The following is a 57,671-nucleotide window of genomic DNA, read 5'->3' as shown; positions in this document are numbered from 1 at the left end:
GTCCCTTCATGTGCCTGAGGGGAAAATTGTAGCATTGTTAGGTAGTAATGGAGCTGGCAAGTCCACAACATTAAAAGCCATTTCGGGATTGCTTTCTGGCGATGGTGGGCAAATTACGGATGGTACAATAGAGTTTCAAGGGAAAAAAATAAATGGTATTACGCCCGATGTACTTGTGAAGAATGGCATTTTCTTAAGTATAGAAGGGCGACGTGTGTTTAAAGATTTAACGGTTGAGGAAAACTTAATTGCAGGGGCATATACACGTAAAGATCGTTCGAATATTAAAGGAGATATTGAGAAAATTTATGGTTATTTCCCAAAGCTTCGAGCATTAGCACCAAGAAAAGCAGGGTTCCTTTCAGGTGGTGAACAGCAAATGTTAGCAATAGGTCGTGGAATTATGGCCAAGCCGAAATTGCTGTTACTAGATGAGCCTTCTCTAGGAATTGCACCATTACTTGTAAAAGAAATTTTCCAAAATATAAAAAAGATTAACCAAGAGGAAGGCACTTCTATATTAGTAGTAGAACAAAATGCCAATGTTGCATTATCTATTGCTGATTATGGTTATATTATGGAAAGTGGACGAGTTGTCATGCAAGGTGATCCTGCAACATTGCTATCTGATAAAGACATTAGTGAGCACTATTTAGGGATTGGTAAAGAAGGAGAGAAGAATTATAAAGAAGGAAAAATATTTAGACGTCGCCAAAGAATTGTCTGGTAACCCACGTCTTAATATTTTTGAGTTATAATTAGGCTGCTTATGACCGGATTAGACAGGTTTAAGTAGTCTAGTTTTTGTGTACACGCTTTTAATTAACAAAAAAGAAGATGAAAAAATTATTCACATTATATAGGAAGAAAAGCGTGGAATATTCCAATTAAAAAGTTTAGCAGAAAAAACTTTTTAAAAAGGGTTGCATTAGTGAAAAAAAGCTGATAATATAAGTCTTGTCCTGTTAAAGACAGCAAATAATTAAACGAACGGCCCCTTGGTCAAGCGGTTAAGACACCGCCCTTTCACGGCGGTAACACGGGTTCGAATCCCGTAGGGGTCACCAATTTTTATTAGCATTGTAGTAATGCAAAGGCCTAAAAGAATAAATAAACTGTTAAGAAATAACACCTGTTTTTATGGAGGATTAGCTCAGCTGGGAGAGCATCTGCCTTACAAGCAGAGGGTCGGCGGTTCGAGCCCGTCATCCTCCACCATATAGTGTTTATTTCGGAGGGGTAGCGAAGTGGCTAAACGCGGCGGACTGTAAATCCGCTCCTTAGGGTTCGGCGGTTCGAATCCGTCCCCCTCCACCAGTTTTATTTAGAATGTTTGGGGTATAGCCAAGCGGTAAGGCAACGGATTTTGATTCCGTCATGCCCTGGTTCGAATCCAGGTACCCCAGCCATTTTCTTTTATGAGCCATTAGCTCAGTTGGTAGAGCATCTGACTTTTAATCAGAGGGTCGAAGGTTCGAGTCCTTCATGGCTCACTTTTATATAAAATATTCAAAAGTGTATCATTAACTACAAATACAAATCTCTTACTGAAAACAGTAAGGGGTTTTTTTTCGCTTATAAATGTCAGAGTAATAAACTGAAGGGAATTTGTTCCTTTATCTGAATACTACTTTGGATAAATATTCATAATCATGGAGAGTTGAGCCAATTGTGTTATAGGCTTTACAATAAGTGTACAACACAGAGGGGGTATAGAATGGTGAATAAAAAAACTATCTCTATTATTGGTGTACCTACAGATTATGGGCAGGCACGACGTGGGGTGGATATGGGACCAAGTGCAATTAGATATGCGGGTGTTGTGGAACGTCTCGAGGCAATTGGGCATACGGTCCAAGATCAAGGAGATATTCGTGCTAGCCAGAAGCGGGAAAAAGCAACAATTGATATGCGACTATTAAATTTAGAAGAAGTTATAGATGTGAGTACTTCTTTAGCAAACCGTGTTCATGAGGCTGTAACTGAAAAAAAATTTCCGCTAGTACTTGGTGGTGATCATAGCATAGCGATTGGCACGCTTGCTGGACTTGGTGATCATTTTAAAAATCTAGGAGTTATATGGTTCGATGCACATGCAGATTTAAATACGCCAGATACAACACCATCTGGCAATATTCACGGGATGCCACTTGCAGTTAGTATTGGTATTGGTCATGAACGTCTTGTACAAATTCGTAAATATGCCCCGAAGATTAAGCCTGAAAATGTCATTATCATTGGAGCGCGCTCTGTGGATCCGGGCGAACGGGAGCTTATTCGTGAACTAGGGATTAAAGTATACACAATGCATGAAATTGACCGCCTTGGGATGGCACTTGTAATGGAGGAAGCGATATCTTATTTAAAGGGGCTTGCAGTAGATGGCTTACACTTGTCCCTTGATTTAGATGGGCTGGATCCGCTGTACACACCGGGTGTTGGAACACCGGTGCCTGGTGGAATGACCTATAGAGAAGGGCATTTGGCTATGGAAATGATTCAAGAGTCGGGTATGTTGACGTCAGCTGAATTTGTAGAAGTAAATCCAATTTTAGATGAGAAAAATAAAACGGCGGACGTAGCGGTAGAGCTTATGGGGTCACTATTCGGGGAGACACTAGTTTAAATGAAATTGTAAAATAATTGCTTTCATCAATGATACAATAAAAATCTTTTGTTATAATTAAAATTAGAATGAAACTTTTCTAAACGTTAAGTCGTATAGTATAAGACAGTTGTAAAGGTGGAGAAGTCAACACAATGGATGCGTTAGTAAACAAAAGAATAAAACAAGTGCTAAAAGGCGATCAAAACGCATTTGCCGATATTGTGAGTCTCTATCAGCACAAACTGTACCAAGTATGCTATCGTATGCTAGGCAATAAACAAGAGGCCGAGGATATAGCGCAAGAGGCGTTTGTTCGTGCATATATGAATTTGCATACTTTTGACCAAAAAAGAAAATTCTCGACGTGGCTGTATCGTATAGCGACGAACCTTTGCATCGACCGTATTCGAAAGAAAAAGCCTGATTATTATTTAGATGCGGAGATCTCTGGTACGGAAGGGCTTGATATGTATTCACAAATCGCTGCAGAGGATCAGTTACCAGAAGAGACGCTTGAACAAATGGAGTTACAAGAGCGTATTCAATATGAAATAGGTCGTTTACCTGATAAATATCGCTCAGTCATAGTATTAAAATATATCGAAGAATTATCGTTGCAAGAGATTAGTGAGATTTTAGATATGCCTCTTGGAACAGTAAAAACAAGAATTCACCGCGGTCGTGAAGCATTACGGAAACAATTAAACAATCTGTAGGAGGGGAAGCGTCATGAATATTTGTCCAGAGCATATTATAGAATATATGCATGATTATTTAGACGGTGACATTAGTCGTGAGCATGAGCAAGAGTTAAAGCAACATTTGCATACGTGCGTCGATTGCAAGCAACTTATGCATGAATTAAGTGAAACAATCGCCTTTGTGAAGAGTGCTTCCCATATTACAGCACCTCCGCATTTTGAATCAGCAGTGATGGCTCGCTTACCGAAACCGAAAAATCGCGTAGGTATGCAAAAATGGATTCGTCGCCATCCGATGTTCGTGGCAGCAGCAGTATTTTGCTTGTTTATGAGTGCAACTTTACTTGGAAGCTTTAGAAATGATCAGCATTTTTCTGTGACAAAACAGCCGAATTTAGTCGTCGAAGGTCAAACGGTTATTGTGCCAAAAGGTGAAATTGTAAAGGGTGATATAGTTGTAAAAAACGGTGATTTAGTCGTTGAAGGTGAAGTAGATGGTAATGTAACGGTCATTAATGGTCAATACATGGCATCATCAGCTGTTGTTACAGGCCAAATCGAAGAAATCGACCAAGCCTTTGAATGGCTTTGGTATACAATTAAAAACTCTGTCAAAGATGCGTGGACATTCGCAGATGAAGAGGAAACTAAATAATACTTTGGTACGTCCTACAAGATAGCACGTATGAGAGGTTTTCAAAGTCTACTCTTTTGGGTGGACTTTTTTCTTGAAAAAAGTTACATTTGATAAGAATATGCTATACTTAGAGTGTATGGATTCGCAATGAAAAGTGGGGGATGCCACGTGCAAATTATCGAGCAATTCACGGATTTAACGCCAGTGAATATTGTTATTAACTTTTTAGATGTACTGCTGGTGTGGTACGTTATTTATAAAATTTTAACCCTCATTAAAGGTACGAAAGCAGTTCAATTATTAAAAGGGATATTTGTTATTATTATTGCGCGCATCGTAACAGATTTTATAGGGTTACAGACATTAGGTTGGATGCTAGAACAAGTAATTACCTTTGGTTTCTTAGCGATTATAATTATTTTCCAACCAGAAATTCGTCGAGGTCTTGAACAAATCGGGCGAGGAAAGCTATTCCAACGCTCAACTAGTCAGGAAGAAGAAGAAGAAACAAGGCTTATTGAGTCAGTGAAGAAATCTGTCAGTTATATGGCGAAACGTCGTATTGGTGCACTGATTTCCATTGAAAAAGAAACCGGCTTGAATGAATATATTGAGACGGGTATTGGTTTAAATGCAGATATTACCTCTGAATTACTCATTAACATTTTCATCCCAAATACGCCACTACATGATGGGGCAGTCATTATGCAAAAAGATAAGGTAACGGCTGCTGCATGTTACTTGCCGCTATCTGAAAGTCCTTTCATCTCAAAAGAACTAGGTACGCGTCACCGAGCAGCACTCGGTTTAAGTGAAGTGACAGATGCAATTATCGTTATTGTCTCAGAAGAAACTGGTGCGATTAGTATTGCCATAAACGGTAACTTGCACCGTAACCTTTCTCTAGAGGAGTTCGGAACGCTTTTACGTAGGATGTGGTTCGGGGTAGCGGAAGAGTCTAATACATCCTCTAAGCTGACTTGGAGGGGGAAAAAGAATGGATAAAATGATAGATAATCCAAGGATATTACGGATCATTTCGCTTTTCTTAGCTTGTTTATTTTTCTTCTCTGTTCGAACAGAGCTAGCTAACAATGAAAAACCAGCTGCGAATGAGATAGTTGAAGTGATTCGGGACGTACCGTTAGAGGTGTTTTATGATGATGAAAGCCTTATTGTGACTGGTTTACCCAAAACGGTAAATGTGACAATTAAAGGCCCACAGACCTTTGTACTGTCAGCGAAATATGCAAGGGATTTTTCGGTTTTTGTGGACTTAAATCATCTATTAATGGGTGAACATAAGGTGGAGTTAAAGTACGAAAATATTTCAGAAAAATTAGAAGTAACATTAGACCCTCCAACAGTTGATGTGAAAATAGAAGAGAAGATTACGCAAGAATTCCGTGTCGATCCAGAGATGAACCATCGATTAATCGATGAAGGTTATGTGATAAAAGGTAAGACCGCTAAACCGACCACTGTTTTTGTGACGGGTGCAAAAAGCACGATTGAGAGCATTAGTTATGTAAAAGCAACTGTAACAGGGGAAAAGGGTATAAAAGAGTCATTTTCACAAGAAGCGGCTGTAAAGGTACTGGATCGAGATTTGAATAAATTAGATGTAATCATTGAGCCTGGGACTGTAAACGTACAGGTGGACATTGCTGCATACAGTAGGGAGTTGCCACTCGCTATTGTTCAGACTGGTACGGCACCTGAAGGCGTCACGATTAATGAGCTGACAACTGATGTGAAAAAGGTGGAGGTATTTGGTAAAAAGTCGATTATTGATGTACTTAGCGAAATAATAGTTGAAGTAGATCTAGCGAAAATTACTGAAGCTAAAACATATGAATTCGAAGTGAAATTACCAGAAGGCGTGACGAAAGTAACTGAACAAAAAATTAAAGTAAAAGCAGATGTTACAAAGGTAGAAGTGGTTCCTCCAGTGAGTTCAGAGGAAACTGATACTACTGTAATAATAGAGGATATTGATTCTTAGGCAATAACTGACTATAATTTTAAAGTTACTAGTAAACGAATTAAAAATAAGACTTTTTCCAAAAGTAAGCAGATGAGCATATTACCGTTCAAATTGACGGGGGGTATTACGGCTCGTCCCTGCGTTGAAGGAGAGAAAAATAAAAATGGGTAAATATTTTGGAACTGACGGCGTCCGTGGCGTCGCGAATAGTGAATTAACACCAGAATTTGCATTTAAACTAGGCCGAATAGGTGGATATGTTTTAACGAAGGATGCAAAGGATCGTCCAAAGGTATTAATTGGTCGCGATACACGTATTTCAGGTGAAATGCTTGAAGGTGCACTTGTAGCGGGCCTATTATCAATCGGTGTAGAAGTAATGCGACTTGGTGTTATTTCAACACCAGGAGTAGCTTATTTGACTCGTATTATGAGTGCGGATGCAGGCGTCATGATTTCAGCCTCACATAACCCAGTTGCCGACAATGGTATTAAATTCTTTGGTCCGGATGGCTTCAAGTTAACAGATGCTCAAGAAGCAGAAATCGAAGCAGTTTTAGATGCTGAAACAGATACATTACCACGCCCGATTGGTGCAGACATAGGCTCTGTTAGTGATTATTTCGAGGGTGGACAAAAATATATTCAATACTTAAAACAAACTGTAGATGAAGAGTTTTTAGGTATTCATGTAGCGTTAGATTGTGCTCATGGTGCAACATCTTCATTAGCGACTCATTTATTTGCAGATTTAGAAGCAGATATTTCAACAATGGGTGCTTCACCAACAGGGATAAATATTAATGAAGGTGTTGGCTCAACACATCCAGAAGGTTTAGCTGCATTTGTAACAGAAAAAGGCGCCGATGTTGGTTTAGCGTTTGATGGCGACGGCGACCGTTTAATCGCAGTAGATGAAACAGGAACTATTGTAGATGGCGATCAAATTATGTTCATCATTGGTAAATACCTAAATGCACAAGGTCGACTGAAAAAAGATACAGTCGTGTCTACTGTCATGAGTAACATGGGCTTCTACAAAGCTGTTGAGGAGAATAACATGCATAGCGTGCAAACAGCTGTAGGTGACCGTTATGTGGTAGAAGAAATGCGTGCAAATGATTACAACCTTGGTGGTGAACAATCAGGTCATATCGTATTCCTAGATTACAACACAACTGGTGATGGATTACTAACAGGTATTCAACTTGTGAATATTATGAAAGCAACAGGCAGAAAATTGTCTGAGCTTGCGTCAGAAATGACGATCTTCCCACAACGTTTAGTAAACGTACGTGTGACAGACAAGCATGCAGTAACAGAAAATGCAAAAGTTGCAGCTGTTATTGCAGAAGTTGAAGCTGAAATGGCTGGCAATGGTCGTATTTTAGTACGTCCTTCTGGTACTGAGCCGTTAGTACGTGTAATGGTTGAGGCTTCAACTGAAGCAGATTGTGAAAACTACGTAGAACGTATTGCGAACGTTGTGCGTACTGAGATGGGCTTAACAGAATAATACCAGAAAGCGGCTTCCTCCATTTTTATGAAGGAAGCCGTTTTTTTGTAATATAGAGGCTCAATATTGCTTGGGAAATAATTGGCTTTAGCTTAAAAAGTGCGGTAATTCTTATGGGAAATTAATGAGAGCGCTAACATTAGAGGATCTATTTGACTAATGAACTACTTTTAAGTATGATGGAAATGCTATTGGAACGGAACTAGTGTTGCGTAACATACAATAGTGTATATGCGCTAAGGAGGATAGGATATAAGCGTCATAAGGAAAACAATTATAGCGCCTGAGCTGAGGAAATTGGACGAATATGCATTCTCAGCAGACGAGGTGGAGGTTTATCGAAAATTCGGCGGATGCCTCCCGGTCGTATTACCCGATCGTCATTTTTTATCTCGAAAACATTCAAGTGATTGAATAGACAGAGGATAAAAAAGGTAGTTTAAATGCAAAAGATAATACGATGTTTTAGCTATCAAATGACCAATCGTTCATAAGAGATGAATGTGGTTGAATTGTGCTCACTTGTCTATGTCCATTTCTATGTGAAGAGAAATGGATGCTTATTTGTGACCACATAAAAAATTTGATCAGTTAAAGCTTAGTTTGTCATTGCATTCATTATGAATGATATCGGAGGATACAAATTATGTGTGGAATTGTAGGTTATATTGGTGAATTAGATGCTAAGGAAATTTTATTAAAAGGCTTAGAGAAGTTAGAATACCGTGGTTATGACTCGGCAGGTATTGCTGTACGCCACGAGGATGGGGTAACTATTTTTAAGGAAAAAGGGCGTATTGCTGATTTACGTGAAGCCGTTGACGAAGATGTTGCTGCAAACACTGGTATTGGTCATACACGCTGGGCAACACATGGCGTGCCAAACCGTTTAAATGCGCACCCTCATCAAAGTACATCAGGACGTTTTACGCTGGTACACAATGGTGTAATTGAAAACTATCACCTGTTACAAAAAACGTATCTTAAAGGCATCCCGATGAAATCTGATACAGATACAGAAGTCATCGTACAATTAGTGGAATTATTCGTGAAGGACGGTCTTGACACAGAAGGTGCGTTCCGTAAAACACTATCACTTTTACACGGCTCTTATGCACTTGCTCTTTTAGATGCAGAAGATGCTGACACTATTTTTGTAGCGAAGAACAAATCACCACTTCTTGTTGGCGTAGGTGAAGGCTTTAACGTTATTGCATCAGATGCAATGGCGATGTTACAAGTAACAGACCAATTCGTGGAGTTACATGATAAAGAGATTGTCCTGGTACACAAAAGAAGTGTATACATTTCTAAACTAGATGGTACACAAGTAGAGCGTGCACCTTATACAGCAGAGCTTGATATGAGCGATATTGAAAAAGGAACGTACCCTCACTATATGCTAAAAGAAATGGATGAACAGCCAACTGTTATCCGTAAAATTATTCAAGCTTATGAAGTAGAAGATGGCCAATTAGCGATTGATACAGACATTTTGCAAGCATTACAAGCAGCAGACCGTCTTTACATTATTGCAGCAGGCACAAGTTATCACGCTGGTTTAATCGGTAAACAATATTTCGAAAAAATGGCGGGTATCCCAGTAGAGGTTCATATCTCAAGCGAATTCGGCTACAACATGCCACTACTATCTGAAAAACCATTATTTATCTTTATCACACAATCAGGTGAAACAGCAGATAGCCGCCAAGTGCTTGTGAAAATTAAAGAGCTTGGCTACCCAACATTGACAATTACAAACGTACCTGGCTCAACACTGTCACGTGAAGCCGACCATACGCTATTGTTACATGCTGGTCCTGAAATCGCTGTTGCTTCAACAAAAGCTTATGTGGCACAGGTTGCAGTACTTGCCTTAGCGGCCTACGTAACAGCACAAGCTTCAGGCAAAGATTTAACGTTTGATTTAAAACAAGAGCTTGCGATTGCAGCAAATGGTATTCAAACAATTATCGACTCTAAAGATGTTCTAGAAGATATTGCAGAGGATTACTTAAAAATCGCACGCAATGCATTCTTCATCGGCCGTAATATCGATTTCTATGTTAGCCTTGAAGGAGCTTTAAAGCTTAAAGAAATCTCTTATATTCAAGCAGAAGGTTTCGCAGGTGGAGAGCTTAAACATGGAACGATTGCACTGATTGAAGAAGGTACACCAGTATTTGCTCTTGTAACACAAGAAGCGGTATCTTTAAATATTCGTGGTAATGTCAAAGAAGTAGCTGCACGTGGTGCATATCCATGCATTATCGCAATGGCAGGTGTGGATGAAGACGGCGACCGCCTAGTGATTCCACAAGTAAATGAGTTTTTAACACCGCTTGTATCGGTTGTGCCATTACAGTTGATTAGCTATTATGCAGCCTTACACCGCCGTTGTGACGTTGATAAGCCTAGGAATTTGGCGAAATCGGTGACTGTGGAATAAGGAAAGTAGTATGTGTTTAAAACATTGTAGATTTGAAATAAAGTCGCGATGTTTATAAAAAAGATGCGATGTTTAAAATAAAGTCGCGACGATTGTAAAAAAGTTGCGAAGCTTTACCCCTTTGGTTATTATTTAGCCAAAGGGGTGTTTTTTATGTCTAAAAGAACTAGAACATCTAAAGTTGAAAAGTGGATTAAAGAAGGTCGTGGCTCGGGAATTGGTGCCGATTATAAACCGTGGTTAAATATTCAAGATGTTTCCTCATTGGGAAGATCCACTCGTTTAAAAGGGATTAAAACAAAAAGGCAGCACGAATTTTTATCAGATTTGGAACGAAACTACTTTTATTTAACAGAATATTCGGATTTTATTGTTGATATTCGAGAACAATTTCCTTTATTGCCGTTGGAAGAAACAATTGTCATTGCTGATGAATTAGGTCTAAAACATCCTACAGACCCTAAAACGAATGAGCCAATTGTAATGACAACGGATTTTTTATTAACGGTAGAAAAAGGAAATGGGTTAGTAGAGCTTGCACGAACAATAAAAATGAAAGATGAGCTACTAAAACAACGAGTTATTGAAAAGTTTGAGATTGAACGAGTTTATTGGGAGCGAAGGCAAATTGATTGGGGCATTGTAACAGAGTTGGAGATTCCTAAAGAAATGGCTCGGAATATTAGCTATATTCATGATTATTATGATATTCAACAATATGATGCATTTCAAAATATGAACCAACAGCATATTGAAGATTTAGCAATGGCACTGTTACAAAGTATATTAAGTGAAAGCAAAAACATTAGAGAAGTTACAAATGTATTTGATAAAGAGACACATATGCCCTTAGGAAGTGGTATGACGCTATTCTATCATTTACTTGCACAGAAAATTATTCGGGTAGACATGTTAGAGCTGTTAAACGTGGAACAAATAGTTGTTATTCAATCAATAGATGAAAGCAAGTTGAAGAAGGTGAAATACGGTTGATTTATATTAATCAAGTACTTCAATATACAGCAGATTCACAACGCATTCGTATTATTGAAATTGAAGAATCGTACGCCTATGTAGTTAATATCGACACAACGAGTGCTATGCCTAAAAGAGAGCTATATAGCCATTTAGAGATAGAGCTTGAGCAAGGTGAATTATTGAGAATAAGCGATCCTTTTGCAAAAGCAATTCCAGATGATGAATTAACGTCTGTTCAAATTAGCAAACGAGATGAGGACTGGGCAACTGTAGAAAATTTTATCCTCCCTAATATGAAAGAGCTACTAAAGAAAAAGGGACGTGAAGTAAAAATAGTAGAGATTACCGCCGAGAGTGGACTAGGCAAAACAAAGGTGAAAAAACTGCTAAGTCGCTATTGGCAACGTGGTATGAATAAAAATGCTATGTTACCCGATTACGCAAACTCGGGTGGTCGAGGGAAGACTAAAAATCTTAGCAATGATAAGGTTGGTCGCCCGCGTAGAGTAACTGTAAACGGTGAATATCGAAGTGGCATTAATATAACTGAGGAGATTAAGACGCAATTTGAACATGCCATTAATAAATACTACCGCAAAGCCAATAACTATTCGTTAAAAGATGTATACCATTTTATTTTGCGTGATTTTTATGCAGACCGTTATAAAGAAGATGGAGAAATTCAATATCGTATTTGGGAAGCGAATCGTATTCCTTCATATCATCAATTTTACTACTGGTTTAAAAAGCTTGAAGACCCTAAAAAAGATATTGAATTTCGTAAAAGTGCTAAGGAATACGAGTTAAAACATCGTCCTATTTTAAGTAATTCTAAAGTTGAAACAAACGGACCTGGCACACGCTTTCAAATAGATGCAACGATTGCGGATATTTATTTGGTCAGCTCTTTTGATATAAATCGAATTATAGGTAGACCTGTTATTTATGCAATTATTGATGTATATTCACGAATTGTTACAGGAATATACGTAGGCTTAGAAGGCCCATCATGGTTAGGTGCAATGATGGCTTTAGATAATATGGTTGCTAGTAAAGTCGAATTTTGTAAGCAATACGATATTGATATTACCGAGGAGCAATGGCCGACGTATCATTTGCCTGAAATTATTATCGCAGACCGTGGTGAATTTGAAGGCTATGCAGTAGCTGGTCTTATAAATAATTTAAATATCAAAATCGAAAATACAACTGCATATCGTGGGGATTTAAAAGGTATCGTTGAGCGTAAATTCCGTACGATTAATGGCAAAGTAAAACAAAAAGCGCCTGGTGCTATTCAAAAAGAATATCGAGAGCGTGGAGATAGGGATTATAGGCTCGATGCTACGCTGAATTTAAAAGAGTTTACGGCATTAATCATTACGATGATGCTGCAGCATAACCATAAAATCATTGATAAGTATCCAATGGAAAAAGCGATGATTACAGATGGCATTGTGCCAACTCCTATAAATTTATGGAACTGGGGTATTCAAAATCGGAAAGGTCGTCTTCGAACAGTAGATAGGGATATTTTACGTTTAAATGTGTTGCCTCGTGGTAAAGCCACAATTTCACGAGCAGGTATCAAGTTCAAAAGTTTATTATATGGATCAAAGCGAGCAATCGAAGAACAATGGTATGCAAAGCTGAAAAACAAAAGTATTGATATTGTGTATGATCCACGTCATTTAGACAAAATTTATATCCCGAATGATAACGGAATGGATTATGAATCGTGCATTTTATTAGAGCCCAGCCAGCAATATAAATTGGACTTTTTAGAAGAAGTTGTTTTCCAGCAACAACTACGAAATGAATTAGAGGAAGAGGAACGCTCTAAGCAAGTGCAACTGACAATTAATACAGATACGATGATGGATCAAATTATTAAGGCAGCAGAGCAAAAGAAAAAACAAGCCCTACATCAACCAACAAGTAAAAAAGAAAAACTAGCTGCGATTCGAGATAATAAAGCGAATGAAAAACAAGCTAATCGCGAGGAAGAAAAATTTGATTTGTCACCCATTTTAGCTGAACAATCAACAGAAATCATAGATTTTACATCAAGAATAAAGCTAGAAGAGCAACCACAAAAGAAGTCACCTTCACGTCTTATGGAAAAATTAAAGAGGAAGCGAGATGAGGAATTTGGAAAAGATGAATAATGTCGTCTTAAAAGGAGATATGGAAGAAGCCAGTTATAAGACTCAAATGCTTACTGAATATGCTCATAATCCCTTTATTGAAGCACTACCGCCAATCTTTGATGAAGATGATGTGTTGGATCGTTTTATGGTGACGCCACGTATTAGTGAACAAGATAAGAAAAGTGCAGCGAATATTCGTTATCATGTTTTAAAACGTGTGAAAAACTTCATTCAGCCGTTGCCAATCCATTTTGAAGTAGAGCGCCGGTTATCGACTTTGATTCGTCGTGGTTATTTAGCTCGAAATCCGTTAGATAAATCATTCCTTGAACGGATTCGAATATTGCATCACCTACGTGAGGATGAAGAGCAGGCACATCAATATATTGATGAACGCTTAAACCATATTCGTTCAACAGCAGATAGTCTATCGATTATTGGCATCTCGGGTATCGGTAAAACAACTGCAATTGAACGTTTGTTGTTAATGTATCCTCAAGTCATTAAGCATGAATTGTATGGAGGTCATCCTTTTAATCGCACTCAAATCGTTTGGCTTAAAATAGATTGTCCTTATGACGGTAGTTTATCGACCTTATGTAAAAGTTTTTTCAAAGCAATTGATGATTTATTAGGTACACGTTATTTAGAGAAATTTGGTTATTTAAACCGTGTTACCTCAACAATGTTATTACACATGACATCATTAGCGAGTATGTACGGGATTGGCGTTCTTGTCATTGATGAAATTCAGCATTTGCTACATTCAAAAAATGACCAGGAAGAAATGCTAAATTTCTTTGTGACATTATCAAACACAGTAGGAATACCAACTGTGTTAATTGGTACCTCGAAAGCACAACAACTATTTAAAGGAAACTTCCGACAAGCTCGTCGCGCAGCAAGTGATGGTTCAATTATATGGGATCGTATGGAAGAAGATAGTGAAGAATGGGAATTCTTCTTGGAAACTCTATGGGCATTTCAATGTTTAAAGATTCATTCGGAACTAACAGAAGAGTTAAAAAAAACATTTTATGAAGAATGCCAAGGAATTACTTCGGTAGCAGTTAACTTGTTCATCTTAGCTCAAGAAAGAGCTTTATTTGATGAAGCAAATGGAGATGAAAGAATTACACCGAAAGTAATAAAGAAAACAGCAAGAGAAGATATGAAAATTATCCAACCTATGATGAATGCATTACGTACAAATGACTTGAAGGCAATGTATATGTATGAGGATATTATGATTAACCTAGACGATCTTATGATTAATCATAAGAAGAACACCGAATATGAGGGCAAAGTTAAGGACGCTATGAAAGAACGTCAAAATACCCTTATATACAGACGACTAGAGATAGCGGAAAACCTCAACAGGCAATCACAACCTGTGGCAAACATATGATAATTTAACTGATATTATAGATGATGACGAAGCAAGGGTTTCTGCACCTGGAGAGAATTTTTTAGGTTTGACAGTTGGTGCAATAACACGCGAAAATCATCCTCTAAGTATTTCAAGGGCTAAAGAGCTGTCTCCTTTTAGTAGAATTGGACTTGGTTTTTGCGGAACAACAAAACCAGATTTAACATATCCAGGTGGTAATATATTCATAAGCGAAAATAAGCACTTTATTGCTGGAAACTCTGCTGCATATGTAATTAATAAATATGGCTTTTTAGAGGCTGAATTTGGAACTAGTTTTTCTGCTCCTATAGCGGCAGCTGATCTTGCTATATTAACACAAGACATCCCAGGAGGAAATCCTTTGGTTGCTAAAGCGCTATTGTTACATCATGCAGAGCTTTCTTCTCCTATGTTTAATCTACAGATAAATCAACAAGAAGATATATGTCAAAAGTTGTATGGTAAGGGCATAGGAAATGGATATAATTCTAAATACTCTCAGTCTGGAAGGGCGACGTATATAAGAGCTGGAAAAATGTCGAGATTAATTAAAGAACGAGTCCAATTTTATATGCCTACAACACTTTCAGGTTATTCCAAAAGAAAAACAAGTATTGCAAACGTTAAAGTTACTTGTTTATGTTTACCTCCTGTAAGTTCGAATAAAGGATATGAATATTTAAGAGCATATATAGATACTTCTTTTCATTGTATTAATTCGAATGGTAATGATGAAACTAGAAACCCTCAAGGTAAGCAAGGTAGAGAAAAGTGGCACAATATACATCATTTCTCTCAGGTGTTTTCTACCTTCAATCCGGGCGACTGGCAAATTTGGCTTCAGTTATACTCCAAACCAGAGATCCAAAACGATACGGAGATTGAATATGTATTAATAGTAACCATTGAAGACTTGTCTGGTTATAATGCTGATATTTATGGGGGAATTGAAACAGAAGCTTTTGGAAGATTCCATGTACTTAACGAAGTTAGGGAAGAAGTTGAAATTGAAGGGTAATAAAGAAAATATACAGAGGGCAATAATATGCTCTCTGTATATTTATAAATTAAATGTTTTCAGTTTTCTTCTTTTTTAGCTGTAGCTTTACTCCTGCTTCCCCTGAGAGACCAACAAATAATTTTGTGACCCCATTGGTTTTAGCAGCTCCTTTTATATGTACTTCAATAGTATCTAGTTCATACCCTAAGTATTGATTAGCGAATTCTGAGATGGCAGAAGGGCTAATTGGAACTTGTTCTTCTAATATTATACCAGTTGATGGACCATATTCGTTAACTGCTTCTTCCTGTGTCTGTATTTGGGGCATCATTAAAACTACTTTATCTTCATTACTCATAACTATATCCTCCCTGAATAAGATTATTTAATACTATTATACTATTTTTTACAGTGAATTGAAAATTTTAGTGATCATTCAGAAATAAAATTTAAATTGTATATAGAATTAAGAAGATAGCTAAATTCGAAAAGTGTTTAATAATGAGATAGAAAAACCAAAAGATTGTAAATTTGTTTAGTCTGGTTAAACCTGATGAAAAAGTATATTTATTATAAAAACTAAGGAGAAGAATTTATGGACTATTCTGATGTATATGATTTTATTGTATCTGTAGGTGTAACTAATATAGATAAACAATATATTCTATATTACGACGAAACAAATAATCCTCGTACTTTTAAAATCACAGATTATGGATTTAATGTTAATGAACATGAATTTTTTATTCTAGGTGGAATTGGATTTGAAGGTGATAATTTTGCATCATCAGATGATATTGATGAATTATTTGATGCACTTTTATTACAGAACAATGTTACTGAAGTGAAATTTAAGCACATCCGCCAAAATGCACAAGATTTTTTAACATTGATATTAAAACCAAGGGTAGCTACTCTTATTGGGTGGCTTTATGACAAAAAATACTTAATACATTATTCATATATTGATAATTTCTATTACACAATAGTTGATATAGTAGACTCAATGGAAGAATCATGGTTTGGGGGACCAGAATTAAATCGAGAACTAAAAAATAGTCTTTTTTTATTGATTAAGGAAAATCAAGATTGGTTTTTAAGCTTACTAATTGAAATGGATTATCCTAATATTAAGAATCATAATGATTTTGTTGAAAAACTTGTTGATTGGATATGGTCAATTAATATTAATAATAATTTTTATCTAGAATATTTACGGCAATCACTTAAAAGCTACAGAGAGAAGCGATTGATATTTTTACAAAATAATGAAGATAGAGTTGCAATAGGAGATTATTCAACTTTTTATGAGCATGTAATAATTATTTACCCTAAAGCAAAGCATATTTTTGATCACGAATTGTTGATCGAAGAAATTTTGAATGCTAATCCGATAGAATTATCAGGACATGAAAGCATAGATTATAAATTCGTTGATTCAAAAGATGAACGTTTAGTGCAAATTTCAGATTTGATTATAGGGATTTTACGATATTGGATGACTTTCTTGGAATCAAGAAGTATACAAAATATTGAGGAAATATTTAATGCGGTTTCAGAGACTCAAAAAGTCACTCTGAAAAAATTCCAAGAAATTTTACTGTACTCTTTAAGTGTAAGTACGGGATTCAAACATGGTGTTAGCAGCAATGACTTTGAATTAAAAATCAATTTCTTTTTAAAATATAATTTTTAAAAAACATAATTTGTAAGTTTCATTGCAATTTTATTATAGATTTTTAATTAGGGTGGTGATATAAGTGAATTTGTTTATTATTGGGAATGGTTTTGATTTAGGGCACGGTTTACCTACGAGGTATTGGAATTTTCGTTGTTATTTAGAAGAACATCGAGGAGACTTCTTGAGGGATTTCGAAGAAAAATATTATTTGTGGGGAAAAGGGTTACAAACTTATCTATGGAATGATTTAGAATTTAATTTAGCTAATATTGATGAAGATGTACTCATTGAACAAATGTATCAAAGTACCGATTTGGGGTTGGAAAGTGGGAATATTGGTATAGAAGATACTTTGAATCATTACTTTGCAGACGAATTTAAGTACATTGAAAAATTAACTACCTATTTGAAAGAATGGATTGAAGTAGTAAATCAAGAGTTGGACGGTATGAATAGAAGAACATCTTTAATCAATGAAAGCCATCAAGATATATTTATAAACTTTAATTACACCACTACTTTGGAGGATATTTACAATATTTCAAGATGGAATGTTTTACATATACACGGTGTAGTAGATTCAGATAATGAGTTAGTATTGGGGCATTCGAATTCATCTAGAATAAATTACTTTAACGAAAAGTATACGGACTATCAAAATAGATTTGATGAACAGAGTGCACCAATATATAATGTTTTAACTGATTATTGTTCTAAAACATATAAAGATGTAAATAATTATATACATAAACTATTTTCATTGAATTTTGATGCTGTTGAAAGAGTAATTATAATTGGGCATTCTTTAGGTGATGTGGATTTGCCATATTTTGAAGAAGTTAAGGAACGTGTTAATGGAGATACAGCATGGCATGTTTATTATTATGATGAGAATCTTATTGAGATGTTTAGAGATAAATTGACTCAAATAGGCATAATTGAACAATATATAGAGTTTATTCACTGTGACAGATTTTATGATTTACCTTTAGTAGAGCAAACAATAGAAAATTAAAAATGCGTAATTTCTTAATTTATTTTTGATCAATCTTTTTTATAAAAATTTCATCATGCCAAAATTAAACCTAAATATTTTGATCAATCTTTGTTAAAAATTCGTGGGTTTCTCCTATTGTAAAATCAACATTTACAGGACTATTTTAATCAATCTTTATTTCAAACCAACAAACATTGTAACATTAAAAGAAAGTTTGAACGCTCGTAAGTAAATCTAAAGGATAATATCCATTTAATTAAAAAATTACAAAAGAAGAAGGATAGGTGGGCAAAAATATGCTCCATCTATCCTTTTTTCTTCAATCTTCTCTAAAGGCTGTTTTCTCAAGGATTGTTGCTTCTGGTTTGGCTATCTTCTTTAACTAAAGCACTCCTATAGTTTAATAACCTGATTTACTGATTATATCTTCAGTTCTTCATATTTAACTACATAGATATAGTTTTTGTTGCAACTGTTTGTTGGAATGCCTGATCATGCTCAACAATAACCATTGTGGGATTAAATCTTTGAATAAGCTCTTCAATCTGCATGCGCGAATAAATATCAATAAAATTTAACGGTTCATCCCAAATATATAAATGAGCTTTTTCACATAAACTTTTGGCGATAAGCAGCTTTTTCTTTTGTCCACCAGAATAATGCGATATATCTTTCTCAAATTGAATTCGCTCAAAATCCATCTTACGTAGGATGGATTTAAATAACGTTTCATCAATCGCATGCTCTTCAATAAAGTCCGATAATAGCCCCTTCAAATGAGAAGTATCTTGTTGGACATAGGAAATAATGAGGCCTGAACCTAAATTTATTGAGCCTGTATGCTGTATTGGATTTCCTAGAATTAGTTTTAGGATACTACTTTTTCCGCTTCCATTCTTTCCATCAAGTACAATTCTGTCACCTTGTTCAACTTTAAAGCTAATTGGCTTATTTACTATTTGGTCATCGTACTTAACAGATACATCAGCCAAAACTATCAATTCATTTGACTTAAATTCCAATGGTTCTAACTTTAATTCCTCAGTTTTTTCCACATTTTTTAGCAGTTTTGACTTTTCTTCAATAGCTTTTTGTTGCCTTGATTCAATGTTCTTAGCTCTCTTCATCATCTTTGCCGCTTTATGTCCTACAAAACCTTTGTCTAACTTAGAACCCGAATTCGTTGTCCCATTTTTGGAAGCTTCCACTTGATTAGACCAACTTGCTGAACGCTTTGAAGACTGTTTTAATCGCCCTATGTCTTTTTGTAGACGCTGATTAGTTGCTTCTTCGTGTTCCTGCTGTCTATCAAAATTTACCTTCCAAGAAGAATAGTTACCACTTTGAACTTCAATATTTGCCTTATTTATAGATAAGATATGGTCGACGCATCCATCTAAAAAGATTCTGTCATGCGAAATTAAAATAAACCCTTTTTTCTTCTTTAAATAATCAGAAACAACCTTTCGTGCATCAGTGTCTAGATGATTGGTTGGCTCATCAATTAATAGAAATTGACCCTCAGTCAAAAAAAGCGCAGCAAGCAACACCTTTGTTTGCTCTCCATTTGATAATGTTTTAAAAGGTCGGTACATAACCTCGACGTCAACATCTAGATAGGATATTTCACGAAGATATTCCCAATCCTCTGCTTGTGGGCAAATTTCTTCAAAAATTTCATACGTATACTTGTTTTTATTCGCAACTGGATAGGGGAAATAATTAAATTCTACCGAAGAAATGATTTTCCCACTATACTCATAATTCCCTAATAATAAATTAAAGAATGTTGTTTTACCTCGACCATTTCTACCGATAAACCCGAGTTTCCAATCTGTATCTATTTGAAAGTTTACACCTTCAAAAATATTGTCAAAGCTACCTGGATAAGAAAAAGTTAAGTCTTGAACTTTTATCATTGACATGATAATTCCTCCTTTGTATATCAACACTTTTTATTTTTTATACAAAGTCGGTACATCCATCTATTCTAAATTTCTCCGTATAAGTTTGATGGATATTAACGACTTATACGGAGTATTACATGCGTAACAATAGTGTCTGAATCGGTCATTTTTCTCTCTCCTTTATTTATTAGATTCAAGTTACAGAAAAAGGTATCAATTTTTAACTATGAGAGAATAAAAAATCCCCCCAATTTGTAATTGGAAGGATTAGTCTTTCACTTATATTAAATAAGTTCTTTTTTGCCATTGGAATCATGACAAATAAAATGTAAACTGATTTATAAAAATGGACAGACTAATCCTATATTTTGTCGTTTGAAGTGATTCATTTCAAATAAAAATATAGTTTAGTTAATCATTGTCCATCCATCAGTCCTCTCATAATTGTAATTTTATATTAACAAATTTTTTTACGAAATACAATTTTTAGCATTATCTTTACCTCAAATTACTGCTTATTGCTCTTTTGATAATTTCCATACAATTGACTACAAGCAGCATCTATATCAATTCCAAATTGACTTCTAATGGTCACATTAATACCTGATGATTTTAATTTTTTGTAAAAATTAACAACATGACCTTCATCAACTTCACTGAACCTTAAAGGAGAACTGACGGCTTCCTACTAAGGTAGCATCGCTAAGTTTATTGCGCTAAATTATTTAATTTTAGGCTGTTTTCGAAAAAATTGTTGTTATTCAACTAACGATGCAGGTTAGTTGAAGAGTGTTGTTAACTCTCACATAACAACATATCTATATTTTTCTATCATTAGTATTATTATTGGTTTCGCAACCACGATTAAGTACAATTAAATATGTGGGAAATTCAAACCGCGTTTAAAGAAAAACACACGTAGGGAGGATATAATGATTAAGAATAATTTTCTAGAGATGATTGAACAGTCAAATATTGAAAATCATAAAGAGTATTTATCTCAAGTATTGAGGCCAGCAATTGATATACTTAGGCTTACAGATGCCGAACCACGATTGGGCTGTAGTCGTTTTGGAGGAGCACCTGATTTACCAGTCGGTAGCGAATGGCCAACGTATGAGAAGAAGCCGTACCGCTTCCTTGGCCAGATCAATTTCACAGAAATCGCTTCAACTGAAAGAGGTCTGCCATCGAAAGGACTCCTAAGTCTCTTTGTAGTAGAAGATGATGATTATCTAGAGGCGTTTGAGGACGGATATATTCATGGTATCTATATTCCTGAAACAACGAATCTTGAGACGATGATGCCACCCCATTCAGATATTGGCAAGACCACAGTGATTGAGTTTCTCCCGACTATTGATATTCCTTATGACGAATACCAGTTGAAGGACTGGCCTTTCGATGAGGCTCAGAGCGACATATACACCGAAATCCGGGATTCTCTACATAAAAGTTCGGACTATCTTCTAGGCTACCCTTCGCATTCTACACTAGCATATGATCCAACGCCTGGAGCAGAATGGATCTCACTTTTAACAGTTGATTCGGATGATAGTCTTGAGTGGTGTTGGCATGACGGCGATAAATTAATGATATTTATTGAAATAGAACGACTGAAAAACTTGGACTTTAGTAGGCTAAAGTCTGATGCAGGCTAAAGAGCAATTGGGAAAAAGGAATTTGTGAAACATTTCACTTAAAGTAACGGAGTGCTTTAATTGAATAAGTACCCATAAAAATAATCAAGCCTGTAAGTATGGAATAAAGTAATATTTTATATGTATAGATTATTTTTTATATAATGTTATCTCAGTCGACAACTTTTTTAGCATGTAACAAACATTTGTTGATAAATAATAAAGTTGTATATTAAAGACATTTTTTATCATCATAAATGTTAAGGTGGTTTAAATATCGCAAAAAGAAATAGTGGATGGACAGATGTAGTTTTATAAAAAAGATTGATCATCATATGCTTTATTATAAAAATTATCGATATCGGTGGAACATAAAAAAGATGATTCCTATTCAATATAGGAATCATCTTCTAGTTGTGTAATCTCTTTTTTATTATGCTCTTTATTCCCTAGCTATTAATAAGAAGAATTAGATTGTTGTCCGTTCACAATGGCAATACCAGAGCTCGCTCCAATTCGTGTTGCTCCTGCTGCTACTAACGCTTCAACATCAGCAAGGTTACGTACACCACCAGAAGCTTTAACACCTAAATCAGGTCCAACCGTTTTACGCATTAATGCGATGTCAGCCACTGTAGCTCCACCAGTAGAGAAACCTGTTGATGTTTTCACGAAATCTGCTCCTGCTTTTACAGAAAGCTCGCAAGCACGTACTTTTTCTTCGTCCGTTAATAAGCATGTTTCAATAATTACTTTCGTTAACGCTTTTCCTTTAGCTGCCTCTACAACTGCTTGGATGTCTCTTAAAACAAGCTCATCATTCTTATCTTTAAGAGCACCAATATTGATAACCATATCGACTTCAGTTGCACCTTTTTCAATTGCATCCTTCGTTTCAAATGCTTTTGTTTCCGGAGTTGATGCACCTAGAGGGAATCCGATAACTGTACATACTTTTACTTCAGGAGTATCTTTTAAGATTTCATATGCTGTCGCAATTTGTCCTGGGTTCACACATACTGATGCAAAACGGTGTTCTTTTGCTTCTTTTGCTAATTGGATAACTGCTTCACGGCTAGCATCCGCCTTTAATAATGTGTGATCGATTAAACGTGCTACTTGCTCTTTGTTCATGTTATATTCCTCCATTTGGCTGATATTATCTATTTAAATTTGTTAATTAATGAATTTCTGCATGTACAAGGACAGGATTTTCTACTTTAGTAGGTGAAATGCTGTATGAAGCATAGATACGTTCCATTACATCCTCTACATTTTCACGATTGCTGTGAATTGTAACAATTGTATCGCCTTTTTTCACTTCATCACCGATTTTCTTATGAAGCATTAAACCAACTGCAAGATCGACAATTGATTCTTTTGTTGCACGTCCAGCGCCAAGAATCATCGCTGCTGTTCCAATACTATCAGCTTCAATTTCAGCTACAAAACCATCTTCTTTCGCTAATACTGGAATTTCGTATTTTGCAGCTACTAATTTTGACGGATCTTCAATAACAGAAGCATCGCCACCTTGCGCTGCAACGAATTCTTTAAATACCTCTAACGCCTTTCCATTCGCTATTACTTCTTCTAACATTTTACGTGCTTCTTCAATTGTTTCAGCATGTTTTGCTAAAACGACCATCTTGCTTCCTAAAGTTAAGCAAAGCTCTTCTAAATCTTTTGGTCCTTGTCCACGAAGAGTGTCAATAGCTTCTTTCACTTCTAAAGCATTTCCAATTGCAAATCCAAGTGGTTGATTCATATCAGAAATTACAGCCATTGTATCACGACCAACATTCTTTCCGATTTCAACCATTGCATGAGCAAGCTCTTTCGCACTTTCTACATCTTTCATAAATGCACCAGCACCCACTTTTACATCAAGTACGATTGCATCAGAACCAGAAGCGATTTTTTTACTCATAATAGAACTTGCCATTAACGGAATGGAATTTACTGTAGCAGTTACGTCTCTTAAACCATAGATTTTTTTATCTGCTGGTGTTAAATTTCCAGTTGGCCCAGTAACAGCAACTTTCACTTCATTTACTTGCTTAATAAATTGATCAGCTTCAATCTCTGATTGGAAGCCAGGAATAGCTTCAAATTTATCAACTGTTCCACCAGTGTGGCCAAGTCCGCGGCCAGAAAGCTTTGCAACTGGTACACCTACAGCTGCTACAAGAGGAGCTAGAACAATTGTCGTTGTATCACCAACACCGCCTGTGCTGTGCTTGTCCACTTTAATGCCCTCAATGGCAGACAAATCAATTTGATCACCCGATTCAACCATTGCCATTGTCATGTTAGCTGTTTCTTCAGCTGTCATTCCTTTAAAGAACACAGACATTAAAAAAGATGACATTTGATAATCAGGAATAGAACCATTTGTATAGCCATCGACGATAAAATAGATTTCTTGTTTAGTTAATTCGCCGCCATCGCGTTTTTTTTCAATTAAATCTACCATTCTCATAGAATCCAACTCCTATTTCTATTTGCATATTCTTCTGATTGTCTACCCATAAAAGGGGGAAATGGGTGTTATTAATTATACTTCGATAATACTATATCACTTTTGTGAACAAATGTAAAAATGATATTGAACTTTTGTAAATTGATTATTCTATATTAATCTTGTTGTTTTGATCGTACCTCAAGACCCGTCTTTACAAAATAAAGAATGAACACCGATAGTACAACAAGCCAAATCCTTTGAATCATAGCTTCTTCCCATATACCTATCAATGATAGTAGAGCAGGGAAAGTTAAAGTGACAAGAGATTGAATTAAGGTTACTTTTCCCACATAATCAGCAACTGGCTTTTTAGGAATGTTTAAGACATAAAATAAATACCATAAAAATGCCCACATTATCCAAGTAAGAGTCAGCACATAATTATGAAAGTGAATTGCAGAAACGAATGCATAAAAAATAGCGATCATCGTTCCCCATGCACAAAACCAACCAAGTCCACTTCCATCCATTCCTTTGTAAAATGTAAAAGACACGTATAAGAAAGTCAGACCAAATAAGAAGGTTGCAGTATGATTATAGATGGTCCAATGGTTTTGATCTGAAACCATAATAAGATATAGTGGAATAATAATTTGAAGAATCCCCACAAAAAAATTGAAAATTGCTACGCTCTTTGCCTCTGCCTTTCCACGTAGCATTAAGCTATTTAAAAATAAAACTGCCCCTGAGAGCAGTAGGCCTACATTAGCCATCACTTTTTTCCTCCATTTTCACCTTTATCCCGTATTTGCTATAAGGGAATCAAAAAAGAAGCAGTGATAACTATATAGCGACAACTGCTTCTTTTTCTAATTTAAATTAAATAACTAAACCTACAACTATAGCCGTTAAGATACTAACAAGTGTGGCTCCAAACAATAACTTTAAGCCAAAACGAGCTACTACATTCCCTTGCTTTTCACTCAAACCTTTAACTGCTCCGGAAATAATTCCGATGGATGAAAAGTTTGCGAAGGATACAAGGAATACGGAAATAATACCAAGTGTACGTGCACTCATAGACTCAGATACTTCTCCAAGGCTAATCATTGCTACGAATTCATTCGTTACTAATTTGGTAGCCATAATTCCACCAGCAGAAACTGCCTCTGCCCACGGTACACCCATAAGGAAAGCGATTGGAGCAAAAATGTAACCTAATATCCCTTGGAATGAAATACCGATTACCATATCAAATAGGGAATTGATTAAATCCATTAATGCTACAAATCCAATAAGCATCGCTCCAACAATAATGGCTACTTTAAATCCATCCATGATATATTCTCCGAGCATTTGGAAGAAGGTTTGTTTATCTTCATCTTCAATCGTTAAGATATCTTCACTTTCTTCCACTTTATATGGATTAATGATTGAAACAATGATAAATCCGCCGAACAAGTTCAACACAATCGCTGTTACAACATATTTTGGTTCAATCATCGTCATGTACGCACCAACGATTGCCATAGAAACCGTCGACATTGCAGAAGCGCATAATGTATACATTCGCTGTGGAGTAAGCATATCCAATTGTTTTTTCACAGTAATGAATACTTCAGATTGACCTACCATTGCTGAAGCAACAGCATTGTATGATTCTAATTTTCCCATGCCGTTTACCTTACTAATTAGTAAACCTACCCATTTCATGAAGAAAGGAAGAATTTTGAAATGCTGCAAGATTCCAATCAGTACCGATATAAACACGATTGGTAATAAAACATCTATAAAGAAGGGAGACTCACCTTTATTTGCTAAACCTCCAAAAACAAATGATATACCCGTATTTGCATAAGATAATAAATGGTCAAATACATTGGCTATACCTTTGATTAATACATAACCAAACTTTGTATTTAACAATAATGCTGCCAAGAGAAATTGGATAATCAGCATAAGAATTATATTTTTATATTTTATTTCTTTTCTATTTTTGCTAATTAATAGCGCTAAACCAAAAACAAGTAGCAATCCACAAAAAGATATTAAATATCTCATAAGCACCTCCATGAACATGTATCTTAATTTTTGGGGCGTTCGATGCCCACTAGTCTAGAAAGCCGTTCTTTCGCTCATCATGTTCCTATATCGATTTTCAAACAACAGCTGAGATTTTAACTAGTAAATTAATAGTCGGATGTCAGACGACATAATTTTGCACAAATGTACAGATTCGATATAATAAAACAACACTTTAAACGAAGAGATTCAAACTAATTTTCACTCTTGAAAACACTTACAATAATTATTCCAACTGTATTGCTATAATTAAAAAGTAATCGAACTCCAATAAGAAAGCGTTATCAACCCCCGTTAATTCTCACCTAATCAGTTAAGATCGTTTTTCTATATCACTATAACAGTTGGTTTACAATTTGTAAAATGTGAATTGAACTTTTGTTAAATGTAATTATTGACAGATTTATCAGTCTGTTAGTTACTCATTACTTCCAACTAAAAGAGCACAGCAGTCTAAACGACTGCTGTGCTCTTTTAGTTGTTATTTTCTTCTTTGTCAAGGAGGATTTTGGCCGTAAATGTATCTGTTATCAAAACATTACATAGCTTCGCCTTAATCGCTCCCCAGATTCCATCTACTTTTTTCAAACCACCTGCAACTAGAATAGATTGTTCTTTATGTTTTAAATCCTCTAGCTCAATGCCAATTGTTCTCGCATTCAGCTCTTCATTGCAAATATACCCTTCCTTATTAAAGAATCGAGAGGCTATATCACCTACCGAATGCTCTGATATAACCTTTTTATCTTCTTCGGTAAAGTAACCTAATTGAAGAAGGAGAGAATCTGTTTGAGGAACCCCTACAGTATAAACAGCAATATTTGCTTCTTTACCAATCGTTAGTATGCTGCGTATATGACGATCTGCTTCAATCGCTTGCTTTACCACAACATGGTCTACTAAAGCTGGCAAAGGTAGCTGATATAGTGTTGCATCAAATGCTTTTTCAAATGCGTGTAACGTTTCTGAAGCGTAGGTTTTCTTCTGTGAATGACTGACGCCACCTTTTAACTGTACAATCTTCACATCTCGAACTGATTTATGTTCCAAATGTTTTGCTACTTGATACAAAGTCGTACCCCAAGTAACACCAATCACATCTCCATCCTTAACAATACTGCTTATATAGTCTGCTGCAATTTTGCCTATTGCCTGCTTGACAATCTTCTCTTCATATATTGGGACCGCAGCAACGATTACCTTTTTTAAGCTAAACTTTTCTTCAAGTTCCGTTTCTAATACACGACAGTTTTCAGAAGGGTCCATGATTTTTATCTCAACTATGCCTTCCTCTTTGGCCTGTTGTAATAGCCTTGATACAGTCGGTCTAGATACTCCTAATTTCTTGGCAACTTCCATCTGGCTGAAGTCCATTTGATAATAAAGTTTAGCAGCTTCAACCATCTTTTTACTTTTTTCGTACTCCATTATATTCAGCCCTTTAAAATTCCATTTGTATTCATATTGTTACATACATTTATTTAGCCATGCAAGGGCAAAAATGTTTACCGTAAACACGGAAAAGTGGATTTTTTTATAAGATAAATCTTTAGTTTAAAATTAACCCACATATTTTGATTAATCTTTGTTCCAAATATGCGGGTTTCTTTTATATGATGAAATCAGCGTTTGCAACACACTTTTAATCAAGCTTTATCTTAATCCAATAGGTTTTTATTTTATTAGTAAACAGAATTGCTCTATTAAGAGCTGCTTTGGATGCTGGGAGAATTAAAGTTCCTATAGACATTAGAAATATATTAGACCATCGTTAAAATACAATTAAATATGAGAATTTTTCTTGCTATTTAGTCATTTAATATAGTAGGGGGAAATTAGTGCAAAACCCTAAAGGAGCTGATTAATTGATTGCCAATTTAGAGGACATAAAGGATTTAGCTTTCGTATTAATATTGATTTCTAGCATTATATATCGTAGACAGCTTAAATTAACAAAGTGGAAAAGAAAACTTTCTAAAGGCGAAATGACAATGTATATAGTTACTTCGATTGCACTACCTATTTACGGGATCCTTTATTTTATGTTTCTTTTGGGAACATAAAAAGCTCTAATCTATCCAGTATTTTATTTAAGTTTTTACTAAAAATATATAGCTTGTAGGATATTAAATTTATAGTTATTCAACTAGAAGATGTGTTGGTTCATGAAGAATTAATGCCTTACTGTTTTTTTGTACTAAAGGTCCCTTTACTTGAAGAAGAGGGATAAAAAGAAATCAAACTTTTTCATGAAACTGTAAACTAAATAATCCAAAAAGAAACCATTTTGATTAGTCGTTGTTCAAAATGGTTTCTTTCCATGTAATTATTGTTCATGATATAGCACAGCGACATTATGGCTTTCTAAAAACGCTAACCAATCTTCACTTGGCTTTGTATTTGTAAGTAAATAATCAATTTCTTCGAATTGGAACATGTGCACAAAGCCAACCTTATCAAATTTACTAGAATCCACGAGTAAAATTCTCTTTGTTGCCTGCTTGTTCATAGCCTGTTTTACATCACATTCAGGTTCATTAGAGTCGGTGATTCCATTCGTCATAGATACACCTTTGCAGCCAAATAAAGCAACATCTACGTTGTAGTTCTGTATCGTTTGACGTGCAACATTACCGTTAAGTGAGCTAGCTTTTGTACGTAATGTTCCTCCTGTTGAAATAATGGTGTGATCGGAATTGTTAAACTCCTGCAATACAATGACGGAGTTTGTAATGAGCGTTAGATGTTCTCGCTCTGTATTAAGTATTTTAAGTGCTTCAAAAACAGTTGAGCTTGAGTCTGTCATGATCGTGTCTCCATCTTTAATAAGTGGAAGGAGAAGATTGGCTAACTTGCTTTTGAGCTCAAGATTTCTTGTATTGCGTGTTTGATAAGGTAAGTCCTCGTGTGTTTGCGCGTTTAATACAGCGCCACCGTAATTTCGTGTAAGAATTCCCTCTTTTTCGAGCTTTTCTAAATCCCTACGAATGGTCTCTTCAGTTACGTCAAAGTCAACAGCAAGCTTTGATACGAGTACTTTTTTTTCCCTATGTAAATCTTGAATAATTTTCTCTCTGCGTTCAAATGCTTTCATCAGTAAAGCCACCTTTCCTCCCTATATTTTACCCGAAAATAAAGAGAAATAAAAAACAAAAAACAAAATAACAGAAAAAATCTTTGTTTCAAAAATTAATGTTACTATTTTTTGAACGATATAAATAAAAATAAAGATTTTTAAAGAAAAAATGTTGAATGTTCTTCTTTTAGATTGTATTATGATAGTGCAAACACAGATTACACATAACTCAGAGGAGTGTGATAGTAAAGTGACACATGTTGCAGTTGATATTGGAGCATCTAGTGGTCGCCTTGTATTAGGAGAACTATATGATCAAAAGCTCCAAATTAAAGAAGTACACAGATTTGCAAATGGATTTACCGAACAAGATGGAGTTTGTTATTGGGATATTGATCATCTCCAAACTGAAATCCTTAAAGGTTTAAAAGTTGTCAAATCATTAGGTTATGACGATTGTACAATTGGCATTGATACATGGGCAGTTGATTATGTATTAGTAGGTCATGATAGTAAGCGCTTACAAGAGGTCGTTGCTTATCGAGATTGTCGTACAGAGCATACCTTTGAAAAAGTAACAAAACAGATATCAAAAGAAACCATTTATTCTAAAACAGGTATTCAGTTTCAAAATTTCAATACCTTATATCAGTTATATGAGGAAAACAAAGAAAAACTAGCTGATACACAATATATTTTAATGGTACCTGATTACTTAGGGTATTGCTTAACAGGAAAAGCGGTAACAGAAGTAACAAATGCTTCATCCACACAAATGCTAAATGTGCATAGTCGAGATTTCGATGAAGATCTATTACAACTGTTAAATATTCCAAAAGATAAATTTGCTCCATTAACAGAGCCAGGAACAATACTGGGGACATTACAAAAAGATTGGTTCCCTGAGTATGACCTTCCTGATGCAAAAATTATTACAATTGCAACACATGATACAGCTTCAGCAGTGCTAGGTACGCCAGGAAGACAAGATCATTGGGCATTTTTAAGTAGTGGTACTTGGTCGTTGCTAGGAATAGAGTTAAAACAACCTGTTGTTTCGGAAACAGCTTTTGCTCATAACTACACAAATGAGTGGGGAGCATGTCAGACAACAAGATTCTTGAAAAATATAATTGGTATGTGGCTGATACAAGAAGTGAGAAGGTTATTCCCGAAAAACTACACATTTCCACAGTTTGTAGAAGAAGCAAGACAAGTGGATGGGTATGAACCTTACATTAACTTCAATGAATGTCGCTTCATGAATCCGGATAATATGATTGAAGAAATTCAGAACTATTGCAGAGAAACGAACCAGAAAGTTCCTGAAACAGCAGGTGAATTAGCTAGCTGCATTTATAAGAACTTAGCGATCATCTATGCGATTGCTATGGATGACTTAGAAGAAATAACTGGTGATACTATTGAGCGTCTTCACATCGTTGGTGGCGGGGCACATAATGAAATGCTAAATCAGTTAACAGCTGAAATCAGTGGTAGAACCGTTTATGCAGGACCAACTGAAGCAACAGCAATTGGTAATTTAGTCATGCAAATGATTGCGACAAAGGAATTGAGTGGTGTTGAAGAAGCTCGACAATTTATCCACGATTCTTTTGAAATAAAAGAATATCAACCAAAATCTACTAACCGCTTAGAAATAATTCAAAAATTCAAGGAGGTAACAACAAATGAATGAGAAAATCCAACAAAATTATGCGATGGCTAAAGAATTATATGAAAACCTTGGAGTAGACGTAGAGGCAGCATTAGAGAAGCTAAAAAATGTAAAAATCTCTATGCATTGCTGGCAAGGCGATGATGTCAGAGGATTCATCAATAAAGATCAGAATTTAACAGGCGGTATCTCTGTAACAGGAAACTACCCTGGCGTTGCTACTACACCTGAACAATTACGTGCGGATTTAGTGAAAGCGTATTCACTGATTCCTGGTAAACATAAATTAAATCTTCATGCGATTTATACAGATACAGACGAAAAAATTGACTTCGATGAAATTGAGCCTCGCCACTATGCGAAATGGGTGGAATGGGCAAAAGAACAAGGTTTAGGTCTAGATTTTAATCCAACTTGTTTCTCTCATCCAAAATCAGCTGATGGTTTTACATTAAGTCATCCTGATAAAGAAGTTCGAGATTTTTGGATCGAACATTGTAAGCGCTCTCGTAAAATCGGCGAATACTTTGGACGAGAACTTGGACAAACATGTGTAACAAATGTTTGGATTCCAGATGGCTACAAAGACAACCCAGTAGATCGACTAGCTCCTCGTAAACGTCTTCAAGAGTCATTAGATGAAGTGTTTGCAGAAGAGATTGATTCAGCATACAACGTAGACGCTGTGGAAAGTAAACTATTTGGTCTTGGTGCTGAAAGCTTTACAGTGGGATCTCACGAATTCTATATGGGATACGCTTTATCAAGAAACAAATTAATCTGTTTAGATGCAGGGCATTTCCACCCTACAGAAGTGGTATCTACTAAATTATCAGCAATGTCATTATTTACAGATGGCTTACTGCTTCATGTTAGCCGCCCAGTGCGTTGGGATAGCGATCATGTTGTGGCATTTGACGATGAATTACAGGCAATTGCTAGAGAGCTAGTTGTAAATGATATGTTGGGCACAACTCACATCGGTCTAGACTTCTTTGATGCAAGCATTAACCGTGTAGCTGCTTGGGTAATTGGTACGCGTAATATGTTGAAAGCATTATTAATGGCGATGCTTGAGCCAACAGAACATTTAAAAGAAATTGAGTTAAAAGGCGATTACACAACTCGTCTTGCATTAATGGAAGAATTAAAATCATATCCATTAGGCGCAATTTGGGATTACTACTGTGCAACTCAAAATGTACCAGTTCGTGAAGAATGGTTGGAAGAAGTAAAAACATATGAACAAGAAGTTTTATCAAAAAGAAATTAATAACCAGTATATGAGCTAATAAATAGGAGATAGGTGAAATTATGTACAAGGATATTTTAACAGCACCATTTCTTCAAGAAATGTGCGATACTACGGCAAATCTATACCGTTTAGGTTGGGATGAACGCAATGGCGGAAATATTAGTTACTTATTAAGCGAAGAAGAAGTAAAGAAATATTTAGATATTGCACATGTTGAACGTACAGTACCAATAGGCTTTGATGCAACTGCATTGATTGGTAAGTACTTCATTGTGACAGGGTCAGGTAAATATTTCAAAAATGTAAAGAGCAAACCAGCTGAAAGTCTGGGGGTAATACGTATTGCAGCTGATGGACGTAGCTACGAGTTACTGTGGGGATTTGAAGATGGCGGTGTAGCAACTAGTGAACTGCCAACGCATCTAATGAACCATATTCAACGCTTAGAAGTTGATCCAAATCACCGTATTATCATGCATTGTCATGCAACACATGTAATTGGTATGACATTCACACATAGTTTGGACGAAGTAGCGTTTACGAAAACTCTCTGGGAAATGTGCACAGAATGTATCGTTGTCTTCCCAGATGGTGTGGGCATTATCCCATGGATGGTTCCTGGAACAGATGCAATTGGTAAGGCATCAGCATTTAAGATGAAAGACATGCGTCTTGTGATTTGGCCGCATCATGGAATATTCGGTGCTGGTACAACAATGGATGAAACGTTTGGACTTATTGAAACGGCTGAGAAAGCAGCACAAGTGTATACGATTGTATGTGCACAAGGTGGTAAGAAACAAACGATTACTGATCAACAATTACAAGATCTAGCAGATGCATTTGGTGTTACACCACGTGAAGGCATACTTAACTAATACATCTAGGAGTGAACGAGCATGATTAGAAAAGCTAGTGTCATGAAGGTTTATAAAGATCAATATGAAGAATATAAACGTCGCCATGATGAGTTATGGCCAGAAATGGCAGAAGAACTGCGTAATCATGGATCACATAACTATTCTATCTTTTTGTTGGAAGAAACAGGTCAATTATTTGCATATGTAGAAATTGAAGACGAAGCAAAATGGGCTTCAATGGCAGATACAGAAATCTGTAAAAAATGGTGGGCTTATATGGAACCGTTAATGGAGACAAATCCTGATAATAGCCCAGTTGCTACTGATTTAAAAGAAGTGTTTTTCTTAAAATAATTATCTAGCATTCTGCATCTAGAGTTTTCTAGATGCAGAATAACACCCTGAGAGGAGTTATCACAATGGCTAAAAAAGGTAGTTTGAAATCAACCATCACTGTGGCGATGTCCAATTATTTAGAAGCTGGTTCGATCGTTGCTGGAGCAGGTGGTTTAACACTTTGGGTAAAGTATCTTGGATTAGATGATTCAATGGTAGGGTTATTGGGAGCAGTAAGTGCTAACGGTTTTGGTGCTGCAGTAGGTGCATTATTGGGTGGATTCCTAGTTGACCGTTACGGTCGTAAGTTCATTTATAAATATGACCTGTTAGTTTATATGCTGGGAGTTGCATTAATTACATTTTCATTCAACTTCCCAATGTTACTTGCAGGTTATATCATTACAGGTATCGCTGTAGGTGCTGCCATACCAGCTGCTTGGACGTATATTGCTGAAGAAGCACCTGCAGATGAACGGGCTTCACGTGTTGGATGGGGACAGTTAGCATGGGGTATTGGACCTGTTATCTCACTATTATTATCGGTTGCATTAGCGCCTCTAGGCTTATTAGGAAGCCGAATTATCTTCGCACAACTTTTTGTAATCGCTTTAATTACCTGGATTTTACAACAACAAATTAATGAATCTACTATTTGGGAAGAACAAAAGGCAAAAGAAAAAGAGCTTAAAGAAAAAGGTCAATTGCAAAAAGGATCTCTTAAAGAACTCTTTACGAATAAAGCTAACTTACGTGCTTTAACATTACTGATTGGTATATATTTCTTCTGGAACTTGGTTGCCGGAACAAATGGCTATTTCATGCCTTATATTTATGAAACAGTGGGTGGATTATCTTCTGCTCAAGCCAACCTTCTACAAGCTTTCTTATGGGTACTAACAGTTGGTTCAACATACTTTGTATTCATTAAGTTTGGAGATAAAGTAAGTCGCAAATTGTTATTTGGAATAGGTGCACTTTTAGGAGTTATCGGATGGGCTGTATTGGCATTCGGAAGCATGGGTATTACAGAACTATTAATCTATGTTATCTTCTGGGGCGTATCATGTGGTTTCGGTGCACAATGTTTCTATGGATTGTGGTCAAGTGAACTCTTCCATACGAGATACCGAGCACAAGCGCAAGGGCTTATGTTCTTTGTTGCACGTGTCGGTGTAGGTCTGATTTCATTAGTAATCCCAGTTATGATTTCAGCATTAGGATTTAAGGTTGCGGGTGCTGTAATGATTGGATTCCTCTTTGTTCATATGTTGATAGGTATCTTAATGGCACCAGAAACACGAGGGAAAACATTAGAGGAAATTCAAGAAGAGCGCTATGGAAAAATGAATTAATTTTTGTGTGAAAATTATAAAATGTTGAACAAACTTTATAGGAGGAAATTTAACATGATGTACTATTTACCAAGCAAAAATTTAATCGGAAAAGATTGTTTAAAAGAACTAGGAACAGAGATTGTGAACTTCGGTTTTAAGAAGGCGCTAGTAGTAACAGATAAAGTGCTGAATGGTAACGGAGTTGTTAAGAAAGTAACAGATCAGCTTGATCAAGTGGACGTAGCCTATACGATTTATGATGACGTAAATCCAAATCCTACATGTGCAGAAGTACATAAAGGTGTAGACATTTTGAAAACAGAGAACTGTGATTTTATTCTTTCAATCGGTGGTGGTTCGCCACAAGACTGTGCGAGCGCTATTAGCATATTAGCAACTAATGGCGGAAATATCCGTGATTATGAGGGGCTCCATAAGTCTAAGAAATTAGGTTTTCCAACTATTGCGGTAAATACAACAGCTGGAACATCTGCAGAGATTACGATTAACTACGTTATTACTGATGAAGATCGTGGCGTAAAAATGGTATGTGTAGATAAGAACAGCTTAGCATTACTATCTGTTAATGACCCAACGTTAATGGTTGAGAAGCCTGCAAGCTTAACGGCTGCAACGGGTATGGATGCTTTAACGCATGCGATTGAAACAATCGTTACACCAGATGCAACTCCACTTACAGATGCGACAGCGCTAGAAGCGGTAAGAATCATCTTCAAGCATCTTCCGGCGGCTGTTAAAGATGGACATGATGTGGAAGCACGTGAACAAATGACATATGCATGCTTCTTAGCTGGTATGGCTTTCTCAAATGCTGGACTAGGCTTTGTACACGCAATGGCACACCAATTAGGTGGGGTGTATAATCTTCCACACGGCGTGTGTAACGCAATGCTTCTACCAATCGTAGAACGTGAAAATGCAAAACATGCTCCGAAGAAATTCCGCATCATTGCAGATAAACTAGGCTTTGATGTATCAGGCAAATCAGATGAGGAGTGCAGTCAATTTGTATTAAATCAAATTGTAGCGCTATCTGAAGAAGTAGGCATTCCTAAATCATTAAAAGAACTTGGTGTAGAAAATCCAGATTTAGAGCTTCTTGCAGAAAACTCGCTGAAAGATGCTTGTGCGCCAGGTAACCCATACATGCCAACGAAAGAAGAAACAATTGCGATGTTTAAAGAGATTTTATAAAAAGCTATAAAGTAAAACACCGCTAAAAAGGTAGCTTTTGTAATAACATAAAAAATTAGTAAAATACTTCTGTAAAAAGTACCCTATAAAGTAGGCAATTAAAAAAGTCTACTTTATAGGGTACTTTTATTTATAATAGAGATATTCTCGAGAGAATAATAGAGTCATGAGCATAGAAAATGATCCATTAATTATTTATCCAGAATAACTAGCTGAGAATCCCTAAATAAAAGCCATAAGCGATAAAAGTTTTACCTATATAAGATAATTAACAGAACCTTGTAATTTTATTATACATACAGCGAAGGAGAGATGGGTTTGAAGCATTTCACAATATATTCTTCCAAGAACGATATTGATGATATTGGAAATGGGATTTTAGATGTTTTCGCAAAAGGTTTTCGAATCAAGAGAAATGAAAATGAATATTTTATCCAGCCCAAAACGCTGTTCAACAAATATAAGATTACGATAAGGGTCATTTCAGAAGATACAGATCCAGATTACTTCGATAAAAATATTCCTGGGATGATGGGGTATTATGATGGAATTCCTTTTGAAGATGAGAACCTTAAAGGGCTGGTTTTAACACAAATATCCGTTTTAAATACGATGATTGCTATCGAAGTGGAGAAAGACTTTAATGAAGAACAGATGCAGTTATTTACTAACCTGCTAGCAAAAATGGGAGGGATTGGCTTTTTACCAAACGGGACTTTGCTAGATAAAGAAGGTCTTGTTATTGTTTATCCTGATGGGAAATCGGGACCTGCCAATTTCAGACCTCATGGTTGTACAAGAAAGATAATGGGACATGAGGTTACATCTGAAGAAGGTGAACAAAGAAAGAACAAAACAGTAGTTTATTTAAATGAAAATGGGATTCCATTTATTAATTCACTACCTCAGCTCCCACCATTAGCGCATTATCAGTTTAGAACACAGGAAGATATAGCAAGAAGAGCTGTCGCGTTGTTAATTGTCATTCAATATGCTTGTGATGTGGTGCAAGGGGGAGATATACGTGAATCCAAAGACTTCTTTATGAATATGCTGCAGAGATATGACGTAGATGAATATTTGACCGACAAAGAAAGTAACTTTTTACGTACCGAAGAACCAAATGGGCAAGATGCGGTCGATATTTCTTGGCAATATGAAGCTTACTGGGTACTTATTTGGGCATTGGGGCTTGTCGATACACTCGATTTCCCTGATAATGTTTGCGACTGCGATTATGCAATAAAAGTTGTTTCAAGCTGTGAGTCATTCGACCATTTTTATGTCAAAACTGCAATGCGAAACAAGGAAAAGATTATGGATGAAGCGGACAAAATCTATAGATTGCACTGGGCTTGTGTAAGTAGTCGAATACAAGGACAAGAAGCTCCTGCAGGGATGATTGAAAGTATCGTCATGGAGAGACGTAGGGGATTGTTCTGGATGATGGGGCATCTTGATGAAGGATGGGATCATATTTCGATGGATACCTAATTGAAGATGGCAAAGAGGGCACTTAGAATATAGGGTGCCCTTTTCGCTAATTTTGAGTTTTATAGTATGTTCTATGCAACAAAACCAACACGAAGAAATATTTTACTTTAAATAATTTGGTTTACTAACCTTATCAATCAGTAGTAATCCATCATATTGATCTCGTGGTACAAGGCTTTCCTGTATGAATCCCCAACTATAAGATAGACGTGGTTCAAACATCCATGAATTGCCTCGTTCGTTTTGACGGTAGCGCATGTCGATAAATGTGTAAGGCTTTTTTGTCGTAGACAGAATGTCTTCAATTGATCCTTTAACTGGAGGTAAAACATTCATAGGTTCACGCGTATTGTTTGAAGCTGTTTCTCCTCCAGCCATATATATACCGAGCACATAACTATATTTTTTATAGATTTCGGGAAGAAGCTCGCCCATAAATTTCACTGGATATGGAGTGCCCATGACTTCGGACTGGGCTTTACGGATATGGTCATTATGAGCCCAAACGATAAATTTTTCAGTTGGATAAATTTCTTCTGCTAACCACAGCAAGTTAGCCAACATTGCTTGGTCGCGCCATTCCATTGTTTTATAAAATGTTGTTGGATTATTTTGTTCAAGCTCGATATTTGATTGAATGTCTAGTTCCACATACTCGTTTGCTAATCGGATACGCTCTGACAAAATCCGCTCCATTAGTTTAACAATATGCGGCTCATTTGGATAAGCGGCCTTTAGTTCCTTCTCCTTTAATTTTACTTGTGATTTTACCTGAGTATACACTTTAACAATACTTGGTTTCGCCTTTTGATACCCCTTTAAATCTTTTCCAAAGCTCCAATCAACCAATTCATTTTCTGTATCCTTCAGCTGCTTAGCAAGCTGACTGTTTTGTAACCAGTCACCATTTGTAAATGGGCCCTGTTGCTGTATGTCAAAACCTGCTAAGACTAATGGTTGCTCCGTATTTTGTGTCTTTTTTACATAATCAAAGAGTGGTAGTGTTTCCTTCGTCCACCATACACCAAAGATAGCGTTCTTCATTGTTTGTTCTGCTGTTTGCTTACCAATTTGACCCTGAGCGTTCATCGCATTGCCTAGTCCACTTTCAAACGCAAGAACATTGTAGCCCATTTCTTGGTGTAAAAATTGAATCAAGCGAGTTTTCGCCAGATTAAATTCTGCAGCCCCGTGGGAGCTCTCTCCTAAAAAGACGATACGCTTATCATGTAATAACGGCTTTAACATTTCTAAATCTTCAAAGTTACTGGAAGGAATTTTCTGTTGCTCGACTTTTTCAGGTTGAATGGAGGTTAAACTATAGGCACGATCATTCACCCAATTTTTCCATTCAATAATTGTTTCATTTGATGTACGTGCTTGCTTAACAGTCAAATCATTTTCTATCGTTAGTTTCTCTGTTATTGTAGGCACTGCTGCTGAGGCACTTGAAACACTTGAGAAGCCTACAATACCTGTAAGAGCCGTACTTAACGCTAGCATAGTTATCTGTGATTTTCCTTTTTTCTTATTTAGTTTAACCAATTTTTTCATCTGCCCCTCTCGATATAATAAATCCAATTGTAACCAGTTAAGTTTAAAGTATAGGTTACCTTTGTTTAAATTCAGTTTAAAAATTGATATAAATCACATATTTTTTAATGAACTTTATGACAAAGTGAGATGTTTACGAAAAATTTAAGTAGTTTTAAATAAATATGTTTGTTTAAATATGGAATTTTTATAGCTATTCCCTTATAATTGCAAAAGATTATTTAATTTTATGGAAATTAATAGTAGTTATTATGTAATGGTCACACTTTTAGAAAAGGAAGGATTTGTGAGTATTCAGGGAATTATGACATAGTGTGAAGCGACTCATTAGACGACTACGGTATGCACCCAGCGGAACAGAAATCAACGCTAAGTTTTAGTGATGAACTAAATTAATCAAAAATAAGTGAATAAGAGGTAAGCAAATGAATAGCCTAAAAACAAAAATGGTAGCGCTGTTTTCTGCGTTAATTATACTAATGGGAGGTACTATTGGATTTCTTATTATCCAGTCCTCTACTAAACTAGTTATTCAATCTATGAGTGAGCAAGCGACTAAAATAGGAGAATATACGCTTAATAAAGTGGATGTAGGGAAATATAGTGAGATTCTAAAAGACAGAAAAGAAAATGATTATTATAAACAATTAAAAGAGGAGCTTGAGGGAATAAGAGTATCTAATGGTTTGAATTATCTTTATATAATGAGTAGAGATAAAGTAAATAACGGATATGAGTACTTTTATGTTGTAGCGGGGGAATCTGTTAAATTAGGTGATGTGGAAAAAAATAGTGCAGAATATGACAAGATGGTGCAAGCTTTTGAAACAGGACAAGCAACTGAAGGGGAATTAACCTCTGACGATAATGGGGATTTGCTTTCAATCTATATACCAATTAAGGATAAATCCGGGGAAGTGATTAGTGTAATCGGTGTGGATTACAATGCAACGGATATTTTCAACTTAGTGGAAAAAAATAGATTGGAGATGATTTTACTTATAGGTGTTTTCCTGATAATTAGTACAATTATTATTTTCGTTTTTACTAAGTTATTAACTAAACCTTTAGAAAATCTAACTGAGCAAGCAAAGAAAATTTCTGAAGGCGATTTAAATATACTTGTAAAAACGAAAGGCACGGACGAAATTAGTGCATTGTCACGTTCGTTTGAAAAAATGGTTGTCGATCTAAGGGAAATTATTGCGGATATCAATTCAACGACCTTTACAATGAATGGTACTACACAAGAGCTTAGCAAATTTGTGAAAACAACTGAAGAAGCTTCGGGTAATATTTCGCAATCGATGGAAGAAACAGCTGTAGGAATAGAAAAGCAATCAGAAGAAGTGAATATTATTTTAGAAATGATGACTAATACGCTGAATTTTCTACATCAGGGAGTTGCTCAAGTAAAAAGTACTGTTGAAAATGCTAAAATCTCAACTGATACAGCGGGAAAAGGTAAGGAGTCAATGCGTGAGGCTACTGTTCAACTTCATGAATTGATTAAAACTGTAGAATCTGCAACTGAAACGGTTCAAAGTTTAGCCAAACGTTCAGACGAGGTAGGAGAAATTATTAATGTAATTTCTGACATAGCAAATCAAACAAATTTGCTTGCTTTAAATGCGGCAATTGAAGCGGCAAGAGCGGGGGAGAATGGAAAAGGATTTGCTGTTGTGGCAGATGAAGTCCGGAAACTTGCTGAGCAATCTCAATCAGCAGCAAGTAAAATAATTGATTTGATTGGATCTATCCAAAAAGAGACGAATGAAACAGTCGTTAAGATGGAACAAAACTTGATGGCCGTTCAAAAGCAAGAAAAACTGATTGATCAAGGAGAAGAAGCCCTAAATGTTATTGTGAAAATGGTAGGACAAACAGAAAAAGATACAAATCAGATGGAGGGCATTTTTAATGAACTTCAAAAAGATTCCCAAAAAGTCTTGGAAGCTTTAGAAACAATCTCAGCAGTCATTGAAGAAAATACAGCGGTTACGGAGGAAGTTTCCTCAGCTTCCAAAGATCAGTCAACTGTAATTAGCCGCATTGTCGAAAATGTCCATAAAGTTGAAGAGATATCAGAAGTTCTTAAAAATAAAGTCGATAAGTTTAAACTATGAGGCTCAGGTAGAACATTTCAGATTTTTGCGAGGAGTGAAACGTTCGATTTGGGGGATTGTCAATGGGCGTGCCTTTACGAGCTACATGACAATTCTCCTTTGTTGTATGCTTGCTGATAGGCGTAACAAGAATACACAGAGCCTTGATTGCTTTGTAAAGAAAAACACCTCCGAAGTGAAGTGGGTACAGAGAAATCTGTACGCATCGTTGGAGGTGTTTTCTCTTGTTTTATTTATAATGATAAGTGCTTGGTTGTCGATCTCTTCGTTGAATTTGTTTAAACCAGGCTTGATCTTTTTCTTCTTGTTTTAATGTATTAACGATGGAGGATGAACAACTAACACAGGTTCTAGCTTGCGTTATTTTGCCGCATCGTTCGCATGGGGCACCGATATTGGGGAAAATGGTATTTTTTAATTTCCCTGCTTTCACCCATTTATAAAGCAAGTCGGAAGAAACGCCTGTTAATTCAACGACTTCATCATTTGATAAGGTACGATTATTTTTTCTTAGTAAAAAATGAAGTAATTCCGAAAAAATATCCTCTTCTCTCGCATCTAATTTTTTGCCAAACAGCTGCATTATACTTCGCTCCTCGCTTTTTAATTGATCGTTTCAGTGATATTGATAGGGTTCTCGTCATATTTATAATTTTCCCAACGGTTACGGGCCAATTTTCTGTATTTATTCGAAACGCTTCGATCCGAGATTAAGCGGGAGAATCCTTTTTTTGCTTCTTTTATATCTCCAAGGCGTAGACTCAACTCTGCATTCAAAAATTGAATTCGTTCCTCGCCTTCTTGGTTGGTAGCAAAAGACTTACTGTAAAATTCCCTTGCAGATTGTAAATAGCGCATTTCAGCTTCATGTTCATTTTTTAAGCGATAGAGCCACGCAATTTTCAAAGCTAGGTTTGCCATTAGAAGAGGTTCTTCCATCGAAGACTTTGATACAAGGTATGCTAGTTTATAGCTGACAATCGCATCATCTATCGTGCGTTCTTGGCAAATATTCACCGGTTTTCGTAGCTCTTTAATGTACAATTCATTAATCAGTAGCATGAAGGGTCCGTAAGTTCTCGTCATGGACTTGTGATAGGCGTAGCCACAGTGGGGACAGACAGCTACTTCATATAACAATGGATTCAAGCCTTCATAGACTGGCATGAAATCGGTATGTTCTTCAACGATCTTATAGCGATTTGGACGCACTTTATATGTTGTAAAATGCTTCTTGCAAAATTTGCAATCCACATTACTTTCGTAATAGTAAATGTTAAATCCCATAAGAACCAACTCCTTTACATCGGGTAAATTATCGTTTCTTTTGTTCTAGTAATACTCTGTATGTAATAATTCAATATATTTAATTCAATGTCCTCTTATTCTATCAATTATATGTAATTTGGTATACTCCTTTAGGATGACTATTACAATTCCTGCTACTTTCTCTTTTTCTTTTAAATGCAGATATTACTGAATTTGTCTTGCGATAGCATATACGGATGAGTTCGAAAGTTAATTGAATTTTAGTTTTCTGACTAATTCCTCAAGGGTGCCGGATATCAAAGTACGGGAGGAAATAACTACTTGTGAAGACAATTATGCCAGCTAACGTTTCGGGAAATTGCAACATTGGAACTGAAGTGTTTTCTGGAGTTCGTAACGTATTTTTATAAGATAGGATTGTTAAAAAGAAGTTGGAGGAAATTAAAATAAAAGAAGGGCAGTCAAAATCATTTAGAATGGTTTTGACTGTCCTTCTCTAGCTTGTTCTAAACACAATTAATTATGGCAAAATAGCAAATGAGCGAACTGGGAATCCGGATGCTTTTTCGGGTTTCGGAACGATATTAAAAATAATTGCACCTTTTGGTGGTAGCTTATCCAAGTTTGTCATGAGCTCGATTTGATATGTATCTTGTTCGAGTACAAAATATTCCCCATCTAACTTGCCATTTTTACGAAAATCAGCTGCTGAATCCGTGTCAAATGTTTCATGACCTATAGCACTTACTTTGCGCTTTTCAAAAAGAAAATTCAGCGCTTCAAATCCCCAACCAGGAATATGATTATTTCCATCAGCATCCTTATTATTGAAAGCTTCTTTATCTGGCCAACGTTTACTCCAATCCGTGCGAAGTGCAACAAATGTCCCAGCTTCAATTTCACCGTATTTTTCTTCAAAGTCCAGAATATCTTGCACACTTAAGGCGAGGTCGTGATTAGTTGCAGCCTCCTTCGATTTATCAATCACGATAAGTGGTAGGACAAGCTCCTTTAGTTCTAATTCATCCAAGTAGCGTGTGTCTCGCACGAAGTGAATGGGTGGATCGATATGTGTTCCGTATTGTCCCGGAAAAGTGAATTGTTGTGCAAAAAAACCATCTTCATGTGAGAATAGCGTTTCGAATTTAGCGTCGTCAAACATAAAAAAATGAGGTGAATCTGGTCCGAATGTGTGCGTTAAGTCGACCCACTCCTTTGATTTTAATAATTGAAGTGCTTGTAAAAGATCGTTTGTCATAATGTGTTTCCTACTTTCCTAGTATTTTAGATAAAAAAAGAGAACCCTATTTGTAGAAGAGGGTCCTCATGCATAATAACTGAAGTTAATCCTCTCATCTTTAAGGCGATTATCGCCGATTGGAATTAGCACCATGCTAGAGCTGGTTGCTGAGACTTCATAGGGCCAATCCCTCCGTCTCTCTTGATAAGAATATAAGTATATGAATTTTCAGAAATAAATAGTACGACTACTTTATCATATTAAATAGTAGTTTACAAGTTCAATAGGGATACTCTGTTAGTTGATTACCAATCTAAGATTAATGTCAGTCCACAACAAGCATGTTCAGTGAATCGAATTTGAATGCCGTCTGGTGTGAATTTAGTGTCGAACTTAATGGTAATACCAGTTGAGGTAATTAATTTATCAACTTCTGCTTTATTTGAAAGTTGTGCAGCGCTCATGAGATCGTGGGCAAACTGTTCTGAATCTGCAATTTTACTTGTTAGCAACTGGGATTGCTGCATAATGGCCTGAATACTTTTTGCTGAAATCTTTAACTGTCGTGTGTTTACTGGTGGAAACGAGTTGTTATTTGTCGGCATTGCCAATTGACTAGGGAATTGAGCAAGAGAAGGATGATTTGCCATTACCCACATCGGATAATGATTTGAGTAGGTAAAGTAGGGATAAGGATTGTAATACAATAAAATTCCTCCAATTCAATAGCTGATATCTTATCTTATGAATTGTTATGTCATTAGGTGTAATTACAACATTTTTGTACGTGCGATACGAGTAATGAAAAAAAGCAATATAAATCAAGAAAACCTTATTTTCCTTTGGTATCTTATGTTTAAGGGGGGACGAGAAATGAGTTACAGTCTTATCAACCAAAAATCCATTGATTATATAGAGGCTAACTTACATGAAGATTTAACGTTAGATAGTATTGCTCAGTTTGTTGGTTTCTCAAAGTATCATTATCATCGTATTTTTCAAAAAGAGGTTGGTGTAACTGCATCTGAATATATTCGGTATCGAAGGATTGCTAATGCGGCCAATATGCTACTCTATACGGATGAAAAAATAATAGATATTGCCTTCTATTTTCAGTTTGAAACACAAGAATCATTTACGCGTGCATTTAAGAAATATTATCAGCTACCGCCAGGACAATATCGTAAAATAATGGGTAAATTAACGGTGCAAAGGGAGGAAACTATAATGAGAAATGGACAATTGTTAAAAGGATGGACACTAAGTGGAAGTCACCCATCTAATTATAAGATGGGAATTGATAGAGAAATCTTTCATAAAGGGAAGGCATCTGGATTCTTAAGGTCTTCTACTGTGGAGTCTCAAGGTGAATTTGCTACGATGATGCAACAATTTAAAGCTGAGAAATACTTGGGCAAAAGACTGAAGTTGTCAGGCTTTATCAAATCTAAAGCTGTTGAAGGATTTTGCGGGTTTTGGATGCGTGTAGATGATGCACTTGGAGATGTATTGCAATTTGATAATATGAATGATCGCCCAATTGTTGGTGATACGGAGTGGAATCATTATCACATTGTTTTGGATGTACCGAAAAACAGCACCGTCATTGCTTTTGGTGTACTGCTCTCAGGAAGAGGTCAAGTATGGATTGATGAACTTAAATTCGAGGAAGTTGATAACAACACACCGACAACAAATATTGATTTTACTGGTTACCTGCTAGATGAGCCAACAAATTTATCATTTGAAGAGTAGGGCAGGAGTTCAAGATGTCGGATTCTAAAAATCAAAATTTAAGTATTGCTATTAGCACATTATTGATGGCAATTGTCATACTAGTAAAGTTTTTTATTGGTAATCAAGTTTTTACTTTCATAAGGGCGTTATTTCAACATTAAGTTTAGGATTACCGCCAAATATGCACATAAACAACCGTTTTTTAAAACTTTATAAGGTATAAAAACATGTGTGAAGGGAAAAACCTTTTATGAGACTAGTTTCCATGGAAGGGGAAAAGACAATGAGTTCGGTATTAAATGCAAAAAAACGTAATTCAGGGCCTCAATCGACTTTAACAAAGCTTAGAAAAAGTGGCAATATACCTGGGGTTGTTTATGGCTATCAATTGGAACCTACGGCAATTTCGCTTAATGCAAGAGCGTTTGCTAAAGTATTAGCGCAAATGGGGAGTAATGGTGTATTCCAGTTAGAGGTGGATGGTAAGAAGGTAAATGCCGTATTAACGGAAATGCAGCGCTGTGCTTTAAAGGGAAATATAAAGCATTTAGATTTTAAATCAATCAACATGTCAGAAGAATTAGAAGTCGATATCCCTGTGACAATTGTAGGTGATGCAATCGGTGTAGCAGATGGTGGTTTCCTTTTACAGCCACATCGTGAGGTTAGAGTTAAAGTGAAGCCTTCAGATATACCAGAAGCGATTGAAATAGATGTATCGGATGTGGCGATTGGCACTTCACTGTATATCTCAGATATTCGAAATAAATTCCCGTTTGAAATTTTAAATGAAGATGACTATACGTTGGTTGCGATTACACCTCCTCCTGCTGAAAATAAACAAGAAGATACAGTAGATGGGACGCCTGAAGTGATTGAAGCAACAGGTCAAAATCCTTCTGGACAAGAAGAATAAGCTAATAAGCTACGTCATAGGTCAATGTTTTTGGCTTATGACGTAGTTTTTTTATTAGTTGGTGAGGATAATTGTTTACAGAGCTGTCTTTTTGTTTTCAGAAATTATCCATATGAATGTAACGATGGCTGCGACCATAACCATTAAGAAGCCATAGATGGGTGTATGTTTTAATGATTGATAATGTACAACCAATCCACCCACGTAAGATCCTAGAAAAATTCCGATATTGAATGCAGAAATATTTAATGCTGAAGCCATTGTAGTAGCAGTAGGTACATATTTTTCAGATAGCTGAACTGCATAGAGTTGTAAGCCGGGTACATTCATAAACATGAATAGCCCCATAAGTAAAACCGTAATTAGGCCAATAACCTGCGATTCTAATGTGAAGTTAATGCCTAGCAATGCTAGTGCAAGACCGATAAAGATGAAGAATATTGCACGTAATGGATTATTGTTTGCAAGGTGTCCGCCTAATGTATTTCCTATTGCCACACAAATACCGTATATGACTAAAATAACTACGATCGCTTGAGGGGAGTATCCCATGTGTTTTTCTAAAATAGGAGACACATATGTGTATACTACAAATACGCCACCGTAACCGATTGCTGTAATGAAAAGAATTAATAGCATACGTATGTTACTTAAAACTTTACCAATATCACGTATCGATATTGGATTACTCTTTGATAGATTACTTGGCACGAGTAACGCATTGCTAACTAAACCGATTATGCCGATTATTACGATGAAAACAAATGACATACGCCAGTCTGTTACTTGACCAATGAAAGTCCCTAATGGAACCCCTGTCACAGTTGCCAAAGTTAAACCTGTAAACATAAATGCAATGGCACTTGCGCGTTTGTTTGGCGCTACGACATCAGCGGCAATAACAGCTGCAATCGACATAAATACTCCGTGTGCTAAAGCTGAAATAATACGACCAATTAGTAGTAACGAGAAAGTAGGTGCCATAGCAACCCATAAGTTACCGACGATAAAAAGTCCCATTACGAGCAATAGAACCTTTTTACGGTCAATTTTAGACGTTAATACTGTTAAAAGTGGTGCTCCAATTGTTACACCTAATGCATAGATTGATACGGTTAAACCGGCAGTACTTAATGATATACCGAAGTCATTTGTAATTAGCGGGAGTAGCCCCACACTTATAAATTCTGTAGAACCAATACCAAAGGAACTAATTGCTAGTGCAAGGAGTGTTAGTTTGGCATTTGGTGCTGTTGATCTTGTCATAATATTGAGCACTCCTTTGATTTTATAAATAGGGTGTAGTATTATTTATACATACTAAAGAAGTATGTAGAGTACTTTTAGTTACTTTTGAATAATACAGGGGGTTTACGATGAAAAAAGTTTATAATATTGGTGTTGAAGCCACACTTGAAGTAATTGGAGGTAAATGGAAGCCTGTTATTCTATGTCACCTCAATCACCATGGTAAAATTCGTACGAGTGAATTTCGTCGATTAATTCCTGGTATTTCACAAAAAATGTTAACGAATCAATTGCGAGAATTGGAGCAATGCGGATTAATCAACCGCAAAGTGTTCAATCAAGTACCACCAAAGGTTGAATATTCATTAACACAATATGGACATGAGCTGGAGCCTGTGCTTAATTTACTTTGCACGTGGGGTGAAAATCATATCGGAAAATTAATTGATAATGGTGAAGATGTACTTCTAATGCAGCGTGATGAAGATATTGCTGTTAAGCAATCATCTTAATATAAGTTGAGAAAGCCTTAAGGTAGATTGATATCTTAAGGCTTTTCTATTTATTTTGGTATAAAGTTTTATTACATTACGAAGTCAAATTCTGCTGGGTCTGGACCAACACGTTTGTCTAGGTTCATGGCATTAATTACTTGGATTTCTTCATCAGTAAGGCTGAAGTCAAAGATGTCTGCATTTTGAATCATACGTTCTTTACGAACTGACTTTGGAATTGTTATAACACCATTTTGGACATCCCAACGTAATATTACTTGTGCGTTTGATTTGCCGTATTTTTCAGCGATTTTTGCAATTGTTTGATCTTCAAGAAGTCCACCTTGCATTAATGGAGCCCAAGCTTCTAATTGAATATTGTGCTCTTGGCAGAATGAACGTAACGCTAATTGTTGTAAACGCGGGTGGAATTCTACTTGGTTAATGACTGGTGTTACACGAGCTGTTTTTAACAAGTCTTGTAAGTGAGATATATTGAAGTTGCATACGCCGATTGCTTTGATTTTGCCCTCTTTGTATAAATCCTCAAGCGCTCTCCAAGATTCTGCATATTTATTTTTACCTGGCCAGTGAATTAGATATAAATCCAAGTAATCTAGTCCTAATTTTTGGAGGCTTTCTTCATAAGCTGCTACTGTTTCGGCATAGCTTAAGCCAGTATTCCATACTTTAGATGTGATGAATAAATCCTCACGTTTTAAGCCAGTAGATGCTAGTGCTTGTTTAATGCCCTCACCAACACCTGCTTCGTTACCGTAAATAGCGGCTGTATCAATGCTACGGTAGCCAACCCCGATGGCATTTTTTACGATTTCTGCTGTTGTATCGTTCTCCACTTGGAATACACCAAGACCAAAGCCTGGCATTTCTACCCCATTATTTAATGTGATTGTATCTTGTAAACTATTAATCATTATTTTGTCCTCCAGTTGAGTCGGTATTTCGTTGCTTTTTTATTATGTAGCCTGGCATGCATTAAAAAAAGTACGCACTTTTTGGTTTCATAGAAACGTGGAGGTTCCTATTGAGTCGTATCAACCGTTGTGAGCTTTGACTTTTTTAAAATCTGTATGCTGAAGATAAATGGGTGAAGTTACTCGCTTCAAAGTTACCTATTATGAATTCCTTAAAAATTAGTAAAATCTCACACGAACATCAGTTATATTTGGAAGTTGGATAGATGAACAAGCAAAAAGAATAGTTATTTACTTCTGGGGATGATATTTGGTAAAAATGCATAACCATGCAAGAATGCTCGTTGATTGAAGAGGAGGCTGGATGAGTGTAGCTGATGGCATTCGCCTTTCGCTACAGAGCCAAGCTTCCTGGGGGATTAGCGTCTCATCAGACGCCCCCAGAAAGCGCCCAGCCGGAACGGAAATCAACCCCAAGTTATGGGGAAGGATCAGATTATCAATTGATTGGTAATTTCAGTAAATGTATACTGGTACAAAACAAGTATTTCCAAATGAATTAAAAGTAGGAGATGATAGCAGTTGTTTCGTATTTTATACATAGAAGATGAAAAAGAAATCGGGCAATGGGTGACAAAGGAGTTAACAGAAAGAGGGTTTGAGGTTAGATGGCTAGAGTCTGGCGAAGGGGTTGAGAAGTACATAGGATTTGCCGATGTTGTTATTTTAGATGTGATGCTACCTGGATTAGACGGCTTTTCTATCGGGAAAAGAATCAAGAGGGAAAATAGTGAATTACCGATTTTAATGCTTTCCGCACGCACTGCGGTAGAGGACAAAATCGAGGGGCTAAACTTCGCAGATGATTATTTAACAAAACCATTCCATCCGGATGAACTAGTAGCGCGTGTGGAGGTTTTACTAAGGCGATATCAAAAGAATGATGATGTATTAGAGCTTCAGCACCTGAAAATACATACAAAAGAGATGCGAGTTATAAATAGTAAGGAGAATGAGGAAATCCAATTAACTGGCAAGCAGTTTTATTTATTTCAATATTTTATTCGACATTTAAATCAAATACTAACAAAGGAACAGCTCTATGAAGGGGTTTGGGGGGAAGCATACATAGAAGGCGATAAAACATTGATGGTGCATGTTCGATATTTGCGAGAAAAAATAGAATTAAATCCGGCCAAGCCGATGATTATTGAAACGATTCGTGGAATTGGTTATAGGGTAAAGCTATGAAGTTTTTCAGATCATTATTAGCGAAGTATATGCTTATTATTTTGCTAGCAATGTTTATTGTTCAAATAGCGTACCTTGTCCTTGCTTTATTTGTAATGGGGATTGCTAAAACTGAGGAAGGTATTAATAATACTCGATACGGCGAAGACTCCAATAAAAATGTAATTGAAGAAAAATGGCATGCTGAAGCAAATAAAATAAAAGCCATTGAACTTGAGGTAATCGAACAACTTTTCGAAAACTGGAGGGGAAAGTATCCCGAAGCCTCTATGTTTTGGGTCGGCGAAGATGGGACATTATTAACAGAGGTTAATGTTAAAGAGCAACTACCCTCAGAATGGACACCAGCATATACGACTAAGTTTATAAAGGAACGATATGACGGAGATCCCTTTACAGTCATTGCATTTCTTGGAGAAGATGAAACGAATGGCTTTATTGTTTTAGAAATTCCTAGATTAGTATTGAATCCACCACTGAAGAATGTTTATCAGCAATATGGCACCTTTGTATTTTTAGGTGTTATTTGTATCATCATATTTTTTGTTAGTATCTCTTTTTTATTTTTTAGGGGGATTCGAAAACGATTATTAATGCTACAGGATGCGATGGAAATACGTGATGTAGATGGGATACCTATTGAGATGCATGTAAAAAAGAAGGATGAGATTGGGCAGCTCGAGCTAAGTTTTAATCGCATGGTCTGTGAGCTTAGGGATAGTAAAAATCGTGAGCAAAAGGAAGAACAATTGCGGAGGGAATTAATTGCTAATCTATCTCATGATTTACGCACCCCTCTAACGAAAGTACGAGCGCAGACCTATTCCATTAGTAAAGAGGAATTATCAGATGAAGGAAAACATGCTGTTAAAGTTTTGGAAACGTCGATTGTTAATATTGATAGATTAATGGAAAATTTAATGTCGTATACGTTACTAATGGCTAGTAAATATAAATTTGAACCGAAGGAAATCAATGTTATTCGATTTGTGCGAGAGTATATGACTACGTGGTATCTTGTTTTTGAAAAAGAAGGCTTTGAAATAGATATAGAGTTAAATTCATTTGAGGAGAATAAATGGATAGTGGATCCGCTTTGGTTAGGGCGTATATTCGATAATTTCTTTCAAAATGTTTTACGTCATGCAAGTAGTGGGCAATATATTGGCGTTAAAACAGAGTCGACAGAGCACTATGATGCATTTGTCATTTCGGATTACGGAAAAGGAATGAACAATGAATCCAATGCAAAAGGTGCAGGCATTGGTTTATCAATAGTGGATATCATGGTAAAGGGGATGGAGCTAGATTGGGATATCACTTCAAGTGAATCGGGCACAATTATTAAAATTATACGACGTAAGAAGCTGTCCGAATGATTTTTCGGGCAGCTTCTTTTTTAAACAAAATTTAAACTTCGTACGCACCTGCTTTTAAACTTAGTTCGTTATGCTAGATAAAGAGGTGAGGGAAATGGAATATATCGTACAAACAGAAAATTTATCAAAACACTTTGGTAAAGAGCAGGCTGTAGCGGGCATAGATTTGAAAATTCGTAAAGGGGAAATATACGGATTTCTAGGACCAAATGGCGCAGGGAAAACAACGACAATTCGTATGCTTTTAGGATTGATGAAACCGACATCAGGCACCATTAAAATTTTTCAAAAGGATGTAACAAAGGAACGAATCGACATATTATCGAAAATTGGTTCGTTGGTTGAAAATCCATCCTACTATCCGCATTTAACGGCCTACGAAAATTTAGAAGCTTTAAGAAAAATTTTAGGCGTGCCAAAATCGCGCATTGATGAAGTGTTAGCAATTGTTCGTTTAACAGAGGCAGCCAATAAAAAAGTGAAAGGATTTTCGCTTGGCATGAAGCAGCGTCTAGGCATCGCCGCTTCTCTTCTACACAATCCGGAGTTATTAATTTTAGATGAACCAACAAATGGACTTGATCCATCAGGGATTATCGAAATTCGGAATTTAATCAAACGACTACCTTCAGAATATGGGATGACGGTCGTTATTTCGAGTCATTTGCTATCAGAAATTGATCAAATGGCGACGACAGTTGGTATTGTTTCGAAAGGGAAAATGATTTTTCAGGATTCAATCGAAGCAATGCGTATGCATGCCCAGCCAAAAGTTTTGTTTAAGGTGAATAAGAGTGAGCAGGCGTGGCGTTCGTTAGTGGCAAACGGCATAAAGGCAGAATGTAAAGAAGGAAAAATTATATTGGATGAATGCTCCGATGAAAAAGTAGCACAAATCGTTCAGATCCTTGTGCAAGAGGGCTTTTCGGTTTACCGTGTGGAGGAAGAAAAACAATCATTGGAGGATATATTCCTTCAAATGACAGCGGGAGTGCAAGCGATATGATGGGCAATCTGTTGGCAGCTGACTTCTTAAAAATTAAAAGAAAAGGGTTGTGGTTTTTAACAGTGTTAGGCCCGTTAGGTGTAGTGGCGCTACAAACAGTCAATTACGGTATAAGAAAAGACTATTTGTTACAGCAAAGTGAGGATGATTGGGGATATTATTTAGGCAATGTACATTCTTTTACACCACTAGCGCTTATTTTAGGGATTGCCATATTAACATCCTTCATGGCGAGTATTGAAAATGAAACAAATGCATGGAAGCAATTAATTGCTTTACCTGTATCAAAATTTACAGTGTATTTATCAAAATTTACAGTGCTAACAATATTATTATTTGTATCTTCCTCGCTATTAATAGTTTTTACACTTGCTCATGGACTGTTTTTAGATCTGGGAGAGAACATTCCTTATATGGAGCTAGTCAAGTCTAGTTATTATCCGTTTTTAGCGTCATTACCAGTATTGGCATTACAGCTTTGGATTGCGACTGTTAGTCAAAATCAAGCCATTCCAATTACCGCTGGGGTCTTTGGTGTGATATTTGCTTTTTCAGCATATAAATTGCCAGATTGGTTGATTTGGAAGTGGCCATCATTAATGAATGAATGGGATGAGCCAATCATCAATGTTGCGCTTGGTATAGGTGTAGGTATTCTATTATACATCGTTGGAATGATCGATTTCACGAGAAGGGATGTGAAATAATGCGCGCTATACTGAACTCTGAATGGTATAAATTAAGGAAGTCTAAAATGGTACCGATAATTTTTGCAGGGCCGATGATTGGCTTATTTATAGGGTTAGCAGTCAATTTCGAGGATGATTTTGGTGTGAATAAATGGTATATTGCCTTACTTTCAATGAATTTAACATATGCACTATTATTTCTCCCACTTATTTCAGGTGTCTTTGCAAGCCTCATTTGTAGATATGAGCATCAAGCTGGAGGATGGAAACAACTTTTAGCATTGCCTGTCACAAGGGGAAAAGTATTTGCTGCAAAGTATATATTAATCATGCTGCTTGTCATGGCGATGCAATTACTATATTTAAGTTCTATATATGCGGTAGGTATGATAAAAGGTTATACAGACCCTTTCCCGATGGAAATTGTTTGGAAATGCATTTTTGGCGGATGGGTGGCTACCTTGCCATTAGTTGCCTTGCAATTGTGGATGTCGGTGATGTTTAAAAGCTTTGCTGCTCCGTTTGCTGTGAACGTAATTTTTACCTTGCCATCCATATTAGTCGTGAATTCTGAACGATTTGCCCCTTACTATCCATGGGTGCAACCGTTTGAGATGATGTATGTTGGAAACCCAGAGGATGTATTTTTTGTACCATGGGATCAATTATTAACGGTTGTAGGTGGTAGTTTTGTGTTGTTTTTCATTGGGGGATATTTGTATTTTCAACGAAAAGCGGTTTAACTTTATGAGGAGGATGTAAAATGACCTTGTTGAAAAAGAGTTGGTGTATAACTGCAGCAATTGCCCTTTCTGTATTCCTAGCAGGGTGTGGAAGTGGAGAAGCGGTAGAGAATGTAGCTCAATACACATCGGAAATAGAAAATATTGATATTCCTAATGATGTCAAAGTCATCGGTTTTGGTGAAGCGACACACGGAAATATTGAATTTCAGACATTGAAAAAAGATCTATTTCAAGCATTAGTTGTAAATGAAGATGTCCGTGTCTTTGTTTTAGAAGGGGACTTTGGTGGTGCACAGCAAATTAATCAATTCATTTTAACTGGTTCTGGCACAGCTGAAGAAGCTGTAAATGCGCTGGATTATAAAATTTATAGAACAGAGCAGATGATAGAGCTTGTGCAATGGATGCATGATTATAACATGACAATAGATGAGAGTGAGAAGGTATATTTTTACGGCAACGATATGCAACGCTATGACTACAGTAAAAAAGGGTTGCTGGATTATTATGAAAAAGTGAACAGCGATGCGGCAAAAGGATATGGAACACAGTTGGCGCATGTTTCCAACGAGACAATGCGTGAATTAACAAATAGCCAACTGAAAGAACTCGATGAAACAATCGATACGATTATCTCAGATTTAAAATCAAATAGAACAGCATATATCACACTATCGACGGAGGAGACCTTCGCATTTGCTTCTCAATACGCACAAATCATGAAGCAACGCACACAGCTGTTTTTAAATGATAGTGATTATGCAGACCTTCGGGATCAATATTTAGCAAACAACCTGCAATGGATCGTTGATTTTGAAGCGACTCGTGGGCATGATAAAGTGCTTATTTCTGCTCACAATGGGCATATTGAAAAAACTTCCGCAACGTTAGCAGGGAACAAAGTAATGGGAGAGTATTTGGATGAGGTCTACGGTGAGGCATATTTTGCAATTGGGACGGACTTTATCGATAATACATTCCAAGCGTTAAATGCCAGTTCCGATAAACGTGAAAATAATACACTGGAGCATCATGATGATTTAGTAGATGCATTTAGTGATGTGGAAGAAAATATTTTTTATGTAGATTTTGAAAAAGCTAGTGAGTTAAAAGCGTTAAAGACTATTCTCTCTTCAGAACAGAAGATGGCGAATATAGGGGATGATTTCAGACCTTGGTATAAGTTAGCGAAGATGTTTTATACGATTAAAATGATACCAAATGAAGCTTATGACGGCATAATTGTTGTGAAAGAGGCGACTCCAACAACTGTTATTGAGTAATTTTTGCGCTGATTTATAAATTTGTCGTATCCTCTTTATACGTTTTGCTCGAACTACATTAATAGCTTGATTAACTGAAATTCTTCAGCTAGGTAAATTACCTAGCATGAAGAATTTTTTAGTAGATTTAAGGTACTGTTATAACCTAATTAAGATACAATTATTGTAACAAATGTAAAGTTAATAGGGGGCATTCTATGAAGAAGTATCATTATACTTTAGTCGATGTATTTACGACTGTACCGTTTGGTGGCAATCAGCTTGCTGTTTTTGAAGATGCAGAAGGTCTTACTACAGAAATGATGCAAGTACTTGCGAATGAATTGAATTTATCTGAAACTGCATTTGTTTTTCCATCAGACAACTTTCACAAAACGAAAAAGGTACGGATTTTCACACCAAAGTTAGAGCTCCCAATGGCAGGGCATCCGACTATTGGTGCAGCTTATGCGTTAGCAACAAATGAGACTGTTAAGACACATGAAGGTCGTAATGATTGGATTTTTGAAGAAGGTGTCGGTGACATTCCACTAACTGTGTATAAAGAGGGGAATATAATTACCAAAGTTGAGATGGAACAGCCAATAGCAGAGTTTGGCGAAAGATTTATGGATGTAGAAGCAGCCGCACAGCTTTTATCAATTTCTGAAGAGGATATTGATACAAAGCTTCCGATGCAAACTGTTTCGTCAGGTGTACCGTTTCTCTTTATTCCGATTCGTTCATTGGAAGCGATGCGAAAAATTCGTTTACGCACAGATATTTGGCAGGAACGTTTTAGTGCCACTCCAAGTCGTCAGCATATTTTTGCCTTTACGACAGAAACAGTTGAGGTAACCTCGCATGTACATAGCCGTATGTTTGCACCTGCCATTGGAATTTCGGAAGATCCAGCGACAGGAGGAGCGAGCGGCCCACTAGGAGCTTATTTAATAGAATATGGAGTCATATCTAATACAGAAGAAGGCATGTATCATATTCGTGGGGAGCAAGGATTTGAAATGGGGCGCCAAAGCCATATCGACATCACTATAAGGAAAGCCCGAAATACAATTCAACAAATAAAGGTTGGCGGGCCAGCAGTAATCAATGGCTCGGGTCAAATTTTTATAAATGAAGAAGGATGAATAAATTTTAATATAAAACTACTAGCGTAGAAAGGGCAGATCTTTGCTGATTTCTGCGCTTTTTAACTTTTATAGAAGGGAAAACAGAAAGTTCGTCAAATAAAGTTCTTAAAGAGGTATTAAAGTTATTTAAAAATGAGAATCATTAAAGGATGAGTAGTGTTTTTGAAGATGATGTTCCAAATGTTAAACTTGGCATCAATTTGTTATGGTTTTCAGCTAGAATCGCATAAGCAAGGAGGAGTGAAATGGATTTTTATCAACATAGTAAAGAAGATGTTTTAGAGGCGGTCAATTCCAACGAAAAGGGTTTGTCAAGTGAGGAAGTGCAATTACGTTTAGAGCGGGACGGCTACAATGAAATAGAAGACCAAGCAAAAGTACCTACCTGGAAGCTTTTTATAGATACTTTTAAAGATCCAATGGTAATCGTTTTACTAATAGCGGCAGGTATCCAAATTTTACTCGGTGAGATGGTCGAGTCATTAATCATTTTTATTGTGATACTCATTAATTCTGTGATTAGTGTTGTGCAGACTAGGAAAGCGGAAAGCTCGTTAGATGCATTACGAGATATGTCTGCTCCAGCAGCAAAAGTAATCCGTAATGGAACGAAACAGACAATAGCTGCAAGGGAACTCGTACAAGGAGATATTGTATTCTTAGAAGCTGGTGATTATGTTCCTGCAGACGGACGTGTTATAGAGAGCGGCTCATTAAAGGTTAATGAAGGGATGTTAACGGGTGAGTCGGAAGCCGTAGAAAAATCTATTGAGGCAATTCAGGGTGAAGTAGCCCTTGGTGATCGTCTTAATATGGTGTTTAGTAGCTCGTTAGTCGTTTATGGGCGCGGTACCTTTGTTGTTACGGGTACTGCAGAAAAAACAGAGGTCGGGAAAATTGCCGATTTATTGTCGACTGCTGAGCAAAAGGACACACCGCTTCAGCGAAAATTAAATGATTTTAGTAAAAAGCTTGGCATTGCAATTCTCCTGCTTTGTATCGTCATTTTTGGTGTGCAGGCTGCACGTATTTGGTTTGGTGGCGGTGGTACTGATACGACAACAGCGTTGTTGGACGCGCTTATGTTTTCCGTAGCTGTTGCGGTTGCCGCGATACCAGAGGCATTACAATCAATCGTAACTATCGTATTATCTGTTGGGACTAATAAAATGGCGAAACAGCACGCGATTATTAGAAAGCTCCCTGCTG

At 36.4% G+C, this 57,671-nt stretch carries 49 protein-coding genes, 5 tRNA genes, 1 pseudogene and 1 riboswitch (2 of these 56 running past the window's edge); of the genes and pseudogenes, 39 read left to right on the top strand and 16 right to left on the bottom strand.

Annotated elements, in window-relative coordinates:
- The 17 genes from ACIQZG_RS06430 to ACIQZG_RS06350 all read left to right on the top strand — a co-directional run.
- Positions 1-730: the 3' portion of an ABC transporter ATP-binding protein gene (locus ACIQZG_RS06430; RefSeq protein WP_402754338.1), read on the top strand. 62 nt of this gene lie to the left of the window's left edge; only the last 730 of its 792 coding nucleotides appear in the window; the start codon falls outside the window, past its left edge; its stop codon occupies positions 728-730.
- 262 nt (positions 731-992) lie between these two features.
- A tRNA-Glu gene (locus ACIQZG_RS06425) sits at positions 993-1,067 on the top strand.
- A 75-nt stretch (positions 1,068-1,142) separates the two neighbouring features.
- A tRNA-Val gene (locus ACIQZG_RS06420) sits at positions 1,143-1,218 on the top strand.
- A gap of 15 nt (positions 1,219-1,233) precedes the next feature.
- Positions 1,234-1,317, top strand: a tRNA-Tyr gene (locus ACIQZG_RS06415).
- 17 nt (positions 1,318-1,334) lie between these two features.
- Positions 1,335-1,409 (top strand) — tRNA-Gln (locus ACIQZG_RS06410).
- Between the two features lie 11 nt (positions 1,410-1,420).
- A tRNA-Lys gene (locus ACIQZG_RS06405) sits at positions 1,421-1,493 on the top strand.
- Positions 1,494-1,720: 227 nt separating this feature from the next.
- The gene (rocF, locus tag ACIQZG_RS06400) at positions 1,721-2,626 is read left to right on the top strand and encodes an arginase (protein WP_402754352.1); all 906 of its coding nucleotides are present in this window, start codon (positions 1,721-1,723) and stop codon (positions 2,624-2,626) included.
- Positions 2,627-2,760: 134 nt separating this feature from the next.
- Complete coding sequence (gene sigW, locus ACIQZG_RS06395; protein ID WP_402754337.1) at positions 2,761-3,324, top strand: RNA polymerase sigma factor SigW; 564 nt, start codon at positions 2,761-2,763, stop codon at positions 3,322-3,324.
- Between the two features lie 13 nt (positions 3,325-3,337).
- On the top strand, positions 3,338-3,964 hold the full coding sequence (locus tag ACIQZG_RS06390) for a zf-HC2 domain-containing protein (protein WP_402754336.1): 627 nt from the start codon (positions 3,338-3,340) through the stop codon (positions 3,962-3,964).
- A 150-nt stretch (positions 3,965-4,114) separates the two neighbouring features.
- A complete protein-coding gene (gene cdaA, locus ACIQZG_RS06385; protein ID WP_402754335.1) occupies positions 4,115-4,951 on the top strand; it encodes a diadenylate cyclase CdaA in 837 nt (278 codons plus the stop codon).
- The gene (locus ACIQZG_RS06380) at positions 4,944-5,951 is read left to right on the top strand and encodes a CdaR family protein (RefSeq protein ID WP_402754334.1); all 1,008 of its coding nucleotides are present in this window, start codon (positions 4,944-4,946) and stop codon (positions 5,949-5,951) included. The genes cdaA and ACIQZG_RS06380 overlap by 8 nt, the downstream gene beginning before the upstream one ends.
- Before the next feature lie 145 nt (positions 5,952-6,096).
- Entirely contained in the window at positions 6,097-7,449 is a 1,353-nt protein-coding gene (gene glmM / locus ACIQZG_RS06375) for a phosphoglucosamine mutase (RefSeq protein WP_402754333.1), read from the top strand.
- Between the two features lie 646 nt (positions 7,450-8,095).
- On the top strand, positions 8,096-9,898 hold the full coding sequence (glmS, locus tag ACIQZG_RS06370) for a glutamine--fructose-6-phosphate transaminase (isomerizing) (RefSeq protein WP_402754332.1): 1,803 nt from the start codon (positions 8,096-8,098) through the stop codon (positions 9,896-9,898).
- A 153-nt stretch (positions 9,899-10,051) separates the two neighbouring features.
- A complete protein-coding gene (locus tag ACIQZG_RS06365) occupies positions 10,052-10,891 on the top strand; it encodes a TnsA endonuclease N-terminal domain-containing protein (RefSeq protein WP_402754331.1) in 840 nt (279 codons plus the stop codon).
- Positions 10,888-13,044, top strand: a complete 2,157-nt coding sequence (locus ACIQZG_RS06360; protein WP_402754330.1) for a Mu transposase C-terminal domain-containing protein — start codon at positions 10,888-10,890, stop codon at positions 13,042-13,044. The genes ACIQZG_RS06365 and ACIQZG_RS06360 overlap by 4 nt, the downstream gene beginning before the upstream one ends.
- Positions 13,019-14,434, top strand: coding sequence for an ATP-binding protein (locus ACIQZG_RS06355; RefSeq protein ID WP_483869783.1), 1,416 nt, complete (start codon positions 13,019-13,021; stop codon positions 14,432-14,434). Before ACIQZG_RS06360 ends, ACIQZG_RS06355 begins: the two co-directional genes overlap by 26 nt.
- Positions 14,418-15,455 (top strand): S8 family serine peptidase, encoded by a 1,038-nt coding sequence (locus ACIQZG_RS06350; RefSeq protein WP_402754351.1) that lies wholly within the window; start codon positions 14,418-14,420, stop codon positions 15,453-15,455. Before ACIQZG_RS06355 ends, ACIQZG_RS06350 begins: the two co-directional genes overlap by 17 nt.
- Before the next feature lie 49 nt (positions 15,456-15,504).
- Here the strand turns inward: ACIQZG_RS06350 and ACIQZG_RS06345 are convergent, their stop codons facing one another.
- Entirely contained in the window at positions 15,505-15,795 is a 291-nt protein-coding gene (locus ACIQZG_RS06345) for a hypothetical protein (protein ID WP_402754329.1), read from the bottom strand.
- A gap of 237 nt (positions 15,796-16,032) precedes the next feature.
- On the opposite strand from ACIQZG_RS06345, the gene ACIQZG_RS06340 reads away from it, so the two are divergent.
- Positions 16,033-17,133, top strand: a complete 1,101-nt coding sequence (locus tag ACIQZG_RS06340) for a DUF3800 domain-containing protein (protein WP_402754328.1) — start codon at positions 16,033-16,035, stop codon at positions 17,131-17,133.
- Between the two features lie 64 nt (positions 17,134-17,197).
- Positions 17,198-18,133: a bacteriophage abortive infection AbiH family protein gene (locus tag ACIQZG_RS06335; protein WP_402754327.1), complete on the top strand. Its 936-nt coding sequence runs from the start codon at positions 17,198-17,200 to the stop codon at positions 18,131-18,133.
- 428 nt (positions 18,134-18,561) lie between these two features.
- On the opposite strand, the gene ACIQZG_RS06330 is transcribed toward ACIQZG_RS06335, so the two are convergent.
- Entirely contained in the window at positions 18,562-20,040 is a 1,479-nt protein-coding gene (locus tag ACIQZG_RS06330) for an Lsa family ABC-F type ribosomal protection protein (protein ID WP_402754326.1), read from the bottom strand.
- Between the two features lie 490 nt (positions 20,041-20,530).
- Positions 20,531-20,701, bottom strand: a pseudogene (locus ACIQZG_RS06325) (23S rRNA (adenine(2503)-C(8))-methyltransferase ClbB); the annotation flags it as partial.
- Positions 20,702-20,954: 253 nt separating this feature from the next.
- Between ACIQZG_RS06325 and ACIQZG_RS06320 the strand changes: the two are divergent.
- A complete protein-coding gene (locus ACIQZG_RS06320) occupies positions 20,955-21,683 on the top strand; it encodes a YwqG family protein (RefSeq protein ID WP_402754325.1) in 729 nt (242 codons plus the stop codon).
- Between the two features lie 435 nt (positions 21,684-22,118).
- Here ACIQZG_RS06320 and deoC read toward each other — a convergent pair whose 3' ends face one another.
- The 6 genes from deoC to ACIQZG_RS06285 form a co-directional block, all read right to left on the bottom strand.
- A complete protein-coding gene (gene deoC / locus ACIQZG_RS06310; RefSeq protein ID WP_402754323.1) occupies positions 22,119-22,796 on the bottom strand; it encodes a deoxyribose-phosphate aldolase in 678 nt (225 codons plus the stop codon).
- Positions 22,797-22,842: 46 nt separating this feature from the next.
- On the bottom strand, positions 22,843-24,144 hold the full coding sequence (locus tag ACIQZG_RS06305; RefSeq protein ID WP_402754322.1) for a pyrimidine-nucleoside phosphorylase: 1,302 nt from the start codon (positions 24,142-24,144) through the stop codon (positions 22,843-22,845).
- Between the two features lie 155 nt (positions 24,145-24,299).
- The gene (locus tag ACIQZG_RS06300; protein ID WP_402754321.1) at positions 24,300-24,899 is read right to left on the bottom strand and encodes an AmiS/UreI family transporter; all 600 of its coding nucleotides are present in this window, start codon (positions 24,897-24,899) and stop codon (positions 24,300-24,302) included.
- Positions 24,900-25,005: 106 nt separating this feature from the next.
- Positions 25,006-26,187, bottom strand: a complete 1,182-nt coding sequence (locus ACIQZG_RS06295; RefSeq protein ID WP_402754320.1) for a NupC/NupG family nucleoside CNT transporter — start codon at positions 26,185-26,187, stop codon at positions 25,006-25,008.
- Positions 26,188-26,682: 495 nt separating this feature from the next.
- Positions 26,683-27,636 (bottom strand): DNA-binding transcriptional repressor DeoR, encoded by a 954-nt coding sequence (locus ACIQZG_RS06290; protein WP_402754319.1) that lies wholly within the window; start codon positions 27,634-27,636, stop codon positions 26,683-26,685.
- Positions 27,637-28,534: 898 nt separating this feature from the next.
- Positions 28,535-29,302, bottom strand: a complete 768-nt coding sequence (locus ACIQZG_RS06285) for a DeoR/GlpR family DNA-binding transcription regulator (protein ID WP_402754318.1) — start codon at positions 29,300-29,302, stop codon at positions 28,535-28,537.
- A 232-nt stretch (positions 29,303-29,534) separates the two neighbouring features.
- Between ACIQZG_RS06285 and rhaB the strand changes: the two genes are divergently transcribed.
- The 7 genes from rhaB (at position 29,535) to ACIQZG_RS06250 (ending at position 37,459) form a co-directional block, all read left to right on the top strand.
- A complete protein-coding gene (gene rhaB / locus ACIQZG_RS06280) occupies positions 29,535-30,983 on the top strand; it encodes a rhamnulokinase (protein ID WP_402754350.1) in 1,449 nt (482 codons plus the stop codon).
- Positions 30,976-32,235, top strand: coding sequence for an L-rhamnose isomerase (gene rhaA / locus ACIQZG_RS06275; RefSeq protein WP_402754317.1), 1,260 nt, complete (start codon positions 30,976-30,978; stop codon positions 32,233-32,235). Before rhaB ends, rhaA begins: the two co-directional genes overlap by 8 nt.
- A 41-nt stretch (positions 32,236-32,276) precedes the next feature.
- Positions 32,277-33,095, top strand: coding sequence for a rhamnulose-1-phosphate aldolase (rhaD, locus tag ACIQZG_RS06270; RefSeq protein WP_402754316.1), 819 nt, complete (start codon positions 32,277-32,279; stop codon positions 33,093-33,095).
- A 21-nt stretch (positions 33,096-33,116) separates the two neighbouring features.
- Positions 33,117-33,431: an L-rhamnose mutarotase gene (gene rhaM / locus ACIQZG_RS06265; protein ID WP_402754315.1), complete on the top strand. Its 315-nt coding sequence runs from the start codon at positions 33,117-33,119 to the stop codon at positions 33,429-33,431.
- Between the two features lie 65 nt (positions 33,432-33,496).
- Entirely contained in the window at positions 33,497-34,768 is a 1,272-nt protein-coding gene (locus ACIQZG_RS06260; protein WP_402754314.1) for an MFS transporter, read from the top strand.
- A 54-nt stretch (positions 34,769-34,822) separates the two neighbouring features.
- On the top strand, positions 34,823-35,965 hold the full coding sequence (locus ACIQZG_RS06255) for an iron-containing alcohol dehydrogenase (protein WP_402754313.1): 1,143 nt from the start codon (positions 34,823-34,825) through the stop codon (positions 35,963-35,965).
- A gap of 318 nt (positions 35,966-36,283) precedes the next feature.
- A complete protein-coding gene (locus tag ACIQZG_RS06250; protein WP_402754312.1) occupies positions 36,284-37,459 on the top strand; it encodes a DUF4272 domain-containing protein in 1,176 nt (391 codons plus the stop codon).
- 102 nt (positions 37,460-37,561) lie between these two features.
- Here the strand turns inward: ACIQZG_RS06250 and ACIQZG_RS06245 are convergent, their stop codons facing one another.
- Positions 37,562-39,013 (bottom strand): erythromycin esterase family protein, encoded by a 1,452-nt coding sequence (locus tag ACIQZG_RS06245; protein WP_402754311.1) that lies wholly within the window; start codon positions 39,011-39,013, stop codon positions 37,562-37,564.
- A gap of 425 nt (positions 39,014-39,438) precedes the next feature.
- Between ACIQZG_RS06245 and ACIQZG_RS06240 the strand changes: the two genes are divergently transcribed.
- The gene (locus ACIQZG_RS06240) at positions 39,439-41,139 is read left to right on the top strand and encodes a methyl-accepting chemotaxis protein (RefSeq protein WP_402754310.1); all 1,701 of its coding nucleotides are present in this window, start codon (positions 39,439-39,441) and stop codon (positions 41,137-41,139) included.
- A gap of 229 nt (positions 41,140-41,368) precedes the next feature.
- Here the strand turns inward: ACIQZG_RS06240 and ACIQZG_RS06235 are convergent, their stop codons facing one another.
- From ACIQZG_RS06235 to ACIQZG_RS06220, 4 genes are all read right to left on the bottom strand, one after another.
- On the bottom strand, positions 41,369-41,722 hold the full coding sequence (locus ACIQZG_RS06235; protein ID WP_402754309.1) for a hypothetical protein: 354 nt from the start codon (positions 41,720-41,722) through the stop codon (positions 41,369-41,371).
- 20 nt (positions 41,723-41,742) lie between these two features.
- Complete coding sequence (locus ACIQZG_RS06230; protein ID WP_402754308.1) at positions 41,743-42,426, bottom strand: DUF2225 domain-containing protein; 684 nt, start codon at positions 42,424-42,426, stop codon at positions 41,743-41,745.
- 502 nt (positions 42,427-42,928) lie between these two features.
- On the bottom strand, positions 42,929-43,666 hold the full coding sequence (locus ACIQZG_RS06225; protein WP_402754307.1) for a cyclase family protein: 738 nt from the start codon (positions 43,664-43,666) through the stop codon (positions 42,929-42,931).
- Between the two features lie 91 nt (positions 43,667-43,757).
- Positions 43,758-43,859: riboswitch (SAM riboswitch) on the bottom strand.
- 94 nt (positions 43,860-43,953) lie between these two features.
- Complete coding sequence (locus ACIQZG_RS06220; protein ID WP_402754306.1) at positions 43,954-44,298, bottom strand: YuzC family spore coat inner layer protein; 345 nt, start codon at positions 44,296-44,298, stop codon at positions 43,954-43,956.
- A 223-nt stretch (positions 44,299-44,521) separates the two neighbouring features.
- Here ACIQZG_RS06220 and ACIQZG_RS06215 point away from each other — a divergent pair, with 223 nt between their 5' ends.
- Complete coding sequence (locus ACIQZG_RS06215) at positions 44,522-45,403, top strand: helix-turn-helix transcriptional regulator (RefSeq protein ID WP_402754305.1); 882 nt, start codon at positions 44,522-44,524, stop codon at positions 45,401-45,403.
- A 265-nt stretch (positions 45,404-45,668) separates the two neighbouring features.
- Positions 45,669-46,301, top strand: a complete 633-nt coding sequence (locus tag ACIQZG_RS06210; protein WP_402754304.1) for a 50S ribosomal protein L25/general stress protein Ctc — start codon at positions 45,669-45,671, stop codon at positions 46,299-46,301.
- Positions 46,302-46,376: 75 nt separating this feature from the next.
- Here ACIQZG_RS06210 and ACIQZG_RS06205 read toward each other — a convergent pair whose 3' ends face one another.
- Positions 46,377-47,567, bottom strand: coding sequence for an MFS transporter (locus ACIQZG_RS06205; RefSeq protein WP_402754303.1), 1,191 nt, complete (start codon positions 47,565-47,567; stop codon positions 46,377-46,379).
- A gap of 110 nt (positions 47,568-47,677) precedes the next feature.
- Here ACIQZG_RS06205 and ACIQZG_RS06200 point away from each other — a divergent pair, with 110 nt between their 5' ends.
- Positions 47,678-48,061: a winged helix-turn-helix transcriptional regulator gene (locus ACIQZG_RS06200; RefSeq protein ID WP_402754302.1), complete on the top strand. Its 384-nt coding sequence runs from the start codon at positions 47,678-47,680 to the stop codon at positions 48,059-48,061.
- Positions 48,062-48,132: 71 nt separating this feature from the next.
- Here ACIQZG_RS06200 and ACIQZG_RS06195 read toward each other — a convergent pair whose 3' ends face one another.
- On the bottom strand, positions 48,133-48,978 hold the full coding sequence (locus tag ACIQZG_RS06195; RefSeq protein WP_402754301.1) for an aldo/keto reductase: 846 nt from the start codon (positions 48,976-48,978) through the stop codon (positions 48,133-48,135).
- Positions 48,979-49,560: 582 nt separating this feature from the next.
- Here ACIQZG_RS06195 and ACIQZG_RS06190 point away from each other — a divergent pair.
- The 8 genes from ACIQZG_RS06190 to ACIQZG_RS06155 all read left to right on the top strand — a co-directional run.
- Positions 49,561-50,229, top strand: a complete 669-nt coding sequence (locus tag ACIQZG_RS06190; protein WP_402754300.1) for a response regulator transcription factor — start codon at positions 49,561-49,563, stop codon at positions 50,227-50,229.
- A complete protein-coding gene (locus ACIQZG_RS06185; RefSeq protein ID WP_402754299.1) occupies positions 50,226-51,608 on the top strand; it encodes a sensor histidine kinase in 1,383 nt (460 codons plus the stop codon). Before ACIQZG_RS06190 ends, ACIQZG_RS06185 begins: the two co-directional genes overlap by 4 nt.
- Positions 51,609-51,702: 94 nt before the next feature.
- On the top strand, positions 51,703-52,614 hold the full coding sequence (locus ACIQZG_RS06180) for an ABC transporter ATP-binding protein (RefSeq protein ID WP_402754298.1): 912 nt from the start codon (positions 51,703-51,705) through the stop codon (positions 52,612-52,614).
- On the top strand, positions 52,611-53,321 hold the full coding sequence (locus ACIQZG_RS06175) for an ABC transporter permease (RefSeq protein WP_402754297.1): 711 nt from the start codon (positions 52,611-52,613) through the stop codon (positions 53,319-53,321). The genes ACIQZG_RS06180 and ACIQZG_RS06175 overlap by 4 nt, the downstream gene beginning before the upstream one ends.
- Entirely contained in the window at positions 53,321-54,046 is a 726-nt protein-coding gene (locus ACIQZG_RS06170; RefSeq protein WP_402754296.1) for an ABC transporter permease, read from the top strand. Before ACIQZG_RS06175 ends, ACIQZG_RS06170 begins: the two co-directional genes overlap by 1 nt.
- A 20-nt stretch (positions 54,047-54,066) precedes the next feature.
- A complete protein-coding gene (locus ACIQZG_RS06165) occupies positions 54,067-55,332 on the top strand; it encodes an erythromycin esterase family protein (protein WP_402754295.1) in 1,266 nt (421 codons plus the stop codon).
- Between the two features lie 197 nt (positions 55,333-55,529).
- Complete coding sequence (locus ACIQZG_RS06160) at positions 55,530-56,459, top strand: PhzF family phenazine biosynthesis protein (protein ID WP_402754294.1); 930 nt, start codon at positions 55,530-55,532, stop codon at positions 56,457-56,459.
- Between the two features lie 248 nt (positions 56,460-56,707).
- Positions 56,708-57,671, top strand: the 5' end (the start) of a protein-coding gene (locus ACIQZG_RS06155) for a cation-translocating P-type ATPase (RefSeq protein ID WP_402754293.1). The gene runs 1,676 nt beyond the window's last position; the window shows 964 of its 2,640 coding nt (coding positions 1-964); the start codon lies at positions 56,708-56,710; the stop codon falls past the right edge of the window.

It is taken from the genome of Lysinibacillus sp. NPDC096418, assembly GCF_044762775.1.
In the GTDB taxonomy this organism is placed as follows: Bacteria; Bacillota; Bacilli; order Bacillales_A; family Planococcaceae; genus Lysinibacillus.
This window is presented reverse-complemented; position numbering and strand designations above follow the sequence as displayed.

Excerpts from the sequence above, each read along its gene's own strand:
- ACIQZG_RS06340 (WP_402754328.1), top strand. The coding sequence starts at position 16,033 with ATGGACTATTCTGATGTATATGATTTTATTGTATCTGTAGGTGTAACT.
- glmM (WP_402754333.1), top strand. The coding sequence starts at position 6,097 with ATGGGTAAATATTTTGGAACTGACGGCGTCCGTGGCGTCGCGAATAGT.
- ACIQZG_RS06200 (WP_402754302.1), top strand. The coding sequence starts at position 47,678 with ATGAAAAAAGTTTATAATATTGGTGTTGAAGCCACACTTGAAGTAATT.
- ACIQZG_RS06165 (WP_402754295.1), top strand. The coding sequence starts at position 54,067 with ATGACCTTGTTGAAAAAGAGTTGGTGTATAACTGCAGCAATTGCCCTT.
- ACIQZG_RS06365 (WP_402754331.1), top strand. The coding sequence starts at position 10,052 with ATGTCTAAAAGAACTAGAACATCTAAAGTTGAAAAGTGGATTAAAGAA.
- ACIQZG_RS06185 (WP_402754299.1), top strand. The coding sequence starts at position 50,226 with ATGAAGTTTTTCAGATCATTATTAGCGAAGTATATGCTTATTATTTTG.
- ACIQZG_RS06230 (WP_402754308.1), bottom strand. The coding sequence starts at position 42,426 with ATGGGATTTAACATTTACTATTACGAAAGTAATGTGGATTGCAAATTT.
- ACIQZG_RS06305 (WP_402754322.1), bottom strand. The coding sequence starts at position 24,144 with ATGAGAATGGTAGATTTAATTGAAAAAAAACGCGATGGCGGCGAATTA.
- ACIQZG_RS06255 (WP_402754313.1), top strand. The coding sequence starts at position 34,823 with ATGATGTACTATTTACCAAGCAAAAATTTAATCGGAAAAGATTGTTTA.
- ACIQZG_RS06390 (WP_402754336.1), top strand. The coding sequence starts at position 3,338 with ATGAATATTTGTCCAGAGCATATTATAGAATATATGCATGATTATTTA.
- ACIQZG_RS06260 (WP_402754314.1), top strand. The coding sequence starts at position 33,497 with ATGGCTAAAAAAGGTAGTTTGAAATCAACCATCACTGTGGCGATGTCC.
- ACIQZG_RS06195 (WP_402754301.1), bottom strand. The coding sequence starts at position 48,978 with ATGATTAATAGTTTACAAGATACAATCACATTAAATAATGGGGTAGAA.
- ACIQZG_RS06380 (WP_402754334.1), top strand. The coding sequence starts at position 4,944 with ATGGATAAAATGATAGATAATCCAAGGATATTACGGATCATTTCGCTT.
- ACIQZG_RS06245 (WP_402754311.1), bottom strand. The coding sequence starts at position 39,013 with ATGAAAAAATTGGTTAAACTAAATAAGAAAAAAGGAAAATCACAGATA.
- ACIQZG_RS06235 (WP_402754309.1), bottom strand. The coding sequence starts at position 41,722 with ATGCAGCTGTTTGGCAAAAAATTAGATGCGAGAGAAGAGGATATTTTT.
- ACIQZG_RS06285 (WP_402754318.1), bottom strand. The coding sequence starts at position 29,302 with ATGAAAGCATTTGAACGCAGAGAGAAAATTATTCAAGATTTACATAGG.
- glmS (WP_402754332.1), top strand. The coding sequence starts at position 8,096 with ATGTGTGGAATTGTAGGTTATATTGGTGAATTAGATGCTAAGGAAATT.
- ACIQZG_RS06290 (WP_402754319.1), bottom strand. The coding sequence starts at position 27,636 with ATGGAGTACGAAAAAAGTAAAAAGATGGTTGAAGCTGCTAAACTTTAT.
- ACIQZG_RS06355 (WP_483869783.1), top strand. The coding sequence starts at position 13,019 with ATGAGGAATTTGGAAAAGATGAATAATGTCGTCTTAAAAGGAGATATG.
- ACIQZG_RS06320 (WP_402754325.1), top strand. The coding sequence starts at position 20,955 with ATGATTAAGAATAATTTTCTAGAGATGATTGAACAGTCAAATATTGAA.
- ACIQZG_RS06300 (WP_402754321.1), bottom strand. The coding sequence starts at position 24,899 with ATGGCTAATGTAGGCCTACTGCTCTCAGGGGCAGTTTTATTTTTAAAT.
- ACIQZG_RS06170 (WP_402754296.1), top strand. The coding sequence starts at position 53,321 with ATGCGCGCTATACTGAACTCTGAATGGTATAAATTAAGGAAGTCTAAA.
- ACIQZG_RS06205 (WP_402754303.1), bottom strand. The coding sequence starts at position 47,567 with ATGACAAGATCAACAGCACCAAATGCCAAACTAACACTCCTTGCACTA.
- rhaD (WP_402754316.1), top strand. The coding sequence starts at position 32,277 with ATGTACAAGGATATTTTAACAGCACCATTTCTTCAAGAAATGTGCGAT.
- ACIQZG_RS06295 (WP_402754320.1), bottom strand. The coding sequence starts at position 26,187 with ATGAGATATTTAATATCTTTTTGTGGATTGCTACTTGTTTTTGGTTTA.
- ACIQZG_RS06220 (WP_402754306.1), bottom strand. The coding sequence starts at position 44,298 with ATGGCAAATCATCCTTCTCTTGCTCAATTCCCTAGTCAATTGGCAATG.
- ACIQZG_RS06215 (WP_402754305.1), top strand. The coding sequence starts at position 44,522 with ATGAGTTACAGTCTTATCAACCAAAAATCCATTGATTATATAGAGGCT.
- ACIQZG_RS06210 (WP_402754304.1), top strand. The coding sequence starts at position 45,669 with ATGAGTTCGGTATTAAATGCAAAAAAACGTAATTCAGGGCCTCAATCG.
- ACIQZG_RS06345 (WP_402754329.1), bottom strand. The coding sequence starts at position 15,795 with ATGAGTAATGAAGATAAAGTAGTTTTAATGATGCCCCAAATACAGACA.
- ACIQZG_RS06330 (WP_402754326.1), bottom strand. The coding sequence starts at position 20,040 with ATGTCAATGATAAAAGTTCAAGACTTAACTTTTTCTTATCCAGGTAGC.
- sigW (WP_402754337.1), top strand. The coding sequence starts at position 2,761 with ATGGATGCGTTAGTAAACAAAAGAATAAAACAAGTGCTAAAAGGCGAT.
- ACIQZG_RS06160 (WP_402754294.1), top strand. The coding sequence starts at position 55,530 with ATGAAGAAGTATCATTATACTTTAGTCGATGTATTTACGACTGTACCG.
- deoC (WP_402754323.1), bottom strand. The coding sequence starts at position 22,796 with ATGAACAAAGAGCAAGTAGCACGTTTAATCGATCACACATTATTAAAG.
- ACIQZG_RS06175 (WP_402754297.1), top strand. The coding sequence starts at position 52,611 with ATGATGGGCAATCTGTTGGCAGCTGACTTCTTAAAAATTAAAAGAAAA.
- ACIQZG_RS06180 (WP_402754298.1), top strand. The coding sequence starts at position 51,703 with ATGGAATATATCGTACAAACAGAAAATTTATCAAAACACTTTGGTAAA.
- ACIQZG_RS06225 (WP_402754307.1), bottom strand. The coding sequence starts at position 43,666 with ATGACAAACGATCTTTTACAAGCACTTCAATTATTAAAATCAAAGGAG.
- ACIQZG_RS06240 (WP_402754310.1), top strand. The coding sequence starts at position 39,439 with ATGAATAGCCTAAAAACAAAAATGGTAGCGCTGTTTTCTGCGTTAATT.
- rhaM (WP_402754315.1), top strand. The coding sequence starts at position 33,117 with ATGATTAGAAAAGCTAGTGTCATGAAGGTTTATAAAGATCAATATGAA.
- rhaA (WP_402754317.1), top strand. The coding sequence starts at position 30,976 with ATGAATGAGAAAATCCAACAAAATTATGCGATGGCTAAAGAATTATAT.